The organism is Microcoleus vaginatus PCC 9802 (genome assembly GCA_022701275.1).
Classification (GTDB): domain Bacteria; phylum Cyanobacteriota; class Cyanobacteriia; order Cyanobacteriales; family Microcoleaceae; genus Microcoleus; species Microcoleus vaginatus_A.
In genome coordinates, this window is sequence record CP031740.1 from 5784728 (window position 1) to 5842398 (window position 57671).

General features: G+C 44.8%; 54 protein-coding genes, 2 tRNA genes and 3 pseudogenes (2 of these 59 running past the window's edge). 33 read left to right on the top strand and 26 right to left on the bottom strand.

What is annotated here, in order from left to right; translation table 11 throughout:
• A protein-coding gene (locus D0A34_23985) for a hypothetical protein (GenBank protein UNU21497.1) crosses the window boundary here: on the top strand, window positions 1-974 show its 3' portion. Its footprint begins 949 nt before the window's first position; only the last 974 of its 1923 coding nucleotides appear in the window; the start codon falls outside the window, past its left edge; it ends in the stop codon at window positions 972-974.
• Window positions 975-1278: 304 nt separating this feature from the next.
• On the opposite strand, the gene D0A34_23990 is transcribed toward D0A34_23985, so the two are convergent.
• Both D0A34_23990 and D0A34_23995 read right to left on the bottom strand, forming a co-directional pair.
• On the bottom strand, window positions 1279-1485 hold the full coding sequence (locus D0A34_23990) for a hypothetical protein (GenBank protein ID UNU21498.1): 207 nt from the start codon (window positions 1483-1485) through the stop codon (window positions 1279-1281).
• A 260-nt stretch (window positions 1486-1745) separates the two neighbouring features.
• Window positions 1746-2381, bottom strand: coding sequence for a uracil phosphoribosyltransferase (locus tag D0A34_23995; GenBank protein ID UNU21499.1), 636 nt, complete (start codon window positions 2379-2381; stop codon window positions 1746-1748).
• Between the two features lie 600 nt (window positions 2382-2981).
• On the opposite strand from D0A34_23995, the gene D0A34_24000 reads away from it, so the two are divergent.
• Window positions 2982-3554, top strand: coding sequence for a DUF4360 domain-containing protein (locus D0A34_24000; protein UNU21500.1), 573 nt, complete (start codon window positions 2982-2984; stop codon window positions 3552-3554).
• 217 nt (window positions 3555-3771) lie between these two features.
• Here D0A34_24000 and D0A34_24005 read toward each other — a convergent pair whose 3' ends face one another.
• The 3 genes from D0A34_24005 to D0A34_24015 form a co-directional block, all read right to left on the bottom strand.
• The gene (locus D0A34_24005) at window positions 3772-5019 is read right to left on the bottom strand and encodes a DUF1688 family protein (GenBank protein ID UNU21501.1); all 1248 of its coding nucleotides are present in this window, start codon (window positions 5017-5019) and stop codon (window positions 3772-3774) included.
• Window positions 5016-6098, bottom strand: a complete 1083-nt coding sequence (locus tag D0A34_24010; GenBank protein UNU21502.1) for an adenylate cyclase — start codon at window positions 6096-6098, stop codon at window positions 5016-5018. The genes D0A34_24005 and D0A34_24010 overlap by 4 nt, the downstream gene beginning before the upstream one ends.
• A gap of 89 nt (window positions 6099-6187) precedes the next feature.
• Window positions 6188-7435, bottom strand: coding sequence for a GTP cyclohydrolase II (locus D0A34_24015; GenBank protein UNU21503.1), 1248 nt, complete (start codon window positions 7433-7435; stop codon window positions 6188-6190).
• A 418-nt stretch (window positions 7436-7853) separates the two neighbouring features.
• On the opposite strand from D0A34_24015, the gene D0A34_24020 reads away from it, so the two are divergent.
• A complete protein-coding gene (locus tag D0A34_24020) occupies window positions 7854-9188 on the top strand; it encodes a cytosine deaminase (protein UNU21504.1) in 1335 nt (444 codons plus the stop codon).
• 286 nt (window positions 9189-9474) lie between these two features.
• Window positions 9475-10149, top strand: a complete 675-nt coding sequence (queC, locus tag D0A34_24025) for a 7-cyano-7-deazaguanine synthase QueC (GenBank protein ID UNU21505.1) — start codon at window positions 9475-9477, stop codon at window positions 10147-10149.
• 140 nt (window positions 10150-10289) lie between these two features.
• Here the strand turns inward: queC and D0A34_24030 are convergent, their stop codons facing one another.
• Both D0A34_24030 and D0A34_24035 read right to left on the bottom strand, forming a co-directional pair.
• Window positions 10290-11720 (bottom strand): HlyC/CorC family transporter, encoded by a 1431-nt coding sequence (locus D0A34_24030; GenBank protein UNU21506.1) that lies wholly within the window; start codon window positions 11718-11720, stop codon window positions 10290-10292.
• 116 nt (window positions 11721-11836) lie between these two features.
• On the bottom strand, window positions 11837-12529 hold the full coding sequence (locus D0A34_24035) for a hypothetical protein (protein ID UNU21507.1): 693 nt from the start codon (window positions 12527-12529) through the stop codon (window positions 11837-11839).
• 184 nt (window positions 12530-12713) lie between these two features.
• Here D0A34_24035 and D0A34_24040 point away from each other — a divergent pair.
• A tRNA-Met gene (locus tag D0A34_24040) sits at window positions 12714-12786 on the top strand.
• Window positions 12787-13173: 387 nt separating this feature from the next.
• On the opposite strand, the gene pyrR is transcribed toward D0A34_24040, so the two are convergent.
• From pyrR to D0A34_24060, 4 genes are all read right to left on the bottom strand, one after another.
• On the bottom strand, window positions 13174-13707 hold the full coding sequence (pyrR, locus tag D0A34_24045) for a bifunctional pyr operon transcriptional regulator/uracil phosphoribosyltransferase PyrR (GenBank protein ID UNU21508.1): 534 nt from the start codon (window positions 13705-13707) through the stop codon (window positions 13174-13176).
• A gap of 267 nt (window positions 13708-13974) precedes the next feature.
• The gene (locus tag D0A34_24050; GenBank protein ID UNU21509.1) at window positions 13975-15054 is read right to left on the bottom strand and encodes a cobalamin biosynthesis protein; all 1080 of its coding nucleotides are present in this window, start codon (window positions 15052-15054) and stop codon (window positions 13975-13977) included.
• A gap of 108 nt (window positions 15055-15162) precedes the next feature.
• On the bottom strand, window positions 15163-15564 hold the full coding sequence (locus D0A34_24055) for a GFA family protein (GenBank protein ID UNU21510.1): 402 nt from the start codon (window positions 15562-15564) through the stop codon (window positions 15163-15165).
• 37 nt (window positions 15565-15601) lie between these two features.
• The gene (locus D0A34_24060) at window positions 15602-16045 is read right to left on the bottom strand and encodes an Rrf2 family transcriptional regulator (GenBank protein UNU21511.1); all 444 of its coding nucleotides are present in this window, start codon (window positions 16043-16045) and stop codon (window positions 15602-15604) included.
• A gap of 265 nt (window positions 16046-16310) precedes the next feature.
• Here D0A34_24060 and D0A34_24065 point away from each other — a divergent pair, with 265 nt between their 5' ends.
• From D0A34_24065 to D0A34_24080, 4 genes are all read left to right on the top strand, one after another.
• Window positions 16311-16703: an AbrB family transcriptional regulator gene (locus tag D0A34_24065; GenBank protein UNU21512.1), complete on the top strand. Its 393-nt coding sequence runs from the start codon at window positions 16311-16313 to the stop codon at window positions 16701-16703.
• Between the two features lie 674 nt (window positions 16704-17377).
• The gene (locus tag D0A34_24070; protein ID UNU21513.1) at window positions 17378-17680 is read left to right on the top strand and encodes a hypothetical protein; all 303 of its coding nucleotides are present in this window, start codon (window positions 17378-17380) and stop codon (window positions 17678-17680) included.
• 232 nt (window positions 17681-17912) lie between these two features.
• The gene (locus D0A34_24075) at window positions 17913-18599 is read left to right on the top strand and encodes a hypothetical protein (GenBank protein ID UNU21514.1); all 687 of its coding nucleotides are present in this window, start codon (window positions 17913-17915) and stop codon (window positions 18597-18599) included.
• A complete protein-coding gene (locus D0A34_24080; GenBank protein ID UNU21515.1) occupies window positions 18596-18811 on the top strand; it encodes a hypothetical protein in 216 nt (71 codons plus the stop codon). The genes D0A34_24075 and D0A34_24080 overlap by 4 nt, the downstream gene beginning before the upstream one ends.
• Window positions 18812-18970: 159 nt before the next feature.
• Here D0A34_24080 and D0A34_24085 read toward each other — a convergent pair whose 3' ends face one another.
• Both D0A34_24085 and D0A34_24090 read right to left on the bottom strand, forming a co-directional pair.
• Complete coding sequence (locus tag D0A34_24085) at window positions 18971-20347, bottom strand: hypothetical protein (protein ID UNU21516.1); 1377 nt, start codon at window positions 20345-20347, stop codon at window positions 18971-18973.
• Between the two features lie 172 nt (window positions 20348-20519).
• The gene (locus D0A34_24090; protein UNU21517.1) at window positions 20520-21623 is read right to left on the bottom strand and encodes a CBS domain-containing protein; all 1104 of its coding nucleotides are present in this window, start codon (window positions 21621-21623) and stop codon (window positions 20520-20522) included.
• A gap of 515 nt (window positions 21624-22138) precedes the next feature.
• Here D0A34_24090 and D0A34_24095 point away from each other — a divergent pair.
• Entirely contained in the window at window positions 22139-23218 is a 1080-nt protein-coding gene (locus tag D0A34_24095; GenBank protein ID UNU21518.1) for a DUF3616 domain-containing protein, read from the top strand.
• A 140-nt stretch (window positions 23219-23358) separates the two neighbouring features.
• Here the strand turns inward: D0A34_24095 and D0A34_24100 are convergent, their stop codons facing one another.
• The 6 genes and pseudogenes from D0A34_24100 to D0A34_24125 form a co-directional block, all read right to left on the bottom strand.
• Window positions 23359-24996 (bottom strand): AAA family ATPase, encoded by a 1638-nt coding sequence (locus D0A34_24100; protein UNU21519.1) that lies wholly within the window; start codon window positions 24994-24996, stop codon window positions 23359-23361.
• A gap of 189 nt (window positions 24997-25185) precedes the next feature.
• On the bottom strand, window positions 25186-25470 hold the full coding sequence (locus tag D0A34_24105; GenBank protein ID UNU22442.1) for a DUF2470 domain-containing protein: 285 nt from the start codon (window positions 25468-25470) through the stop codon (window positions 25186-25188).
• Window positions 25471-25663: 193 nt separating this feature from the next.
• Window positions 25664-27028, bottom strand: coding sequence for a WD40 repeat domain-containing protein (locus tag D0A34_24110; protein UNU21520.1), 1365 nt, complete (start codon window positions 27026-27028; stop codon window positions 25664-25666).
• A gap of 128 nt (window positions 27029-27156) precedes the next feature.
• Entirely contained in the window at window positions 27157-27696 is a 540-nt protein-coding gene (locus tag D0A34_24115) for an iron reductase (protein UNU22443.1), read from the bottom strand.
• A 285-nt stretch (window positions 27697-27981) separates the two neighbouring features.
• Window positions 27982-28446, bottom strand: a pseudogene (locus D0A34_24120) (flotillin family protein).
• 362 nt (window positions 28447-28808) lie between these two features.
• Complete coding sequence (locus D0A34_24125; GenBank protein UNU21521.1) at window positions 28809-28958, bottom strand: isochorismate synthase; 150 nt, start codon at window positions 28956-28958, stop codon at window positions 28809-28811.
• Between the two features lie 499 nt (window positions 28959-29457).
• Between D0A34_24125 and D0A34_24130 the strand changes: the two genes are divergently transcribed.
• From D0A34_24130 to csx3, 7 genes are all read left to right on the top strand, one after another.
• Window positions 29458-30858: a nicotinate phosphoribosyltransferase gene (locus tag D0A34_24130; GenBank protein ID UNU21522.1), complete on the top strand. Its 1401-nt coding sequence runs from the start codon at window positions 29458-29460 to the stop codon at window positions 30856-30858.
• Between the two features lie 74 nt (window positions 30859-30932).
• Window positions 30933-31532 carry a nicotinate-nucleotide adenylyltransferase gene (locus D0A34_24135; protein ID UNU21523.1) on the top strand — a complete coding sequence of 200 codons (600 nt, stop codon included), beginning with the start codon at window positions 30933-30935 and terminating at the stop codon, window positions 31530-31532.
• On the top strand, window positions 31493-32242 hold the full coding sequence (locus D0A34_24140) for an NUDIX hydrolase (protein ID UNU21524.1): 750 nt from the start codon (window positions 31493-31495) through the stop codon (window positions 32240-32242). The genes D0A34_24135 and D0A34_24140 overlap by 40 nt, the downstream gene beginning before the upstream one ends.
• Before the next feature lie 70 nt (window positions 32243-32312).
• Window positions 32313-32606 (top strand): isochorismate lyase, encoded by a 294-nt coding sequence (locus tag D0A34_24145; protein ID UNU21525.1) that lies wholly within the window; start codon window positions 32313-32315, stop codon window positions 32604-32606.
• 87 nt (window positions 32607-32693) lie between these two features.
• Entirely contained in the window at window positions 32694-34424 is a 1731-nt protein-coding gene (locus D0A34_24150) for an NAD+ synthase (GenBank protein ID UNU21526.1), read from the top strand.
• A 19-nt stretch (window positions 34425-34443) separates the two neighbouring features.
• The gene (locus D0A34_24155; protein UNU21527.1) at window positions 34444-35373 is read left to right on the top strand and encodes a hypothetical protein; all 930 of its coding nucleotides are present in this window, start codon (window positions 34444-34446) and stop codon (window positions 35371-35373) included.
• A gap of 43 nt (window positions 35374-35416) precedes the next feature.
• Window positions 35417-35749 carry a CRISPR-associated protein Csx3 gene (gene csx3 / locus D0A34_24160; GenBank protein UNU22444.1) on the top strand — a complete coding sequence of 111 codons (333 nt, stop codon included), beginning with the start codon at window positions 35417-35419 and terminating at the stop codon, window positions 35747-35749.
• A gap of 709 nt (window positions 35750-36458) precedes the next feature.
• Here the strand turns inward: csx3 and D0A34_24165 are convergent.
• Window positions 36459-37364: a LysR family transcriptional regulator gene (locus tag D0A34_24165; protein UNU21528.1), complete on the bottom strand. Its 906-nt coding sequence runs from the start codon at window positions 37362-37364 to the stop codon at window positions 36459-36461.
• A 251-nt stretch (window positions 37365-37615) separates the two neighbouring features.
• On the opposite strand from D0A34_24165, the gene D0A34_24170 reads away from it, so the two are divergent.
• The 4 genes from D0A34_24170 to D0A34_24185 all read left to right on the top strand — a co-directional run bounded on the left by D0A34_24170 (window position 37616) and on the right by D0A34_24185 (window position 42170).
• A complete protein-coding gene (locus tag D0A34_24170; GenBank protein ID UNU21529.1) occupies window positions 37616-38512 on the top strand; it encodes an aspartoacylase in 897 nt (298 codons plus the stop codon).
• Window positions 38513-38682: 170 nt separating this feature from the next.
• Window positions 38683-40359, top strand: a complete 1677-nt coding sequence (locus D0A34_24175) for a peptidase S8 (GenBank protein UNU21530.1) — start codon at window positions 38683-38685, stop codon at window positions 40357-40359.
• A gap of 151 nt (window positions 40360-40510) precedes the next feature.
• A complete protein-coding gene (locus tag D0A34_24180; GenBank protein ID UNU21531.1) occupies window positions 40511-41320 on the top strand; it encodes a calcium-binding protein in 810 nt (269 codons plus the stop codon).
• Between the two features lie 238 nt (window positions 41321-41558).
• Complete coding sequence (locus tag D0A34_24185; protein UNU21532.1) at window positions 41559-42170, top strand: hypothetical protein; 612 nt, start codon at window positions 41559-41561, stop codon at window positions 42168-42170.
• Between the two features lie 137 nt (window positions 42171-42307).
• Here the strand turns inward: D0A34_24185 and ureC are convergent, their stop codons facing one another.
• From ureC to D0A34_24210, 5 genes are all read right to left on the bottom strand, one after another.
• The gene (ureC, locus tag D0A34_24190) at window positions 42308-44065 is read right to left on the bottom strand and encodes an urease subunit alpha (protein ID UNU22445.1); all 1758 of its coding nucleotides are present in this window, start codon (window positions 44063-44065) and stop codon (window positions 42308-42310) included.
• 178 nt (window positions 44066-44243) lie between these two features.
• Entirely contained in the window at window positions 44244-45374 is a 1131-nt protein-coding gene (locus tag D0A34_24195) for a glycosyltransferase family 61 protein (protein ID UNU21533.1), read from the bottom strand.
• A gap of 329 nt (window positions 45375-45703) precedes the next feature.
• Window positions 45704-46021, bottom strand: a complete 318-nt coding sequence (locus D0A34_24200; GenBank protein UNU21534.1) for an urease subunit beta — start codon at window positions 46019-46021, stop codon at window positions 45704-45706.
• A gap of 33 nt (window positions 46022-46054) precedes the next feature.
• Window positions 46055-46357, bottom strand: coding sequence for an urease subunit gamma (gene ureA / locus D0A34_24205; protein UNU21535.1), 303 nt, complete (start codon window positions 46355-46357; stop codon window positions 46055-46057).
• 162 nt (window positions 46358-46519) lie between these two features.
• Entirely contained in the window at window positions 46520-47395 is an 876-nt protein-coding gene (locus D0A34_24210; GenBank protein UNU21536.1) for an urease accessory protein, read from the bottom strand.
• Window positions 47396-47598: 203 nt separating this feature from the next.
• On the opposite strand from D0A34_24210, the gene D0A34_24215 reads away from it, so the two are divergent.
• The 6 genes and pseudogenes from D0A34_24215 (at window position 47599) to D0A34_24240 (ending at window position 52873) form a co-directional block, all read left to right on the top strand.
• The gene (locus D0A34_24215; GenBank protein ID UNU21537.1) at window positions 47599-48774 is read left to right on the top strand and encodes an acetamidase/formamidase family protein; all 1176 of its coding nucleotides are present in this window, start codon (window positions 47599-47601) and stop codon (window positions 48772-48774) included.
• A 162-nt stretch (window positions 48775-48936) separates the two neighbouring features.
• Window positions 48937-49200 carry a zinc ribbon domain-containing protein gene (locus D0A34_24220; GenBank protein ID UNU21538.1) on the top strand — a complete coding sequence of 88 codons (264 nt, stop codon included), beginning with the start codon at window positions 48937-48939 and terminating at the stop codon, window positions 49198-49200.
• A 250-nt stretch (window positions 49201-49450) separates the two neighbouring features.
• A pseudogene (locus D0A34_24225) lies at window positions 49451-50298 on the top strand (IS630 family transposase).
• A gap of 172 nt (window positions 50299-50470) precedes the next feature.
• Window positions 50471-50698, top strand: coding sequence for a hypothetical protein (locus D0A34_24230; protein ID UNU21539.1), 228 nt, complete (start codon window positions 50471-50473; stop codon window positions 50696-50698).
• Between the two features lie 236 nt (window positions 50699-50934).
• Window positions 50935-52710 (top strand): sensor histidine kinase, encoded by a 1776-nt coding sequence (locus tag D0A34_24235; protein UNU21540.1) that lies wholly within the window; start codon window positions 50935-50937, stop codon window positions 52708-52710.
• A 7-nt stretch (window positions 52711-52717) separates the two neighbouring features.
• Window positions 52718-52873, top strand: a pseudogene (locus D0A34_24240) (flagellar alpha dynein).
• Window positions 52874-53088: 215 nt separating this feature from the next.
• Here the strand turns inward: D0A34_24240 and D0A34_24245 are convergent.
• Window positions 53089-53173, bottom strand: a tRNA-Leu gene (locus D0A34_24245).
• Between the two features lie 198 nt (window positions 53174-53371).
• Here D0A34_24245 and D0A34_24250 point away from each other — a divergent pair.
• The 6 genes from D0A34_24250 to D0A34_24275 all read left to right on the top strand — a co-directional run.
• Window positions 53372-53587: an NAD(P)H-quinone oxidoreductase gene (locus D0A34_24250; GenBank protein ID UNU21541.1), complete on the top strand. Its 216-nt coding sequence runs from the start codon at window positions 53372-53374 to the stop codon at window positions 53585-53587.
• Window positions 53588-53893: a DUF3007 family protein gene (locus D0A34_24255; protein UNU21542.1), complete on the top strand. Its 306-nt coding sequence runs from the start codon at window positions 53588-53590 to the stop codon at window positions 53891-53893.
• A 308-nt stretch (window positions 53894-54201) separates the two neighbouring features.
• Entirely contained in the window at window positions 54202-54999 is a 798-nt protein-coding gene (trpA, locus tag D0A34_24260) for a tryptophan synthase subunit alpha (GenBank protein UNU21543.1), read from the top strand.
• Between the two features lie 437 nt (window positions 55000-55436).
• The gene (locus D0A34_24265; protein UNU21544.1) at window positions 55437-56084 is read left to right on the top strand and encodes a hypothetical protein; all 648 of its coding nucleotides are present in this window, start codon (window positions 55437-55439) and stop codon (window positions 56082-56084) included.
• 689 nt (window positions 56085-56773) lie between these two features.
• Window positions 56774-56983: a hypothetical protein gene (locus D0A34_24270; protein ID UNU22446.1), complete on the top strand. Its 210-nt coding sequence runs from the start codon at window positions 56774-56776 to the stop codon at window positions 56981-56983.
• Window positions 56984-57235: 252 nt separating this feature from the next.
• Window positions 57236-57671, top strand: partial view of a GAF domain-containing protein gene (locus tag D0A34_24275; GenBank protein UNU21545.1) — the beginning only. The gene runs 1976 nt beyond the window's last position; only the first 436 of its 2412 coding nucleotides appear in the window; it begins with the start codon at window positions 57236-57238; its stop codon lies beyond the right edge, outside the window.

A 57671-nucleotide genomic window follows, 5' to 3' on the forward strand; every position in this document is an offset into this window, starting at 1 on the left:
ATCAAATTGGCCCGCGCAAATTTTTGCCGAACCCCGTTCAGTTAACGGCGATTTCTTTAGAAGAAATTGCTTTCAATGACGAGACTTACAAAAATGGGCTGCGACTTGCCAAAAGCGGGCTGTGGTCTCCAGCATTAAATGTCATGCGTTTGGCGAAGGGGAAAGCGGGCAAAAATTGGCCCGCTGTCGCGCAAGCTCAGCTAGAAACGATCGAATTTCACGCTAAAATTACTCGGGCTCAGGCGATCGCATCTTGGGCCAGTCCCGGTCAACAAGTTCTCGCAGAATTGATCGACGGCCGCTGGACCGAAGCTTTGCAAGTATTTGAAGCCGATCCGAGCAACAGTCACGAAATAGCCACAACCCTCAAAAATGACGGCGGGCGGATCTGGAACCGCATAGACGCCGCCTTGAGAGTGAATGCCGCTGACGCCGCTGATGTCAAGGCTTGGGGCGCCTTGATTGTAGCTTCTCAAGACGGAACTCGCGAGGCGATGAATTGGCTCGACCAACAATCAGATACTGACAGCGAAACAAGAAATCGAATTCGGAATTTGGTCAACAAACTTCAGGAAGCAGTTTCTCAGGCTGAAAGTTTAGAAGCCCACAAGAGTCAAATTATGGGTTCTGCTACTTTAATTAACAGTATCAATCCCGCTGAGTGGCTGGAACCAGAACCGAAAAACGAGTTAAAATTGGCGGGGGAACAAGTTTGGTATCAGGTGCAGGTAGCGAGTTTTTACGATGGTAGCCGCTGGGTTAATTCGCCCTTTTCAGATGTAGAAGTGCGCTCTTTTCCTGCTACTCAAGTCAAGTGGCTCTGGGGGCGGCTGGGATTACAGGCTGACCCCAAGATTAAGATTGAGGTAGCGATGGCAAACGGTCAACAAAGAGTTGCTGTGGGGACGGTGAAAGCAGTGCAGATTCAAGACGGAAGTCTGCGCTTGCTGGCGGCGGTTGATAAGCGATCGTAATCGGGTAGAAAGCATTCGGCAGATAGAACAGTCCCGAAGGCACTCTTGACACAAAGAAACCGGGTTTTTTTACCGTTTCTGCCGATTGCAACAGAAGTATTTTCGTAAAAAAACCCGGTTTCCTGCGACCCATGCGTCCAAAACTAGGAAAAAGGAAAATGCTCTTTTCTCCCCCTCCCGCAACTCCGAAAGAGGCGCAATCTCAAAACTCTTCCCCTAGCCACTTATCGCTCTTGGACAACCATGCAGACAAAAATTTTGTTAATTTAATTAACACAAGTTGCACACAAAAAACCCAGAGATGTCAAATCGCGCCCTTTTTAGAGAGTGCTGCAATCATCTGCCGTTTCACCGCTTTAGCCCAAAGCTCAAACTCCAAACTGTTGATATTGTTGATTTTCACTTCCTCAACAGGCTGAGTTGGGGCTTCTTTCTGTGCTGTAGTCTCCATTGTTTTTTTCCTCGTCCAAAAAATGTTAGTAGTCGATCGCAAATGCTTAGCATCATACATCTATCTTATGAACTAATTCCTGCGATTAATTACACTAAAGGCAGAGATTTTACCCATAAGATGCAGTAAATACATCTAGATAATGCAATTTACGAATTTAATGTAAGAAAATCCTACAACCCTTGCTATATATAGGCTTTTCCTGACATTAAAATCTTACAATTTACATTGTATGGCACTATCCAACCACTACTTATGTTAGTAAAATTATTTTTTAATGAATGTATTGGCATATACAGCCCAAAATCATTTTATTGAATTCAGAGAGTGCCGTAAAGCCGATCGCCCGCATCTCCGAGTCCGGGTACAATATAGCCGTGCTCGTCCAAACACTCGTCAACTGCCGCCGTATAAATCTGCACGTCAGGGTGTTGTTCGTGAAAGTGCTTAAGTCCCTCCGGCGCCGCCAGCAAGCACAAAAACTTAATAGACTTCGGATTAACTTCTTTAAGCCTATCCACTGCCGCCACTGCTGAATTACCAGTAGCCAACATCGGATCGACAATTAAAACATCTCGCTGTTCGATATCCTGGGGAACTTTGAAATAATATTCGATCACCATCCGAGTTGTCGGATCGCGGTACAAACCAATATGTCCCACCCTCGCAGACGGAATCAGCTCTAAAATACTATCTAACAGTCCCTGACCTGCGCGCATAATCGAAATAATAACAATTTTCTTTTCTGCAGCCAGCACGGGTGCATTCATTTTTGCGATCGGCGTTTCTATTTGTTCGTATTTTAGTGGCAAATCTCGCGTCACTTCATAGGCTAGCAGCATTCCAATCTCTTTCAGCAGTTGGCGAAATTTCCCCGTACTCGTTTGAGTTTGGCGCATTAGAGTTAACTTGTGCTGTATCAAAGGATGGTCAATGACAGTAACTTTAGGACTCATCTTTTTGAATAATTAATTTACTTTATTCTAACTTATCAACCATCGAGGCATTCTTGACGCACAAAAACCCGGTTTCTGCAACCCCTGCGTCCTGGACTACTTATATCAAATCCCTCTTGAAAACACGAATATCGCGCCAATAAAATTGCTTCTACACTTGCCTTTCATCCGCCCATGGCTGCACTAAGTATCCGAGGTTGGAAAATAAACAAATATGTCATTATCTCGTTTCTCTCCTTCCCGCACTCTTCCTAAGAACGCAGATCCGGGCCCAAAAGCCTCCCCACTGGTTTCGCTGTCTCGAGCTCCATCCAAGCCCGTTAACACTGATCCGGAGTTTCGCACCGAAATCTTCCGGAACTTTTACCAACCGATATGAATCTTAAGAAGTATCAACAGAAAACCTATTTTTTCGATTAATTCACTAATCGAAAAAACCTGAATAGGAACTCCCCATGAGGTCATAAGCTTGGCTTGACTGCCTTTTCATCTTTCAACATGAAGGCGGTTATATCCAACTTTAAAACGCATTACCGAAATTCAGTTCCATTTTTTTAGGGTGCTCCTAACACACAACTGAACTTATTAAGGAGAACATCCATGAAGTTTGTAAAACTATTGCTAGCTACGGCATTAATGACTGCTTCTATCGGCCCCGCCTTGGCTAATCCTGCCGTTCAAATTTTAGGTGCAAGCTATGGCGGTAGCGGTTGCCCCGATCGCTCCGCCAGCGTCAGCGTCAGCCCCGACGGTCAAGAACTCACCATCCTATTTGATAAGTTTGCAGCCCAGGGAAATGTTTCAACACAAAGCCGGAAAAGCTGCAATCTGAGCATTCCCATCAAAGTACCCCAAGGCTACCAAATTTCTATCTACGATGCTGATTATCGCGGCTACGTGGCTCCCAAAACCACAGCCAACCTGCGAGCAGAATACTTTTTCGCTGGAACCCGCGGCGCAGTTTTTAATCGGAATCTCAGCGGCGAAACTAACTACAATGTTCGAGATAGCTTAGCCACTGTAGCGAATGTTTGGTCTCGCTGCGGCGACAGTGTAAATATGAGAGTAAATGCTGCAATGACAGCCCGCGGTGCCGGCATGGCCACCGTTGACTCCTTCGATTTGGCTCATCGCGGTTTAGTTTATCATGTCAAATATCGCACTTGTCGCTAAGCAGCTTGTCGGGAGTGTAGTGTGAGGAATAGTTTTCAGGTTTGAATTTTGAATTTTGAGTTTTAAGTTGGAAGAGGGGATAATTTTCCCTCTTCCTTCTTGCTTCTTGCTTCTTGCTTCTTCCCTCTTCCTTCTTCCCTCTTGCTTCTTGCTTCTTCCCTCTTCCCTCTTCCCTCTTCCTTCTTCCCTCTTCCCTCTTCCTTCTTCCTTCTTCCTTCTAAAACACAGTGCCGTCACTTTCAATCTGAATTGGTGGCACTCCACCAGCCCTCAATTCGCCCGCAATTTTCCGCCCCGCCGCCCAAGTTCCTCCTTGCAAAATCTTCACCAGCGGCAATTCTGTCGCACTCAAATGCAGCTTTTCTCGAATAGCTGCGGCAATTTTATCTAAAAGATTCACAGTCAGCGATCGCCATTCTACTATAACTTCCGAATCCGGCAAGTAACTCTGCTCAAAAATAACCGAATCTTTTGCCCGCAGCAGCCCGATATCCAAACATAAACCGCCGTTGCGGTACTCAGGCAATCCCGTTAACTCATCCAATCCGGCGACTTCTAAACCAAGTTCTTGCAGCGGTTCCAACAGCGAATAAGTCAACCACTGCGAGAGTTTGTGAAACGGCACGAATTCATCTCCCAGATTTTCTCCTGTTAAAGCCGGATGCCGCCAAACATCGCCTAAATTAACGCCACCAATTGCATATCTTCCCGGCCAAATTTCCCCAAAACCTGTCAAAACAGCGCTCAACACGACCGCAGCCTTCACAGTGTTGACTCCAGAAACCCGAATGTCGAGCAAGTATTTTGCCAAATTGCCGGGACGCGGGTTTTCGCTGCCAAATAATAATGGATGCTGACAAATCGCCTTTCCCAAACGCTGCAATAATTCTAATCTTCCTGTTAAACCCACTAGCGGATTGTCTCGACTTACCTGAAATCCCGCAGCTAAGGTTTCGAGTTTTAATTGAGAAAGTCCGCGAGAATCAGCTTGCCAAGGAAAATCGGGATTGCTAGAAAAAACACCTTGACAAAACATCCGCAAGCTGGCTATTGCTAACCCTTCAGAACGGCGGTAAACCTGCCCGGTTTCTGGTTCACAATACTGCCAATCTGCACCAGCACCGGCATCGAGCAAAACGCTGACAATTACTAAATCAAATTTGATCTTAGCTTGCTCTAGGAGTGAAAATTCTGTTAAAGCTGCATCTAATTCGGCGAGTCGCGACAAGTTGCCAGCTTCAAAATGTCGCCAGCGACTGTGAAAGGGAATGTTAAAATCGGGATACTGTTGGCGCGTTGTGTCAATTACATAATTTGCTGCTTTGTCGAGTTGGGATAAATCGACGCGGAAGTAGCGGAGTTTGTCTAGGCGGGCTAAATCAAAAAGCCGATCGCACTTTTGGCGAATAGCAACCGTTGTTCTCAGATATTCTACAGTCTCAAGTTCAATATTTTTCAACTTCATACCACCAAACAACGGTAAACATCGTTTTCTTGAAAAAAGTCAAACTGACTGTAATCTAAAAGATTATCTAAAATCACATTTTTATCTAGTTTGATCAGCTTATATTCCCACTTCGATCCGCTGACTTCGCGTTTTATTTGATCGGAAACTATCACCGAGTTTTTTTCGACCCTCGGAGATACTATTTTACTTAAATCTTCCAGTCTGTCGGCTATGTTAATATCTTTTCCGTAAGTGCAAGACCTAAATATATATAAATTTCCCTTAGCAACTCCCACGGACAAGCCGCAAGGTATTTGATTGGCGTGAATAAAAAGTTTCCAATTCTCGCACAAACTTTCCATTGCCGCTAAGGCTGAGTGAGCTTCCGGGAAAGTCAACAAATGCGAATCCCCAACAATACTGCGAATTGTGCCACCGTATTCTTCGCAAATTGTTTTTTCAAAAGTATCAAAGTTGGTGAGCAAATATTCAACGTCTTTGATAGAATTAGATTCTTGATAAGCTATAAAACCTCTCAAATCTGCTTTAATTATTGCTTGATTCTTGATGATTCGCGTTTTATAACTTTGGTCAACTTTGTATACTTTTTCCGGTTCGCTCATCCCTTTCAAAGAAAACTCGTTGACAAAAGACGTTTGCACTTCTGCTTTGTTGAGCGCCAGCCATGCTGCTTGGGACAAATATATTTCATCCGGCGGAGTTACTGATTCTATGCGCGCTGTTAAATTCACAGTATCGCCAAAGATATCTTTATCTTGATGCAAGACATCTCCTAATGTAATCGACACGCGAATAGCCAATCGTTCGTCGTTCGCCTTGCTAGATTGTTGCGCTCTCAATTCTTGCTGCATTTCTATGGCTGCTACTGCCGCTGCTGTGACGCTGGGAAAAATTATCCAAAATGAATCACCTTCCCCTTTGATCACGCTACCTTCATTTCTGGCGCTAATATCTGAAACAAAATTTTTATGCTCGTTTAACAAACTACTCAAGTCCGACTGAGATAATTTTTTGACTCTGGCGGTATATCCGCAAATATCTGTTTTTACGATCACACTAGAACGCAAATTAGCCATAACCTACCCTGACTGATGAAAAACCAGCAATAAATTTTATTTAGCAAAGACGCGATTGTTCGCGTCCCATCGGTCGCGTCTTTGCCCTCTTAATCTCCTAAATCCCGTCCGATCGCTTCTCCAAGAATTGTAGCATCTGGCACCGGGTCTGGCGTGTAGTAGCCGGCGGCTTTTTTGGCGACAATTTCGACTTGTGCGTCTGCGGGAATCCAATCTTCAGGAATAGGGATGCGATCGACCACCTGAATGCCAGAATTGATAATCGCATTGTATTTCATATCGCTCATAGAAACTAAACTGTCAATTCGAGAGATACCCAACCAGTGCAGCACGTCTGGCATTAGTTCTTGAAACCGCATATCTTGAACTCCCGCAACACATTCAGTGCGCGTAAAATAGGCATCAGCGCGATCGCCGCCTTCCTGCCGTTTTCTGGCATTGTACACCAAAAACTTAGTCACTTCCCCCAAAGCTCTCCCTTCCTTGCGGAAGTAAACTATTACCCCAGAACCGCCTGCTTGTGCCGTTTGGATGCAAATTTCCATCCCGTGTACCAAATAAGGGCGGCAAGTGCAGATATCGGAACTGAAGACATCTGAACCGTTGCATTCATCGTGTACCCGTACCGCCAACTGCTTATCCGGGTCAGAAATATTCGCGACATCGCCAATAATATAAACCGTAGTTCCGCCAATAGGTGGCAAGAAAACCTGTAAGTCCGGCCGCGTCACTAAATCCGAGAACATTCCGCCTGTTTGCTCAAACAGGACACGGCGGAGAACGCTTTCTTGAGCCCCAATCCGCCGAGCAATTCCCGGCAAATACCAAACCGGGTCGATCGCAATTTTAGTTACTGCTAAATTGCCACCTGCTTTGACTATTTTGCCATCAATTTGCACTCGCCCCTTAGCGATGGCATCTTGCAATTCCGGCATATTAATGTGAGCTTTAGTGACAGCAATGGTCGGTCGAATATCATATCCCTGCTGGAGAAATGAAGTATAAACTTCGCTGACCAAACCCCCAAAGGGATCGAGAGAAACAATCAAATTGCGATCGCCCCAACTCGGGTGCGGCCCGATGTGTGCGGCCGGAGAGGTGTTGGTAAAATCGGGGCGGTGATCTGCTTGGAGTGCGCCCGAAGCAACTGCTAGCGCGCGATAAACAGAGTAGGAACCCGAATGAGTGCCGATCGCATTCCGGTGAGACGCTTTGGTGAGGCTACCAATCACAGGCCCCCGTTTCAGCGGATCGATTTCTCCCCAGTAAATGGGATGAGGTTTTGTGCCGGATCTGTCGGGATGGGATGTTAAAACTATATGCTTTGGTTTTGACACAGTTGTTTTTGGCTTTTGCTATGGATGCTGCTGTTAGTTGAAAGTGAAATTGCAATTTGAAGCAGTGATTTATGATAGCAACAGGATTAAGGCTCTGGAAGTATCCGGCATAGCCAAACTCGTGACACTGATTTTCGCGCTATCCTCAAAAATATAAAAATTTTATATTTGTGCTTCAGTGCTCAGGGCTGCCGTACCAACAACAAAGCTACCTATTTAATCCAAGTTTCTTTAGCGCTTTTATTTCATTTGTGCATGAGATTTTTTTGAACTAACCACACAGGGCGCAGAGGACGCAGAGCCTCTATAAAAGATAGAAAGAGGAAAAGAGAGATGTTCACAATTCCTGCAAGGGTTGCTATAGTTACAAATGGTAGCGCTGAATTATCAAGAAAATACATACTAACTCACAAAATTAATGTTGCCAAGTACATCTAATTATTGGCTAAAAAATAGTCGCGTACCCGCGTCTCTTCTAGAGATGCAATCGATCGCCCCGTCAGCTTCTACTGTGGCGACAACGGGGACTGAGAACAATTTTTGTTTGGTGGATTTGGAAATTGCAGCGGGTAAGATCGCCCAAATTATCCCAGCAGGTACAAAACCTGTATCCTCCTCTGGAGATATCCCAGTTATAGATTTGCAGGGCGGCTTAGTTTGGCCTTGCTTTGTGGATATGCACACCCATTTAGACAAAGGTCACATTTGGGAACGATCGCCCAATCCCGATGGAACTTTTGCCAGCGCGATCGAAGCGGTAGGCGCTGATGCCCAAAAAAACTGGAATGCAGAGGATGTTTACCGGCGGATGCAGTTCGGCCTCAAGTGCAGCTACGCCCACGGAACCAAGGCCATCCGCACTCACATCGACAGCGCAGGCGAACAGGGAACCGTTAGTTTGGGAGTATTTGAAGCGCTGCAAGCCGAATGGGGCGATCGGCTGATCTTGCAAGCAGTTTCCCTGGTTTCCCTCGACTATTTCCTGACACCCGCCGGCGAAAAATTAGCCGATCGCATGGCCCAAATTGGCGGCATTCTCGGCGGCGTCGCCTATATGAACCCCGACTTAGACAAACAACTCGATCGAGTTTTTGCCTTAGCCAAAGAACGAAATTTAAACCTCGACTTCCACACCGACGAAAACGACGATCCAGATTCAGTAACATTGCGGGAAGTCGCAAAAACCGCCATCCGCCATGAATTTGGGGGTCAAATAATCTGCGGACACTGCTGTAGTTTAGCCGTACAACCGTCAGATTTAGTAACAGAAACCCTGGAATTAGTCAAGGAAGCAAATATTGGCATTGTCAGCTTGCCGATGTGCAACCTTTACTTGCAAGACCGACAATCTCAGCATACACCGCGCTGGCGGGGAGTGACACTGCTGCACGAACTCAAAGCCGCCGGAATTCCCGTTGCAGTTGCTAGCGACAATTGTCGCGATCCCTTTTACGGATTTGGCGACCATGATGTTTTGGAAGTTTTTAATATGGCAGTCCGCATCGCTCATTTAGATAGGCCTTATGGAGACTGGCCCTGTGCAGTTACAAAGACTCCAGCCGATTTAATGGGATTGCCGAATTTAGGACGAGTTGCAGTGGGTTTACCTGCTGATTTGATTTTGTTTAAGGCGCGGAATTTTAGCGAATTGTTATCTAGATCGCAGGGCGACCGCACAGTTTTGCGGCAGGGCATTAAAATTGATACAACTTTGCCCGATTACCGCGAACTCGATGATTTATTAGCAATTTAAATCTGACATTTGGCACCAATATCAAGAACAGGCAAGATGCCTGTTCCACAAAAGATGAATTTCCTTTCTACTCGTTACTAGGCAGAGCCTGGGAACCTGGAAACCAGTTAAACAGGCACTATAAATTATCAACAAACGTCCCTTCTATTTTCTTCCTTCGCGTCCTTCGCGTCTTCGCGGTTCGTTCAAAAAAATATCTTTCACCAAGCATTTAGCATTGCTATCTTGTCAATTTGCAACTAATTTGATATAAATATAAAAGCTAATTTTAGTGAGGATGTTTTAAGTGAAAGCAGTTATTTTATTGTCGGGAGGGCTGGATTCCTCAACTGTTTTGTATCAAGCCAAAGCCGACGGCTGCGAGTGTTACGCTATTTCCTTTGACTACAAGCAAAGACATCGGCGGGAGTTGGAATCAGCAAGGGCGATCGCACTTGCTGCAGGTGTTAAGGCACATCAGATAGTAAACTTTGACTTAACACTGTGGGGCGGTTCGGCATTGACAGATAATGAGATGGAATTACCGATCGATCGCAATCTTGCAGAAATGTCCCAAAACATCCCAATTACCTACGTTCCTGCTAGAAATACGATCTTTCTCAGCTTTGCCCTCGCCTACGCAGAAACTCTAGAAGCCGATCGCATTTACATCGGTGTCAACGCTTTAGATTATTCCGGCTATCCCGACTGCCGCCTCGATTACATCCAAGCTATGCAGGAAGTATTTCGGTTAGGAACAAAGCAGGGCAGAGAAGGAAATGCTATTAATATTATCACACCTTTAATCGAACTTAAAAAGACAGAAATTATTCAATTAGGCAACCAATTAGGAGTACCTTGGGAGCAAACTTGGTCTTGCTACGCAGGCGGGGAAAATGCCTGCGGCGTTTGCGATTCTTGTCGGTTGCGACTGGCGGCTTTTGAGGAATTGGGGCTGAAAGATCCGGTGCCTTATGCTTAAACAGTATTCCGACTCGGCAGTTGAAAGCGCTCCTCCATAAACTCTCGTCCCTCTCTAAGAGACTAAAGAATAAACGGGGTTGCTAACTCAGATTTGGTATAAAAAGTTGCGCTATTTTGATCGCCCTTTTCATCAAAATCTTAATGAGACAATTTTGCCACACTACTCAACCCGCTATTCTTTCGCCCTTTCCCCACAATTTCCTCATCGGCTGCTGCAATTTCATCTAAAGCTCGATCGCCCGCAGCCTCTTCCAACAAGTGAATTTGAAGTTGCTCCAACCGCGGCCCGGACACAGAAACAACCGTAAGTTCCACATTTTCACAGCGCCAAACTTCCCCCACAGCCGGCATTCTTTGCAACTGATAGCTCAGAAAACCTCCGATTGTCTGATATTCGTCAGTTACGGGCAACTCCAAATTCAATATTTGATTCACATCATCTAAATTTAACTGCGCTTGCACTAAATAAGTGCGATCGTCCAATACTTGCAAAGCAATTTCTTTGCTGTCGGGTGACTCGGAGCTGCGACCGATAATTTCGGCTATCAAATCCCGCAATGTCACTAACCCGGAAATGCCACCAAATTCATCGACTACGATCGCAATTTCTTCCGACGAACTCTGCATCAAAGGCAGCAGTTCCCCCAGCAGCATCATCTCCGGCACAAACCTCACCGAACCCATCCAAGTTACAATTGGCGTGTCGGGAGATAGCAAACCTTCAGCTAGCGGTTTCGCAAGTTGTTTGAACCCAATAATGCCGATAATGTCGTCTAAAGAATCTCCCGTCACAGGATAGCGGGAATGGTTAGAAATCGCCATTTCGTCGAGCAAAGTTTGAAAGGTGGCTGTCTTGGGAAGTGCGACAATGCTAGGCCTCGGCACCATTACTTCTTCTACCCAAACTTCGCCAAATTCAAACACGTTGTTGAGCAATTCTCGCTTTTCTGCTTCCAAGCCGCTGGATTCGCTGGAAGTAGCTATAATTAATTGCAGTTCTTCGGGAGTAACCGGGCGATGCCTTAGATCGTATTCGATGCCCGCAAACCGCAAAAGCGATCGAGTAGATTGATTGAGAAACGACACAAAGGGCTTGAACAAACGGGCAATCAATAAACTCGGAGGCCCTAAAGTTCTGGCTAGCTGTTCGGAATACAGCAACGCTACAGATTTGGGAAAGAGTTCGCCCAGTACGATTTGCAGGTAAGCTAGCAACAAAAAAGTTACTATTGGTATGCTAAAAGAATGGGCGATCGCCGACTTGATGTAAATTGGCAGCGGCAAATAGCCGATCGACATTCGGACTAGCACGGCGATCGTACTTTCCCCAATCCAGCCGAGAGCTAAACTAGAAAGAGTGATTCCCAACTGCATTGTCGAGAGCAATCGCTCAATACTTTGCTGCAAAGATTGCACAGTTAAAGCTGCAACGTCGCCAGCTTCCACTAACTGATTGATGCGCGATCGGCGTACCGTCACCATCGAAAACTCAGCCGCCACAAAAAAAGCATTAATCGCAATCAGCAACAGCACTGACAGCAACCGCGACAGCACCTCTGTCAAACTCATCGCGGGTAAATCAGATATCTCCTGCACTCTCGCCCCTAAAAGTGACACAATGCTCCCTAAAAAAACTTTCTAGATCAAACCTGAGAATCTGTCTGCAGGTTTGGTCTTCTTTTATTTTACTTCGCCACTGGAATGCCAGATATTTGCAACTGAAGTTTTTGACCTGGATAATCTGTCAGCGTCAGCGAAACTTCTTTAGCATTTTCCAGCAAAGCTGTGGGAATACTCACCGTACCGTAAAACACCTGCCCGTTGGCGGGCAGTTCCGAGGGCAAATCCTCGGCAGTCGCGCTCAGGGCCCGACCGCGATCGTCAGTAACGTTCAAGAAACTGTAGAGAAACCTCACAGGTTGGGAGCCTTCATTTTTCATGCTCACGTCTAGCAGCATGGAATTGTTGCGCTGACTGGCCGCGCTCACTTCCAGGGTTATTCCCCCGTCGCGACTGTTCAGGGGAAACTTGGCGCTGGCATTTTGTGCAGCCGGTTTTTTTGCCGCGGCTGGTTTAGAGCTTGCCTTGTCTGTTTTAGTATTTGCTTGAGCCGTTGTTTTTTCTGGATCGCGACCTTCTACCCGTGCTTGGACGGTTGTGAGAATGTCTTTTTCTTTCAAAATGCTCACTTGGTCTTTACTAGCCGTCTTTCCAGGCTTGCCGCTGCCAGCATTGTTGCTGGGACGAACATCGGGTTGAGTCGTTCCTTGCAAGGCTTCGCGACCTATAGTAAATCCCCAAACAGAACTCGTCACGCCTGCTCCAAACATCAGAGCCAGCAGAATTAGAGTCAGCACTACCGTCGAATTCACTGCCATTGCCTATAAGTTTATGCCGAGTCCTAGAAACTGCTTTGTCCGGTCGATCGGCTCCAGCACATTGGCTAACAGGCGATCGGGACTCAGCAGATCTAAAGATTTTGATTTTTGTTCTCTAGTTCTAGCACGGACTGAGAAATTATGTTATAATTCATTTTGAGTTAGATCAAAGAAATCGATTTAACGGCAGTTGGCCGAGCGGTTTAGGCAGCGAACTCATAATTCGCCCCAGGCAGGTTCAACTCCTGCACTGCCGATTTAAAATCCATCACGACGCTTCGCGCTCTGGCTAAAAACCAGGTTTCTTCCCAGATACCAGTCCTGGACGGATGGGCGGGTAGAAACCGGGTTTCTACGAAAATTTTGCGATCAGTAACGAAAAATATACCAAGAAACCTCATTTCTGAGGTCGCAAGTGCGATCGCCAACTAGAAATTTGGTCGATCGACTCGCTCGTGAGATTGATCGCGCTCTCAAGATCTCGCACTGCACTCGGAAAATTATTATTCTGATGCAAAGGTCAACGATATCAAGCCTTAATCAATTCCACATTATATCGGCTCGCTTCTGAGATGGCGGGCGCTGCGCGGGGACGATCGTACAGCACTCCAAAAATTATTATTCCGATGCAAAGGTCAACGATATCAACCCTTAATTAACTCCACTCCGTCGCGCCCGTCGAGTTCTTGAACGTAAACCTTAACTTGTTCTTCCTTTGCAGTCGGCAACTTTTTACCCGTAAAATCCGGCTGAATCGGTACTTCTCGGTGGCCACGATCGACTAATACCGCTAACCAAATTTTCTCCGGCCGCCCGTAATCGTTGACCGCATTCAAAGCCGCTCGACTCGTTCTGCCTTTATATATAACGTCATCTACCAACACCACGGTTTTGCCCGTCAAATCGAAAGGAATTTCTGTTTTAGCCGGTGTCCGCATCGCAACTCGATCCAAGTCATCTCGGTAAAAGGTAATATCTAAAGCGCCCACGGGTACTTTGACTTGTTCGAGAACTTCAATTTGATCTGCCAAAATTTGAGCTAAAGGCACTCCTCTACTATGAATGCCCAACAGCACTAACTCCGAGGGATTCCCTGATTTTTCGACAATCTGGGAAGCGACGCGGGTGAGAGTGCGCCTCACTTCATCAGGGGATAAAATTTCGATAATTGTAGTCATTGGTTGCTGCGAGCTAATTGTTGGCTGTTGGCGGATCGAACAATTTTAGATTTTAGATTTTAGATTTTAGATTGACTTTACAGATGAATTTGGGGGTTTGAACGAAGGTCAAAACTTTTTTTTGCTCCTGTCGGTGGCTGATCTGTGTCTTCTGCAGGACTTACCCCGAACGGATGAAAAGCAGATGCTGCGATTGCTTGGCTGAGCGCGAACAATGACAGAAATACGTTATTTATGCCTCCTGGACTGTTCGGGTGAGGTCATCAGTTAGCAGCTCAAACATAATAAGGTATAAAAAAGCAATGATAGTCCCAACCAAATCAGAAAGCAATACCGAGTTAATTGCAATGCTTGGCCAATTAGCGGCGCTGTGATCGGGTGAATCGGCTCGCCTAAGAGCGGTTTGTGTTTGAGAACTCCGCGATAGGAATTGGTACCTCCTAGTTGTACTCCCAAGATGGCGGCGTAAACGCACTCGCTCCAACCGGAATTGGGGCTGGCATCTTTAACAGCATCTCTCTGACAAATTTGCCAAATGTAAATCGGTTTGCCAGATATAAGGGCTAAAGTAATCACTGTTAGCCGGCAAGGAATCCACGTCAGCACGTCTTCTAGTTTGGCGCTAAACCATCCTAAATCTGTGTATGGCGCTTCTTTGTAGCCGATCGTAGAATCTAATGTGCTGGCTGCTTTGTAAGCGATCGCCAAGGGGACGATCGCACTCGCCCACATCGAGTTAGGATCGATCGGCCCAGCGGTAACACTTAATAATAGATGCGGCAGAGCGAACCCAAGTAAGGCATAAAATAGCGGTGCTGTCACACCATCGACTGCATTCTCTGTTACCGTTTCTAACAATGCTCGCAGAATTTCTGGCTCGGATAAGTTTTCGGTATCCCGGCCGACGTAAAGGCTCAACCTTTCTCGCGCCTTGACTAAATTTCCAACATTTAAAGGTGCTAGCACATCCTCTGCAGCCGCCCTCAAACTGCGACCTGCAAAACAGCTTGCCAGCAAAATGGTGTCTAGGGCAATACCTAAAAGAGGATGCACCCAACTAGCAGCTTGGACGAGCAACCAACTGACAGTATAACTGCCTACAATCAGCCCGATCGCTAGTATTGTACCAGCACATCGTAACAGCAGTTTGTGCTGATCGCCAGCGGGACGATCCTCTGCTTCAGGCATTTTGCCTGCGGGATTATTCCATATATTAAAGACAAGTCGAGTATAGCGCTCGATCGCCCAACCCATCGCCTGCACGGGATGTGGCCAACCCCAAGGATCGCCGATCGAATAATCCAACACCGCAGCTAAAATCAAAACAGGAAATTCATCCGGCATCATTATATATTGTGTCAAACTTGATAGTCCGTCCGAGCAAGAGCACTCGCAATGGTAGCGCAGGTTTTAACTACTCCTACCCTTGCGGACTTTGATTTTTGAGCTGCAATTTTAACTGCTGAGATTACTTTCGTCGCGGAGCAAGTGTACGTTCTGCTCCCAATTAACACCGTCAAAGGGTAGGATCTGAAAGTGTTCGATGGCATAGTCGTCAAGACAGCGGACGTTGACATCGAAATGATCGGGATGCGATCGGGGGCGATAGAACGAGTGAATGCCGCAAATTCGGCAGAAAGTATGTTGAGCAGTTCCTGTATTAAATGTATAGGTGGTCAAAACATCTTCGCCACTGAGCAAGGTAAAACGTTCCGGCGGCACAATGAGGTGCAAAAATCCTTTCTTTTTACAGATAGAGCAGTTGCAATCAGATGCTTCGTGTTTGTCAACGGCGACACGGAAGCGGACAGCTCCGCAGTGACAGCCGCCAAAGTAGGTAACAAGTGTTGCGTCCATGTGTGATTGCTGGCGATCGAATGAATGAACTTACCATTTAAATGATAAAGCTAGTTTCTTCCCCAAGAGCCGCTTGCCAACTGCGGACATCATAGTATAAGTCTTCGAGGGAAATACTGTACAGCGCTTCGGCCAGTTTTTTGTGCAATCGGTTCCACAAACTGAATGTTACCCAGTCCTCTGCTTGCGTCGCGTCGGGAAAATGTCGAGGTAAAGGTTCAATAGTTTCACCTACAGCCTCTAAGATTTGTCCTAAAGAGATTTGAGCTGGCTGGCGGGCTAATTGATATCCTCCTTGGGAACCCCGAACAGATTGGACTAAACCGGCTCGTCGCATTTCAATCAGCAATTTTTCTAGATACGGAGCAGGTAACTCCTGTCGCTTCGCTATCGATTTCACCGATGTCGGGCCAAAGCGAGGTTGCAAACTTAGATCCAGTAATGCTTTGACACTGTAGTGTCCGCGTGTGGTTAACTTCATGGGATTTTAAGAGCGGGGCAAATATTCAGCTAGCTGATAGCTGATAGCTTATGCTACCGACTTTAGAGATTGCTCGCATCGGCTGCAGCTACTCCTCAAGAAAGACTGCAGTTTGTTAAAAATATTTAGATAATAGTGGTTAACAATTGAGCCGATCGGTGTAATATGGTTTTACGACCAGCTATAAAGCTAAAGTTTCTTGGTCAAACCAAAAACCAACCGAGAAAAAATCCGTACACCAGTTGAATATTTCAGGACTCAGTAAATGGCTAAAAAGAAAAATATCGAACCCCTTGAAGGCGAAGATCTGATCAAAAAGGTCAAAGACCTAGAGAACCTTACCAAGGAAGAAAAAGCTAGAGCCTGTGGCTACTACACCGTTACCAAGAACGGCGTAGAACGGGTCAACATGATGAAATTCCTGAATGCGCTGATTGATGCAGAAGGCATTCAGCTAGACGGGAAGCAAAACGGCAATGGACGCGGCGGACGCTCTGCCAGCTATCGGATTAGCGTTCAATCTAACGGCAACTTACTGATTGGAGCTGCCTACACCAAACAGATGGAACTCCAGCCGGGAGATGAATTTGAAATCTCTTTGGGACGCAAGCACATTCACCTGCGCCAAATTGATCGAGAAGAAGAAGAAGAATCCTAGGCCTTTACGACTTGCTTTGACTTCTTGCTTGAACTGGTTGGTTTGACTTCAAGCATTGACTGCAAGCAGAGAGTTGGCTCTGAAATCTTTCTGTGAGCCTAAAACAGTATGGCTTCTATAGATGGCAATGGCTCGACAAAAGCCACTGCCACCACTTTATATTTTGCGAGAATACCTATTCTCGCCCCTCGCTATATCCGTGTGGACAAGCGGGGGATTTTCCGCGTAGCTGTTAAAGAGAAGTTCTGCAGCCAATGGTGTACGGGATTTAACGGATGTAATCGATGGATGTTCTGCAGCCAATGGTGTACGGGATTTAACGGATGTAATGGATGAACCGAAGAGGTTTGAAGGAAGAATTAGGTTTGGTTGAGGTAGGAAACCCACCACAGCAAGAAAATGGCGGAGGTATTCTCAGCTAACAGTGGGTAATAGCAGTTGAAAAAAAGAATGCCACTGTAGAGATGCTCGAAAGCACGAGCTTGATCATTCATTCCCAATTATTTAACCTAAAATCTAAAATCTCAAATCTAAAATTGTATAAGTCTCGTGCTTGCTCCTGATTTGTGTCTCTGTGGGAGGGGTTTTGAGGGCAAGGAAACACCTCGATCGCCCCTAAGTGAAATTACAGGCAGGAACAGTTAAAGTGTTAGGGAGCAATTAGTGACCAGCCTATGCTGTTGCCCCGATTCGCGAGTAAAACTTCTCAACACCACACAAAAATCTCCCTGCGTCGCCTTCTAGTGGCCTCTGTTGTGCTGCAAATCGTCGCAGCAGTCGGGATGGTCGGGTATCTGTCCTTTCGCAACGGAGACAAAGCAGTCGAAGAGTTCGCCGAGAAATTGATCGCCCAGACGGGGAAGAGAGTTGAAGAAAAGCTGATTTCTTTTCTCGAACCTACCCAGTGGGTAAATAAACTTAACAACGCTGAAGCGATCGACCGCGCTGAATTAAACTTACAGTTAGAAAGACCCTAGCCTCGGGGAGAGAAGTTCCTCTGGCAGCAAATGCGATCTTTTAAAAGCATTCAATGGATATCCTTCCGTGCTGAAAAATCAGGAGAATATCTCGGCATTGGCCGCAACCCCACGGATAACAGCTTGCAAATTGTCGCAGCTAACAAGTCTACCAACTCTCACAACATATACTAAGCTACAGACAGCCTAGGCACTCGCACCGCTAAATTAAAGGCAGAACCGGCAACCTACAATGCCCGCCTGCGCCCCTGGTACAAAGAAGCTGTCGCAGCGAACAAACAAAGCGATTTGGACGAGTATTTATCCTGGTTTTACTCCCGGGAGTGTTTTTATTGCTGCCAGCCAACCGATTCGCGATCGAAATGGTAAATTGCTGGGAGTTAGTGCCGTAGACTTTTCGCTCTCGGGGCTTCAGCACTATCTCCATCGCATCAAGCTTAGCAAAACGGGACAAATTTTCGCGATCGAACGATCGGGCTTGCTGGTTGCCAGTTCGAGTCAAGAATCACCCTTTAGAAAGATGTCTGGAAAGCAGCAACTGCAGCGGGTGAATGTTTTAGACAGCCAAACTCCTGTCATTCGCACCGCAGCTAAATATTTGTACGAACACTTCGGGGGTTTTGGCGACATTAAGCAGCGGCAGCAACTGAAATTTAGCCGAGACGGGCAGGAATATTTTGTGGAAGTGCTGCCGTTTGCTGATGTTTACGGTTTGAACTGGCTGATTGCGATCGCAGTTCCCGAATCCGATTTCAAGGGGCAAATTAACAAAAATACGCGCACTACAATTTTACTTTGTTGGGGGGCGCTGCTGCTATCGACAATTGCTGGAGTGGTGACAGCGAGGTGGGTAACACTGCCCCTGCTGCGGCTCAACGAAGCAGCTAAAGATATTGCCGCCAGAGAGTGCGTGCTGTGACTGTCAGTAGGCTTGATGAAGTCGGCGAATTAGCGCCGTCTTTCAACGAGATGGCAGCTCAACTGAAAAAGTTTGTTCCAGCTTTGGCACAAAGTGAAGAAAAATTTGCCCAACTGGGAGAAAATTTGCCCGTTGGAGTCTCGACGATAACTCCGGGTGGCGCAGTTATTTTCATCAATTGGGCGCGAGAGCAAATATTGGGTAGGGGATAAATGCCCGATACTAGCGCCGAAGAGCTACCACAAGCTTATCAAACTTATATAAATTAGCGAACACTGTTCCCGGAAAACTTTATCCTATAAACTTGCTGTCGGGGGCGCAAGGCGCAGCTAATGACTGATGAATGATGACTGATGACTAAGCTGGATATTTTATATTTTTTTATGTTGAGAAAAAATTCTACAGTTATTGATATCAATCAACAACTGCTCTTCTTCATGCTTGTCTGACATATTCACTAAATTATACTGAACATTGTCTCCATAAATAGTTATAGCAATCTGGCTCAATTCTAAAAAATTAATGAGCCACTCACATTCAGTAGCCGAGTCATCTTGATAGTATTGAATTAATCTGGCACAACAAAGTTCTAAGTAGGTTCTGGAATGGGGTGAAATTAAAATAAGTTTGAGAATTAGAATTGCTAGTGTTAAAGGATTTAGTTGAGTAGCGAAGAGTAGAAATAAGGCTGTTGGTTTCCCGGAATTTTCCACAGTCAAACATTTGATTAGATAATTGCAAGTTCTGAGATGCAGGCCTGTACTCAAAGTTTCTCCGTCATTTTCGAGATGAAAAGTCTCTATAATATTAATTATCTTCGATTGGTAAATATCAGTGCCTAAAAGTTTAGATTGGTAATTAAATAAATACTTAATTAGAGATTCCTTAAAGTGCTTGTAAGTAATATTTTGAGTCTCTCTAAGAAAAATATTTGCTAAGCTGCGATAGTTTAAGGAGCCGCGGTTGACCAAAATTATTTTGATTAAACGCAGGGCTTCATCTCCTAAAAGTGTGGGATTATGATAATTATTTAATTGGGATGTAGCAGACTGAGAGCGAGAGGTATACATTGCTAGGTCAAACTTGTATTTTTCTTTGAGCTGCTGCGACAATAGTCTGGCAGCTTGGCGTTCTTCGGGGGTGTTTTTAGGATCTAGATATTGAGTGGCTAGCAAATAAGGCTGATAGCGAGAAGTCCAGTGATTTTGTAGTGGCTGGTAGTCCTCGTACTTTAATACAAATAACTTTAGCTCTTCATAGTCTTTGCTGCTGAGAAAGTTGGTCAGCCACACTCTCAGTATTTTGAGACAATTGTCGGGGTGGCGTTCGCTAAGGGTTCTATCGCTAATAATTTTAATTAAGTCGCGAGCCAGTTGGTATTGTTTCTGAGTAATCCAATTATTTAATAAGATGTAAATGCAGCGTTTAAATAAGTAGTTAAATTCTAGTTGAGAGTCAAATTCAATTATTGTGTTTAAAGCTTGAATTAATGTGGGGTTAGCTGGAGGAACCAATTGGATAAATATGTTTTTAAATTGTTGCAAAACTACTTCTGATGGCGAGTTTTTGATGTGATATATAAAAAATTTGTAAATGATATCTTGAGCTGCGGAAACCGTCAGCGCTGATTTTTGTAATTGAGCTGTTGGCTGAGGGGTGAGAGCCTCTGGTAATATATTGTTTGTCAGAGCAGGCAGAACTTTTGACTCTGTTGTTTCGGATTGAGAGGAAAACTGCTGAGATGGCATAGCGTCCTCGCTCAGATGATCAATACACTATTATAGTTATCATCCTTGATTTGCAGCTAATAATTTAGTGTTTCACTTGGCTTTTGTCCAGCTACAGTTAACCCCCCCGATCGCCCTTTTGGTAAGGGGAAATCGAGGGGGTTAACTGTTATTTGTCAAGTATCTGAGAATATCAAGCAGGGTTCGCTTCGGCTTGTCTTTGTAGCAGGCGGGCAATTTCAGCTTTTTCTACAAGTCCGACGAGGACACCGTTTTCCCGAATGACGGGGAGTTCTTGTACTTTTAGCTGTTCTAGGAGGGTGACTACTTCGAGGAGGGATAATTCTGGTTTGACGGTTGTGGAAAATTCGATCGGCTTCAGGAGTTCTTTAACTAAAACTTGGGGCCAAGTTCCGGTAGGAATGGTTTTGAGGTCGTCTAGGTCGATCGCCCCTACCAATTGTCCGGCATCATCTGTTGCCAGGAACCTGCGCCAGGTTTGAGTGCTACCGATCACGTAGTTGTTGGCAAATTCTCTGAGGGACAAGTCTTGCGAGACGATCGGACTTTCGGGGGTCACAGCATCTGCGGCTGTCAGCCCTGCCAGTTTATTTTGGACTGTGGCATATTGGGCAGATTGACCGGCATTTTGCAGTAAGAACCAACCGATTACTAGATTCCAAATATTGCCGAATACGCCTGTAGCAATGGCAATCCAACCAATTATCTGACCGACGCGGCTAGCAAAAATTACACCTTTGTAAGGGTTGCCAGTAATTTTCCAGACGATCGCTTTGAGGATGTTGCCACCGTCGAGGGGCAAACCGGGAATTAAGTTAAATAAGGCTAAAACTAAGTTGATCGAAGCTAAAAGTCCGACGATGGCGGCTGCGGGGCCTGTGAGACCAGCACCGATGCCGATCGCTGTTAACAAACCGGATAAAAATAAGCTCACCAACGGGCCTGCAATCGCTACCCAAAATGCTTCGGCTGGGGTTTTGGATTCTCTTTCTAAATTAGCCAGTCCGCCAAACAGAAATAGCGAAATCGATTTCACGCCAATTCCCTGTTTAATGGCTACCCAACTGTGTCCTAATTCGTGGGCTAAGACGGAAGCAAATAACAGTAACGCTGTGAATAATCCCAGCATCCAGGGCGCTACGGGGCCCAATGTGGGAAACAGGGCAGCTAATGCGCCGCCGTACTGCCAGGTTACTAAACCCAGAACTAAAAACCAAGATGCGTTGACAAAGAAGGGAATCCCAAACAGGTTGCCGACGCGAAATGTACCGTTCATAATGGCTACCTCTAATTTTACGAATGAGAGGTTTTTCTCTCTGTCTCCTTATCGTAACGAAACGTAACGGCGATGTTAATGCTTCAATTAGGGTGTTATCCGTCTGTGGAGGTTCGGTTTGCGGAATAATCACCGCCGACTGCGGTTGGCCCCGCCAAGGGTTAAAAATCCCTATCTCAAAAGGGAAGTTCTCGCTATGAGGCTTGAGGAGGATATTTGTTTTAGTTTTCTGTTTTAATTTTCAATGGGTTTTAACTCACATCTTGCACCTCTGTCATGAACAGGCAAGATGCCTGTTCCACAACAGATGAATTTTCTTTCTTGTGGGCCGTTGCTCCTAGCCCGCCCATAAAAGCCTTATTGAAAATCGTGCATCATCTAACTTTTAACCGAATGCAAGCTTTGAGAGGGGGAATTAATCCCCCGACTGACTATTACAACTGTGGCAAGATATCAGTTTCAAGCAACTTTAGCTATAATGACTTACCCTAAGAATAGTTTTGGTGCTAATAATTATGCCAGAATCTTTTTTGCTCGGTCGGCTGCTGCTGCAATTCAACAGCGAAGCGGCTGATATTATTACAGACTTATCCGCTGTTGCTTTAACTCCCGATGGTCATTTGTGGCTGGGTTCCGATGAAACGACTTCGATCGAGCGTTTGTCGCCTGTGGCGCCTCATATTTTTGGAGAACATCAAAGATTTGCGCTCGCCGATTTTATCGATTTTTCCGAGCAAGCTGGTGAAATCGATATTGAAGGAATTGATTTCAACAGCGATTATCTTTGGTTTGTGGCTTCTCACAGCACCAAACGCAAGAAAGCTAAAGGCAAAGACCCGAATAAAGACATTCAAAATTTAGCAAAAATAGAGACGGAGATCAACCGTTATTTGCTGGCACGAATTCCTGTAAAAAACGGGACTTTGTGCAAGTCAATTTCCCATCCTGAAAATCCCAAAAACCAACTGAAAGCGGGATACCTTCAGCCGACAAAAACGGGGAATTTGCTGACTGATGCGCTGAAAGATGACAGCCATCTCGGTCTATTTTTATCTGTGCCGATTCCGAGTAAAGAAAATGGTTTTGATATTGAAGGGTTGGCGGTGCGCGGCAATCGGATTTTTCTTGGTTTACGGGGACCTGTACTGCGGGGTTGGGCGATAATTTTAGAAATAGAAGTGCAAGAGTCTAAACAGGGGGTTTTAAAGCTAAAGGCTATTGGTGAAGCCGGCAAGTTTTACAAGAAACATTTTGTTGATTTGAACGGTTTGGGGGTGCGAGAATTGTGCTGGAACGGGGAAGATTTGATTGTTTTAGCCGGGCCGACGATGACTTTATCGGGGGCGATGAGGGTTTTTCGGTTAAAGGGGATTTTAGGGCGATCGGGCGACAGTATTACTGGACAAGATGGGGGAGATTTGGAGGTATTGTTTGACTTGCCTTTTAAGGTTGGTACGGACAATGCTGAGGGATTGAGCCTGTTTCCATATTTGGGGGAGCAAAATTCGCTGTTAGTTGTTTACGATTCGCCGGATGCGGGGAGAATGGTGGAGAAAACTGCTATTCTTGCTGATGTTTTTAAATTAGGTTCCTAGTAGTAGGGTGCGTCATAAAGGGAGATATTTGAGATAATTAATCAGCCATGAACGGACGCACCATGCGATTAGGAAGGTGCGTCAGATGGAATTTTTCCGAGAATTAATTAGACATGAACTGACGCACCCTAGAAATTAAGTTAATTGTCGATCGCATCCCTCCGCCGCTGGCTGTAGCGTTTCAATTCATCAATTAAGTGAGTATCGTTAGAAGCTGTTCTCGCGCCCGCTTCCGCCGCCCAGCGCTTCAAATCTTCAATTTGCGATCGCGCGATCGCAGCTAAAGGTACAGTATCCTCGATCGACCTCAAAATATCCTCGGTCATCAAATCTCGGCGCTGTCCGTTTACAAACGTTCCAAAGGCCCGATACAACCCATCTATTACGACTTGTTCAATTTCTGCACCGCTAAAATTCTCAGCGCGTTTCGCCAAAACTCCCAAATCAAACTCGCGCAATCTAGTTGGTCGCAAACGCTGCAAATGCACTTTAAAAATATCTTGCCGTTCCGATTCAGAGGGCAAATTTAAAAAGAAAATTTCATCAAATCTGCCTTTTCTGAGCAACTCTGCAGGCAAAATCCTGACGTTATTTGCAGTTGCGACAATAAACACCGGACTGGTTTTTTCCTGCATCCAAGTAATCAAACTGCCGAATACCCGGCGCGAAGTTCCCGAATCGCCGTCGCTGCCGCTGATAATGTTGCCGAAGGCTTTATCTATTTCATCGATCCACAAAACGCAAGGTGCGATCGCCTCTGCTAATTGTATCATTTGCCTGACGCGACTTTCGCTTTCCCCGACCACGCCGCCAAACAATCTCCCAGTATCCAATCGCAACAGTGGCAAACGCCATTCTGAGGCGATTGTTTTCGCTGATAAGGATTTGCCCGTTCCTTGAATTCCTACTAACAAAACGCCTTTAGGATTGGGTATTCCGTAGCGGCGCGCTTCGTCAGTAAAAGCATCTTGCCGCATTTTTACCCACTGTTTCAAATTCTCCAAGCCACCCACACTTTTTAGGGATTCTCGGGAGTTAAAAAACTCCAAAATGCCCGTTTGGCGAATTGCTTGCTGTTTTTCCTCCAAAACTCCGTCAATATCTGACTCGTTAATTTGCTGTTTGGCGGCCAAAGCTTTAGCCAAAACCCGCCCGATTCTAGCGCGGCTCAAACCCTGACAAGCTTTAACCAACTGTTCCCTTGCTAAACCGCTAACTTGCAACTGTTGCGGTTTTTCCACAACGTGGGAAATTAAACTGTCGATTTCTTGGACGTTGGGCAAAGGAAAATCAATTACTGTTACTTCTTCTTTCAATTCCTCCGGCAATTCCAGCGTGTGAGAAGTGAGGACGATCGTTTTTTTGCTGCGCTTCAATTCCCGCGTTAAGTTCCGCAATTCCCGCACTACCGCCGCATTTTTTTCGGTGTATGGATATTTCAAAACAGGGTGCAAATCCCGCAGAACAAATATGGTATATTCTTCAACAGCAGTTTTGCTGACGCGATCGAGCGCCGCCATTACCGAACCTTTCCCAGAAGCATTATCTTCCCAGCCGCGCACGAGATCCCAGAACAATACTCGGCGCGCGGGAGTTACTTGCAGCGCTACTTGGGCAATTACAGCCTCGATCGGTTCCTCCTCGACGCCGACAATGTACAGCAGCGAATAGCGGGCGCGAATCATCAAATCTATTCGCTTTACCAGGGCGTCGAAGTGGTTATTTTTACTGCCCTTGACGGTATCTAATTCTCGGGATTGAGGGTAATTTTCGGTCATTTTATTTGATATTTTAGATGTATATTCAACTTTATTAAATATTTTGTTGGCAGTCAGGACTTTAGCCCTTAAAAAGCATTTAACCGGAGTCAAGGTTTGTAGTAAGGAATTGAGTCCTTAACAACTATTTAAGCGGACTAAAGTCTGTACTGCGAACGTTAAAATTATAACAGGATAGTCCGCAATTGACTACTTAGCAACTTTTCGAGCTTGTTTCACCATTTCAATGAGAGTGTGGTGAGCATCTTCGGCGTCTTTTAAAGTGCGATCGAATTTAACTCTTACAGGCACTGTTTCGTCGTTGACTTTAGCGGTTAAATCCATACCGTTGGCATCAATAGCGAGCATTTGAGCTTCTGTTGCCTGCGGTTGGTCGCCAAATGCTTGAGCGTATAGCACGACAGCACTAGCGTGGTCTTCGTTCATGTGAGTGCAGATGCGATCGCTAATCTCAGTAGAAAACGGTTCTGACATGGGAGATTCCTCAGATGCAATATCGATCGATTGTACTGCGATCGGTACAAAGATTTCAACCGCGATCAATTGCATCAAGAGTTATGAGTGAGAGAAAAGGAGAAAGAAGCAAGAACCAGAAGACAATAACATCGAGTTATTCAGTAATTCATCAAGTCCTAATTAAACCTAATTAGCGAGATAATTAGTAAGATTAATTCCACCCTTGCCACGGGTTAACTTCAAGCACCCCAGAGGGTTTAAACACTACCTGAAATTGACTCAAAATCTTGGCTTGACGAGCAGCTTTACGATAGGAAGGAAGAGAAGTTTCTTGGAGGAAATTAACCGCTTCTTGGTTTAGTGGCTGATAATCTATAATTCCCCCTTCTTCATCCACGGCAACCCGATAAACTAATGAAGTGTTGAAGGTGGGAGTCGAGCGCCAACTCTTGTCAATTTGGTCGTAAACTTTCCGGTTCAACTGTGCAATTTCACCGGGGGAGAGAATTTCCGACGGTGCTGCCTCTACCTCTGGTGCTGGAGAATTAACCTGAGTCGCAATCGGGACAGGTACAGGCCAAAGCTTAATAGTTTCATCTGCGCTACCGCTGGCTAAAACAGGATTTTGAGAGCTAAAAGCGACAGACCAAACAGGCTTAGAATGAGCCGCAAAAGTTGTCATCAGTTCGCCCGTTGTCAACTTCCACAGCTTGATAGTTTTGTCGTAGCTGCCACTAGCTAAAGCCTGTCCATCCTGGCTAAAAGCAACTGACAGCACCGGGCCGGAATGCCCTGTTAATGTATGCAAAACTTTGCCCTTTGTAAACTGCCACAGCTTAACAGTTTTATCCGCACTGCCACTCGCTAAAGTTTTGCCGTCAGGACTGAATGCAACTGAGTTCGCCGACCCAGAATGCCCAGTGAGGGTGTAATTGCCGCCATCATCAAGCCACCAAATCTTAATAGTTCCATTCTCGCTGCCGCTTGCTAAAATTTTACTGTCCCGGCTAAAAGCGACAGATTGAATCCAGTCTGTATCTGGAAGTGTGCTGAGTAGTTTCCCATCGGAAAAATTCCACACTTTTACAGTTTTGTCGGTACTTCCAGAAGCGAGTAACCTTCCATCAGGACTGATACTTATTGCCTTGACATCATCCGCATGACCTTTCAAGGTATTGATGAGTATGCCAGTTTTGAGATTCCACAATTTAATCCGGTTATCCCAACTCCCGCTAGCCAAAACATTGGCATCAGGACTAATGGCTAGGGATTCAATTGCATCGGTATGTGCTTTTAAGGTGTAAAGCAATTCGCCGGTTTGCAAGCTCCAGATTTTGATAATGCCGCGATAACTGCCGCTGGCTAAAGTTTTGCCGTCGGGACTGAGTGCGATCGCGTAAATCCACCCAGAATTATCTTTAAAACTGGTAGAATATTGAGTTAACAGCCCCGATTTAAACTGCGATACAGTTGTTTCTAATTCCGTAAAAGACCTATACCAGCCGATGCCCGCCGCAGTTACAACTGCTGTTAATGTGAAGGTCAAAATTTTCCCTTTAACTGCTTTTGATCTCATAAACACGAGCTCCCACACTCAGTTTATATAAAATAAACTTCCCGATTTCAATTTAAGAAATTTATGGCGGAAGTTTCGGCTGCATTCTACCTTTGAGAAATCCTCTCCACCACTCTTGTTTAGCACTGTTACTTTGCCTTTTGTTGACTTGTTTTTTTCTTTTTTAGATGGCGCTGATTCAATATTCGAGCGAGGAATAAAAGTAGTATGGCGGTTATAGCTGCAATTCCAACAGGCGTTAAATATGTCCAGTGATTGGCCATTTTATCCAAGATATGCCAGGTTAATAAAAACATAGCAAGGTAAGTGAGACGCTGCAAATTTTTCCAATTTTTCTTAAGTCTTTTCACGCTCCAATCGTTAGAGGTGATAGCCAAAAGAGTAAAAATAATGAATGTTGCTACTCCCTGGAAGTAAACAAAATAAGTTTTGATATCAAAGATATCAAAGTTTCTTTGTTTGAAAAAGATGAATCCGTGAAGTACAGATAAAAAGAAAGAGAGCAGACCAATGAGGCGACGATATTTCAGCAGCCATTGGGGAAATCCCGTTGTTTTTGTAACAGGGAAAACAATTATCAAATTGGTGGGAAGCAGTGTGAGAATATAGGCTGTTAAGGCAGCGAACCCCCAAAAACTCGCCTGAGAAAATGTATCTAAATCCATCATTAAAAGTTGCATAAATTACTCTCATTGCTAAATAGGTAAACTTTAATTCTACGTAGGCTAGCATTGGAAAATGGCCCTGTCAATTAAGTTTTAATTGGAGAAAAAAATCGTCGCAAAAATAGCTGGTTAAAAGTTGAGTTTTTAACTCTAACCAATGTCAGCTAATGCTGACCTTGGGTTGAGGAGATTAGCTGAAGTTTTGGCTAGGTATGGTGCCCAACTACAAACTGGTAATACCCCCTTTCAATAAGAGAGGACTGAAATCCTCAATACAAACTGCCCAGCCTAACTAAAAGATCGATCGTCAAACGGCAATTCATCAAACCGCGAATCAATATCAGCCTCAGAATTCGCAACAGGGGAATTAGCGCGAGATGCCGGCGGCTTAACAGAATTCACCTGGGCTACTGATAACTTGGCCGCAGGTTCCGATTTCTGTAGGTTAACTACCGGCAACTCGCCGCCATTTTCTCCATTTTTGCTCGTTTGATTCCACATCATCATTCCCAGCAAACCATCAACCAAACCGCCGCCGCTACCGTTCCCTGTTACCGCAACATCTGGCACAACTCGCACGTTGCGATCGCCTATAATTTGCATTAACTGCAAAGCCGTATAACCCGAACCACCCAAAGCGACAACACCCGCGCGATAAGCTTCAGCTTGAGCATTTCCCTTCACCCGAATCGACTCAGCTTCGCCTTGAGCTTGTTTCACCTGAGAATTCGCTTTCAACTCAGAAATCTTCACGTCGGCGTTGCTTAATCTGGGTATGAAAAAAATAACTTGAAAATCCCGAAGTTTTGTGAATACTGGTTTCTATGACTTGCATATTTAGCCTTTCATACCCTAAATCAGCCACGCCAAAATCTTTATTTTAAAAGCTTACTCTACACTGAATATACCTTTTGTCAATTGGGGAAGTTCAGTGTAATTGGTGATTGGTAATTGTAGGTTGGGTAGAAGGAAGGGAAACCCCACCTACAATTACTATTAACAGTCAAAGTCAAAAGTCAAAAGTCAAAAGTTAACAGTCAACAATTAATTGTTAACTGTTGACTGTTAAACTGAATGCCTGTACCGAACTCGCTAGGAACTGCGTGAATGGCTGTTCAGTCTCTCGATTTAGAAGTTTTGGAGAGCTTACCTTCAAAAGGTTGAACTCCACTATTTGGATAGTTGTCATCGCTAGGGCTAAAAATCCGCACCGCTGCTTCCGAAACGTAACGCATCGCGTTTGCCAAAGATTTAGAAAGATTCATAGAATCTGCCTCTCTTATCTGGGTTCTGATACTTATTAGATTACTCGGATTTTTGGGCTATGAATGACTTTAGCAATATTTATTTGAATTACTTATTGGTCTGCAACATTGAAGCAAGCTGAAGGTTTTAGGAATTACGCATTGTTGGACGATCGACCTTTTGCTGGTAGATTTTTCCTTACTCAACTGAAGGTGTCGCGATCGCCCTCCCGACGCTCAGAAACCGGGTTGTCTAACTCTATTCAAAGGCTACAAGGAAATATTTTCGCAAAAAACCCGGAACGCTTGAGTGTTTGTGGTTAATTCCTGAGTTTGTTAAATTAAGTATTTATATTGGTTTTACCATAATATTAATGTACAAATTAACCAAAATCCGCTATTAAAGGGCATAATCAGCGAATTTTTCCGACAAATATCTGCAATCTTTATCAAATATTTACAAAAAGATATAGTGTTTGTCACTATAATTAAAAAAAGAAGTTTGTCCGGGGTTTTTCTTATGAAAACTACCACAGAAAGCCTGCAGCTCACAGGTTTTGAAGAAATCTTAGAAGACCAGGAACTAACGGTTTCTTCAGCAGATTACAGCCTTTTGACCGATCTCTACCAGCTAACCATGGCTGCTTGTTATGTCGGGGAAGGACTCGACGGGCGGGTCGCGAGTTTTGAATTATTCGCGCGCAGGCTGCCAGAGGGTTTTGGCTACGCGATCGCGATGGGTTTGGCCCAAGTTCTCGATTATTTGGAGAAATTTCGGTTTTCGCCGGCGCAAATAGAGGCTTTGCAGTCCACTGGGATTTTTGCAGGTGCCCCGGAGCGATTTTGGACTTTACTCGCCACAGCCCGCTTTACTGGCGATGTTTGGGCGGTGCCGGAGGGGACGGCGGTGTTTGCCAACGAGCCTCTGCTGCGAATTGAGGCTCCTCTGTGGCAGGCTCAGTTAGTGGAAACTTATTTATTGAATGCCATAAATTATCAAACTTTGATAGCGACGCGGGCAGCGCGGCTGCGCGATGTGGCGGGCCCGGAGGCTAAGTTGCTTGAGTTCGGGACGCGCAGGGCTTTTGGGCCTCAAGCTGCTGTTTGGGCGGCTAGGGCTGCCCTGGCTGCGGGATTCGATGGAACTTCTAATGTTTTGGCTGCTTTGAAGTTGGGCCGCAAGCCTGTCGGTACGATCGCCCATGCTTTGGTAATGGCTGTGGCTGCCCTCGAAGGCAGCGAGAATCAGGCGTTTGCAGCTTTTCACCGCTATTTTCCGGGGGCGCCGCTGCTGATCGATACTTATGATACTGTGGCGGCGGCGCGGATGTTGGCCGATCAAGTCAACAGCGGTGAAATGCAGTTGGAAGGCGTGCGGCTGGATTCGGGCGATTTGGCGGTGCTGTCTCGGGAAGTTCGATCGATCCTTCCGGGTGTTCCAATTTTTGCTAGCGGCGATTTGGACGATCGAGAAATTGCGAAATTAAAAAGTAGCGGCGCTTGCATTGACGGTTACGGTTTGGGAACGAAGTTGGTCAGCGGTTCCCCTGTCAACGGTGTTTATAAGTTGGTGGAAATTGACGGAATTCCGGTGATGAAAGAGGCAAGCGGCAAGGTAACATATCCAGGAAGAAAGCAAATTTTTAGACATATTGAAAATGGGCAAATTCTCGGAGATTGTTTGGCATTGTCAGGAGAAAATATTAAGAATTGCGCTTCTATACCATTAATGAAATTGGTTGTCAAGGACGGCAAACGAGTCCAGAACCAGGAAAGTTTGGAGGAGATCGCCAAACGCACTGCTGCTTCTGTCGCCAGTCTTCGACCCGAAACTCGCCAACTTGACAACCCGATTTCGCCGCAGGTGGAAATTTCTCCAGATTTGCAGAGTCTCACCCAAAAAACGAAAAAGAGTCATTAGTCAGTAGTCATTAGTCAGTAGTCCTTTGCCGAAATTTTAATTACCCATTACCCATTACTCATTACCGATTCCCTATGCAGAAGATTGCTCTTTTTGGAACCAGTGCCGATCCACCCACAGCAGGACACAAAACAATTCTGAGTTGGCTTTCCCAACATTTTGATTGGGTAGCAGTTTGGGCGTCGGACAATCCTTTTAAGTCGCACCAGACTTCTCTAGAACACCGATCGGCAATGCTGCTGTTAATGATTCAAGAAATTAATTCGCCCAGACACAATCTTTGCTTGTATCCAGAACTCAGCAGTCCGAGGACGGTGGAAACTGTGGAACAAGCAAGATTGCTGTGGCCGAATGCAGATTTGACGCTGGTAATAGGTTCTGACTTGGTGGGGCAACTGTCTCGCTGGTACAAATTTGAACAATTGTTAAAACAAGTGGAGTTGCTGATAGTACCGCGACCCGGTTATCCGTCAGAACAATTAGATTTGTGGCAGTTGAGGCGCCTGGGTGCAGACGTGGCGATCGCATCTTTGAGTGCTCCCAATGTTTCTTCTACTTCCTATCGGGAAACAGGAGACAGGGAAGCTCTGACTCCGACCATCGAAGATTACATCAATAGGGAGCATTTGTACGCATGGCACGAGGCACGAAAAAGGGCGAAGGTTGCTCATTAGCTGACTTTAAAGTAGGAGTAGATAATGTGATTTTCTCCGTCGATGCCGTGCAGAACCGCTTGTTGGTGCTGTTGGTAATGCGGCAAGACGAACCGTTTATCGATTCTTGGAGTCTTCCCGGTACTTTGGTGCGGCACGGAGAGTCTCTTGAAAATGCGGCTTACCGAATTTTGTCTGAGAAAATTCGGGTAAAAAATTTGTATCTGGAGCAATTGTATACTTTCGGAGAACCGGGGCGCGATCCTCGGGAATTTACCAGGGGCGATCGCTATCTTTCGGTGAGTTATTTTGCTTTGGTTCGCTTTGAGGAAGCTGAGTTAATTGCTGGGAGTGTAGTGGCGGGTGTGGGCCACCGCGTCGGCGGCATTGCTTGGTATCCCGTGCAACAAGTTCCACAGCTTGCCTTCGATCACAATCAAATTCTCGAATACGGATACCGGCGACTGCGTAACAAACTTGAATACAGTCCGGTAGCTTTTGAAGTTTTGCCGGAGCTTTTTACTTTGAGCGATTTGTATCAGCTTTATACAACTATTTTGGGGGAAAGTTTTTCGGATTATTCTAATTTTAGATCTCGATTGTTAAAATTGGGTTTTTTGTGCGATACCGGTGTTAAGGTTTCGCGGGGGGCTGGCCGCCCTGCTAGTTTGTACCGCTTTGATGCAGCCGCTTTTGCTCCTTTCAAAAATAAGCCGCTGGTGTTTATCTAGCTGTTCCTTGGATGACATTCGGGGAGCAATTTAGTAACATTAGAATAGAAGCTATTAAGGAGTGCAGACTATGAAAGACCCTGATGAATGCGCTAATATTCACGAAGTTCGGGACGAAATTGATATCATCGATCGAGAAGTGATCGAGGCTTTGAGCAAGAGATTTCAATACGTCATCGCTGCAGCAAGGTTCAAAACGAGTGAAGCTAGCGTTAAATCGTTCGATCGCTTTCACGATATGTTACAGCAGCGGCGCGAGTGGGCTCAAGAATCGGGTTTGAATCCTGATGTGGTTGAAAATATTTACCGGGATTTGGTAAATTATTATATTGAGGAAGAGTTGAAACATTACAAACCTGAGTAATTTTTCGCTACATTCAAATCTAAGACTATAGGAAAGTGAGTCCGCGCGGGCGGATTGTTAGCAATATTTATTAAGTAATTTGGTGATATGAAAATTGCGATCGCACAACTCAATCCTACTATTGGTGATATCTTTGGCAACTCCAACCTAATTCTGGAGGCTGCGAAAAAAGCTGAGGTTGAGGGCGCAAACTTATTGCTAACACCGGAACTTTCCCTGATCGGTTATCCGCCGCGCGATTTGTTAATCAATCCGAGTTTCATTGCAGATGCAGGTGCACAGTTGCTGCAACTGGCACAAGCTTTGCCGCCGGAGTTGGCAGTCATAGCCGGCACTGCCTTACCTAATGCTAATGCTGTTAAACTCGGCGGAAAATCATTGTTTAATAGCGCTGTTTTGTTGCAAAATGGCGCCGTCAAACAAGTTTTTCATAAACGCTTGTTGCCTACTTATGATGTATTTGATGAAGATAGATATTTTGAACGGGGAGAAAACAGCAATTACTTTTCTCTTGGCGAAGTCAAAATCGGCGTGACAATTTGTGAAGATTTGTGGAACAATGAGGAGTTTTGGGGTAAACGCAGTTACGCAGGCGATCCTGTTTCCGATTTGGCAAAATTGGGTGTAGATTTAGTGCTGAATTTGTCGGCATCGCCTTATTCTGCGGGGAAGCGGAAAGTGCGATCGGCGATGTTGCAGCACAGCGTCATCCGCTGCGGGATACCGATTATTTACGCTAATCAGGTAGGGGGAAATGACGATATTATTTTTGACGGCAGCAGTTTTGCTGTGAATCGAAAGGGTGATTTAATTCAGGTATTAGCTTCTTTTGAAACAGATTTTGCGGTGCTGGAATATGACGCAGCTAAACAAGATTTAGTTGGCAGCCATCAGCAAAATGCAGCAGGAAGTGAGGCGGCGCCGTTGAGTTTTTATCCTGCCGAGGGAGATGCAGAAATTTGGGCTGCTTTGGTTTTGGGAGTACGAGATTATGTCCGCAAGTGCGGTTTTTCTAAGGTTGTACTCGGTTTGAGTGGCGGGATAGATTCAGCTTTGGTGGCTGCGATCGCCAGTTGCGCGATCGGGCCCGAAAATGTTCTAGGGGTGCTGATGCCTTCTCCTTATAGTTCAGATCATTCGGTTAATGATGCTTTGGAATTAGCCCGAAATCTGGGCATCGCGATCGAACTATTGCCGATCGGCGATTTGATGAAAACTTACGATCGCACTCTCGCCAATTTGTTTGTCAACACAACTTTCGGGATTGCTGAGGAAAATATTCAATCGCGGATTCGAGGCAATCTGTTGATGGCAATTTCTAATAAGTTCGGACATTTGCTGCTTTCGACGGGCAATAAGTCGGAAATGGCCGTGGGTTACTGCACTCTCTACGGCGATATGAATGGGGGATTGGCGGTGATTTCCGATGTGCCGAAAACTAGGGTTTATTCGCTTTGTCGGTGGCTGAATTCTGGGAGTGAGAAGGTAAAAAATCAGGCCCAGTGGGAAAAGGAAGTTATTCCGGTTAATATTATTAGTAAAGCGCCGAGTGCTGAACTGAAACCGGGACAAATTGACCAAGATTCTTTGCCGGATTACGATGTTTTGGATGACATCTTGCAGCGGTTGATCGAACATCACGAATCTGCCCAACAAATTGTCGCTGCAGGACACGATGAAGCGGTGGTTAAACGTGTAGTAAAATTAGTGAGGCAAGCGGAGTTTAAACGGCGGCAAGCAGCCCCGGGTTTGAAAATTAGCGATCGAGCTTTTGGTACCGGTTGGCGGATGCCGATCGCCAAATCTTCATTTTATTAAAGGCATCATTAAACGCAAAATGGTTAACATCGACGGTAGTTTCGGCTTCGATTTTCTCCTGGGAACTCTCAGCAACGATACGATTAGAGGATTTGCGGGTAATGATACTGTTCAAGGTTTGGGGGGAAACGACCGAATTTTTGGCGATCGGGAAAATGATTTGCTAGCAGGAAATGAAGGCGCTGATACGCTGTCGGGCGGTCAGGGAAGCGATACAATCTATGGAGGACAAGACTCCGATTGGATGTTTGGCGATCGGGGTAACGATTTGCTAATAGGCGGCGAAGGCGGGGATATCTTGACAGGAGGCGCAGGCGATGATTTATTTGTGATTGAAAGAACCTCCGCCGCATCTACTATTACTGAAGCCGATACAATTACAGATTTTGGCAATGGCAATGATAAAATTGTCTTGACAGAAGGCATGAAGTTTAGCGATTTAGAGCTTTCTGTTTCCGACAACCAAACTATTATGAAAGATAAAAATTCGGGCAAATATTTAGGAGTTGTTTCGGGAAATTCTAATCTGACTGAATCCAACTTTATGTCGCTGTTTGGTCAACTAGATAAGGGTCAGCTTTTGCCAATTTCGGTTAACACGACTATAGCCGATCGCGCGATCGGACTGGAAGTGGCGCAAACTCCCCAAGAACAAGCCACAGGTTTAATGTTTCGGACAGAATTACCCGAGGACAGAGGAATGTTTTTCCCGATCGAACCAGCGCGAAACGTGCGTTTTTGGATGAAAAACGTGTTGATTGAACTCGATATGGTTTTTCTGCGGGAAGGCGTAGTGCAGGCGATAATTCCTAACGTACCGCCGTGTTTGACCGAAACCTGCCCCAACTACGGCCCGGATGTTCCCGTTGACGGAGTTATTGAACTCAGAGGCGGAAGGGCGGCCCAATTGGGACTCAAAGTTGGCCATCGGATTCCCAATTTATCCTAAAAGGTATATGATTTTATCCCAGCCTTCCACATTTGTGCATCCAATGAATCCTATTGAATTAAAAATAATCCCCAATCAAACTCAAGACGGTTTAGCTTACCAACATTTGCGCTTGCGTATTACAACTCAAGACGGTATCATCACGCCAAATGATTTACAAGGTTTGAAACTTCCTCAAGACGTTCAATTCAGCCAAGGAATTGTCATTGAAGGTAGAGGAGCAATTTGGCTGTACGGGTATTTAGTACACGAATGTCATCCTGCGGCTTGGGTTGGATGTTACGATCCGCGATTAGAAGGTGCCGTGGTAGTAGCGACGCACAAGCACGAGGTATCTGTTGGACAGGTATTAAAATTGAGTTTACCGAGCGATTAAGACTCTCCGTAGCGGGTGTACGGGCTTTGGTTTTGAATGCCAACCCGACTCTTACTCCGGCTCAAGTTGAGTATATCTTGACGACAATAGCCAACCCAAATGGGATACTAGCCTAGAAAGAATAGGCAGCCACTATTCAGAAATATTACTCGCTCGCCATACACCCGCGCGAATCTATTTTGTCCGCACCTCCGCGCGGAGGGGATGTGGATACAATCCAGCAATGGCAAATATGGATTGACTTCGCAGTTAGAAATTTGGCAGAAAGTCGGCGGTTCTAGTTGTCGAACTTGCCAAGGTCAAATTCAAAATTTTAGCAAGCAAGTCGGATAGAACATGAGCTCGCAAGTAAGTCCTATACCAAGGGAGTTTCCAGGCTAGTATCCAACAGTTGCTGCATGAAGTTGGCAAAGTTATGTGGACAGCGATAAAAGCATAACTAGGTACAGTCTTTTTGCTGGCGCGCAGACATGACAAGCGTGGAGAGTTACAAAAATTAATCTGTTTTCTACTTTCGCCCATTGCGGCAAGTAACAGTTAATACCGCATATTCCAGGTTCATGAACTAGAGTAGCAGCTATATTGTGTGGTGTTAATCTGTAGGGTGCGGATCTGCGAGATATTGGATAAAACTTGCAGATTGTTGATGGCAACGCAGCTTACTTGCTGGACTTTTCAAAGCTTTTTACCTATGCCTGTTTCTCACAAATCATTTAGGATTGCTATAAATTGAGAGGGGTTTAATAATATTGAGGAATTGCTGCAAAATGGTGGACGAATGATTATGCCGCCAAACCGCAGTTAATTGAGTGGTTGTCGTTTGTTCCTGAATCTGACGATAGACCACTCCTTCGCGTTGAATATTCTGTACGTGAGATGGCAGAATGCTGATACCTGTTTCGCCTGCGACTAATCCCAAAATTGTGACCATAAACACGGCTGTTTGAGCAACTTTAGGAACAAACCCTGCTTGCGAACATACATGGTAAATTTCCTCAGATAAGCCAGCCACAATCTGATGAAGGGGCATTACAAATTCTTGATCCTTTAGGTCGGAAAGCGAAATTTTGGATTGGGCTGTAAGCGGATGGTTTTTGGGTAAAACGACGACAAGTGGTTCTTGCGTGAGAGACATCGTTTCTAAATCATTCGCTTCAGAAATATCGTGGTAGAGATAGAGAAAAATGATATCAGTCTGGCGATCGCGCAACCTCTGAATTAAGAAAGCGCTGTGTTCTTCCTGCAAAATCAGTTGTACCTCTGGATATTGCTGTCGAAAAGTTCGCAGAATCTCTGGAAAGACACCATTCGCGATCGAACTGGGAAAACCCACCGTCAAATAACCCAATTCACCCTGATCAATGCGCTGGGTTTTATGTACCGCTTGTTCTAACTGTACCAAAGTTGCGCGAGCTTCTTCTAAAAACGCCTGTCCTGCTGGGGTTAGCTGAATCGGGTGACTTTTGCGATCGAATAGCTTCACACCCAGTTCAGCCTCTAAATCTTTAATTTGTTGACTTAGGGGGGGTTGGGCAATGTGCAATCGCTCTGCAGCACGGCTAAAGCTCAGTTCGTCTGCCACTGCAATGAAGTAACGAAGATGGCGAAGTTCCATAGGTTATACGATTTTAGATTTTAGATTTGAGAATAGAACGATTGGGAATGAATGATTACTATCATGGTTGGGAGCACTGGCCTACAGTTACATTCTCTTTTGTAACGGGGATTAAATACTATATTTTTTAAGTATATTGTTATATAAAAAATAGTATTTGACATACAGCACTAACTTCTTTATCTTGAAAGTAATAGTTATAAATTTCGGCACGCAATACCCATTTAAGTATTGCTTAATGAGGATTATTCATGATTTCGCAAGTAATTCGACGAGTTGCAGTTGTGGGAGGAACCCACGGAAACGAGTTGACTGGGGTTTATCTGATTAAGAAGTTTCAACAATTCCCAGACTTACTGAAACGATCGAGCTTTGAGGTGGTTACTCTATTAGCTAATCCTCAAGCGGTAAAGTCCAATCGGCGTTATGTCGATCGCGATTTGAACCGTTGCTTTGCCGAGGAAGATTTGTCTAACCCAGATTTGATGGGTTACGAGAACAGACGTGCTAAGGAAATCTCCGCCCAACTATGTCCGAAAGACGAACATGGGGCTGATGCGATCGTTGACCTTCACAGCACAACGGCCAACATGGGGCTGACAATTTTACCATCTAGCAAACATCCATTCAATTTGCAATTATTAGCTTATTTGAGTGAGATCGAGCCCTCACTGCGAGTTTGTTTGGGAGAGCATTCAGGTCAGGATGCCCCAATGCTTCGATCGCTCTCTGCTTTCGGTTGCACCATAGAAGTTGGGCCAATCGCCCAGGGAGTCATTAACGCCCGTCAGCTTCAGCAAACCGAAATGCTGGTTCACGCCATTCTGGATTATCTCGACGCACAAAATCGGGGAAAGCCGCTTCCTACACCATCACACTTAACTGTATATCAGGCGATCGGCTCAGTAGACTATCCCAGAAACTCAGTAGGTGAACTGCAAGCTGCGATCCACCCCCAACTTCAGTTCAAAGACTATGAACCCTTGCATCCCGGTGAACCGATGTTTCTCACATTTACGGGAGAATCACTCCCCTATCAAGGAGAATCTACTGTTTTCCCTGTATTCATTAACGAAGCTGCCTATTACGAAAAACACATAGCGATGGTTTTGACGCAAAAACAACAGCTTCAGCTTGAAACGGCATAACTTGCCGAAAAATATGACTTTTATGAAATTAGGGTTATGACTTTTATGAACTCAAGCAATGAATTTATGAATTGACTTATCATCTCGCCGATGGAAGAATGTTAATTAATTTAAAATCAAGCATTGTCTCCCGTCAACAAAAGTGAATCTCAAATTATCGGAGCCAATTTATGGAAAGTACGCTCGGTATACTTGCAATCGATCGCGAACAGCAGCCCACCGCAGCATTAACAACCTTTGGTAATAGCGGTCAGCTTAACTTTTTCACTGCATCCAGTCAATTTAACGGTAGCGTCCCTAGCAACGGCTTTGACACTGATAATTTGACAGGGATGGCGATCGGCGAACAACAACAAATAGCAGATTTTGTAGTAGCCCAAAGCAGCGAGATCCTCAGTTACTCAGCCAACAATTACGTCGCTAGCGGTACATCTGCTGCTCAAGAAAAATCGAACTCAGATGCGATCGCTGTCGGCACAGATCCCCTCACAGCGACGAGAACGGCTAATCAGTTGAATTTATCAGACCCAGACAACTCCTTAGCCACTGCACGCAATATTGGTGTTGCTGATAACAATCGCCTCACCTTCAATGATTTTGTCGGAGTTGACGATAACGAGGATTATTACCGCTTTACTATTAACAACAATAGCGATGTAAGCTTGCACATCGATGTTTTGAATGGAGCAGGAATCGAGTTGATTCAAGATAAGAATCGCAACGGCGAGGCTGATTATGATGAACTTCTTGGCAGCGATTATGCCTCACCCGGTGCATCCGGCGAAATAAATTTCTTCAACCTGACTCCTGGAGATTACTATGTCGCAGTTTATAGTTACTTTGACTATAAGAATTACAACCTGAATCTTGCTGCAACGCCTGGTACTGGTTTTAGCAGCAATTACGGATACGGTTTAGTGGATGCAAATGCAGCAGTAGCCCGCACTTTTAACAGTCCAGTTAAGTTCCCCGAAGTTCCTAATTTGGGCGGGAATGATTGGGCAAGAGACATGGTAAATGCGCCGGAAGTTTGGCAGGGGGGAATTACCGGAAATGGCATCGTAGTCGCTGTTGTCGATAGCGGTGTTGACTACACCCATCCCGATTTAGATGCCAATATTTGGCAGAATGCGGATGACATTCCCAATAACCGAATTGACGACGATCGCAACGGATATATTGATGATATTCGGGGTTGGGATTTTGTGTGGAACGACAACAACCCAATGGATGGGGATTTGGACGGTCACGGGACTCACGTAGCAGGTGCGATCGCGGCAGAACGAAATGATTTTGGCATAACTGGAGTTGCCTACAATGCAAAGATTATGCCTGTGAGAGTTTTGCCGGAATTTGGCTATGGGAACTTCAATAATTTTGCTGCTGGAATTCGCTATGCTGCTGATAATGGAGCTAATGTAATTAACTTTAGTATTGGTGGCTGGTCGCCTAGCATGGAGGTTAATGAGGCAATTCAGTATGCCACTAACAAAGGAGTTGTTGTCGTCATGTCAGCAGGAAATGATGGTTTTTATGAACCAGACTATCCAGCTAGATATGCCGATCGCTTCGGAATTGCTGTGGGAGGAATTGATATAAATGGCAGGATGAATCAATTCTTTAACCGTGCAGGTGCCAGACCTTTGGATTACGTAGTTGCACCGGGAGTAGACATCTATTCTACAACTCCCTACAACACCTACGAAACCTACAGCGGCACATCGATGGCAGCCCCTCACGTAGCGGGTGTAGCGGCTTTAGTTTTGAATGCCAATCCGAATCTAACTCCGGCTCAGGTTGAGCAAATTTTGACTGCAACAGCCAATCCAAACTGGGTAATTGTCTAGAAACTGCCCGTACAGAAACATCCCTGTAATTACTGGCAAAACTTTCTCGCAATCTGTGCTTTAAAAAATAAAACTTATTTTTTTGCATAAAAGTCGGAAGCTTTGCCTGAGTAGAAAAATAAATCGAGACATCGCAAGGAGAAACGAACTTATGACTTTACGAACAGATCCATCAGGAATACCCCGCTTAATTGGCGAAGACAAATCCGAATTAGTTGATTTATACGATGTTAATTCCCAATTTGGAGAAGTAACTAACTTCCCTTCAGGAATTTGGATGCTCGGAGGTAACGATACAGTTCACGGATCTTTAGCTAATGATTTGGTATTTGGTAATGACGGGGAAGATAGTTTCAGAGGGGATGAGGGAGATGATTCTTTATTTGGAGGAAGAGGGAAAGACTTTTTGCAAGGAAATGAGGGAAATAACTATTTAAGTGGGGGTCAAGATGCAGATTGGATTATAGATAACGGAGACGATGATATTTTATTGGGCGGTAGAGGCAATGACATTCTCTACAGCGGTTACGGCAATGACACTCTGATTGGAGGTTTGGGTCGAGACTTTTTAGCAGGTGTAGTTTCTAGCATCGGGGGAAATCTCCCTAAATGGACAGGAAGAAACTTGTACGTTCTCCAACCTGAACCCGGAGTTACTGATATCAATCAAGCCGATCTGATTAACCATTTCAGATTGGGTTTCGATCGGATTGGATTAGCAAGTGGTTTGACACCTAACGATGTAGTTTTGGAAGAGTTGACCAATACAACTATTTTTATACAGTTTGATGTGCCAGAAGATGTGAAAATCTTGATGACGCCATCGGAGTTAAATCCTCCACCGCAAGTGCTTTCAGGGACGCTCATCAAACTCAGGAATACCGGAGATTTCCTAGGTTTTGTTCCAGGTATAACGCCCGCTCGACTCCAAAACAGCATCATCTCGGTTCAGGAATTATAAGTTAAAGCAATTTTTGCCAGTGGTGGCAATTAGCATTATATGGCGGGGTTTCCCAACCCGATTTGGTATTATGTAGAGTGCGCAGTGCACCCCTTACCGCTGTTGCCAATTGAAAACCCCGATCTTATACTAATTCTAAAAAATCCTGCAACAGTAGCTGTAGGGTGCATACAGTCTTTCAGGAAACAAACCAAAAACTCATAACAGTTGCATGATTTTGGATAATTGGTATTAAATTATGGCAAGTTACAGAACTGTGTTGTTTTTAAACAGTCTAACTTTAATGCTGGTTGGGCTAGTGACGGCGTGTCTGAGTTTATTTGGTTCTTCGGTAAAAGGGTTATTTTTGCCTCCTTGCTCTGCCACGTATCCGGGTGCAGGTTTCTTTTTTTTAGCGTTTCAAATGTTATTTTATTTATCGGTAATGGTGTGCGCTTTTACCTTTGGATTGCTGAGAATTATTCAACCAGACCGCCCAGAAAATCGATTTATTTTATATTCGGCACTATTTGCCGGTTGCTTTCTGTTCAATGAAGTTTTTCGCACCCACGTTCATCTGGGACGTGCGGGTTTCCCGAAAGTGACAATTGTCATATTTTACGCCGTGCTGGCAATTGCATACGGATTAGCTTTTCGGAGACAAATTCGCTCGACTCCCTATGCTTTACTGCTGAGTGGCGTTGGTTTGTTATTTGTTGCCTTTTTTGCAGAAGCGCTGCCTTTAAAAAACGAGATTGTTTCGAGCTTGCTGGAGGGAATACCGAAGCTGTTGAGCGGGATTAATATTGCACTTTATTTTTGGTTTTTGTGTCAGGGTTTGATACTACGCTCGCTCAATTTATCCAAATAAAATCATATTCAGAACACTTGCGTCACTTCCTGCGAACTCAAGGACATTTTATTTGTTAGTAATTACGCTCATCAACCCCGTTTCTACGAAAAATAAGAGGTTGATGAGCGAATCACCTATTTACAACAGATTTAGCATCAAAACAAAAAGTATCGCTGCGCCATTGGCAAAACTGTTGCCGGTTCGCAAGTTAACAATTCCCCATCCGCCCTGACTTCATAAGTTTCTGGGTCGACTTCCATTTGTGGCAAATAATCGTTGAGTTTCATGTCTCTTTTGCTAATTTGTCGCGTCCCGGAAACTGCTACAGTGGGCTTTTGCAAACCGAGCTGTGCGGCAATATCTCGATCGCGCGCAGCTTGGGAAACAAACGTCAGACAAGTCGCCCCAATCGCACCGCCAAAACTGCCAAACATCGGCCTCATATGCACCGGTTGCGGCGTGGGAATGCTGGCGTTAGCATCTCCCATCTGCCCGTAGGCGATCGCCCCTCCTTTAATTACCAGTTCCGGTTTCACCCCAAAAAAAGCCGGCCGCCACAAACACAAATCCGCCAATTTTCCCTCTTCCACCGAACCGACATACTGACTAATTCCGTGAGTAATCGCCGGATTAATTGTATATTTCGCAATGTACCGCTTCACCCGATAATTGTCATTTTCTCCCCCTGTGGAACGGGCATCTTGCCAGTCTAAATCACCTGTGGAACGGGCATCTTGCCCGTTCAAAATCCCCCTTTGAACCTTCATTTTATGAGCCGTTTGCCAAGTCCGAATAATCACCTCTCCCACTCTTCCCATCGCCTGAGAATCAGAAGAAATCATACTAAACGCACCTAAATCGTGCAAAATATCCTCAGCAGCAATAGTTTCCCTTCTAATTCTCGATTCAGCAAAAGCCACATCTTCAGGAATGCCTCGATCCAAATGGTGGCAAACCATCAACATATCTAAATGTTCTTCTAAAGTATTGACAGTGTAAGGGCGAGTCGGGTTAGTTGACGATGGCAAAACATTAGCTTGTCCGCACACTTTAATAATATCCGGTGCGTGTCCGCCACCAGCACCTTCGGTGTGGTAAGTATGAATAGCGCGATTTTTAAAAGCCGCAATTGTAGCTTCCACAAATCCCGCTTCATTGAGAGTATCCGTGTGAATTGCAACTTGCACATCGTACTCGTCAGCTACATTCAAACAAGTGTCGATTGTTGCTGGTGTAGTTCCCCAATCTTCGTGGAGTTTCAAACCCATTGCACCGGCTAATATTTGTTCAACTAATGCTTGGGGTTGACTGCTATTTCCTTTACCTAAAAACCCTAGATTTACGGGAAAAGCGTCAGCAGCTTGCAGCATCCGGTACATATGCCAAGGCCCGGGAGTGCAAGTTGTGGCGTTTGTACCCGTTGCGGGGCCAGTGCCGCCGCCGATCATTGTCGTGATGCCGGAGGCGATCGCTACTTCTATTTGTTGCGGGCAAATAAAGTGAATGTGACTGTCAATTCCCCCGGCGGTGAGAATCATTCCTTCACCCGCAATTACTTCAGTACCAGGCCCGATAATAATATCTACCCTATCTTGAATATAAGGATTTCCGGCTTTACCAATTTTGTAAATTTTGCCGTCTTTAATCCCCACATCTGCTTTAACAATTCCCCACCAGTCTAATATTAAAGCATTAGTAATTACCGTGTCAACAGCGCCGTCTGCATTAGAAATAGGCGATTGTCCCATGCCGTCGCGAATGACTTTGCCACCGCCAAATTTAACTTCATCCCCGTAGGTTGTGAAGTTTTTTTCAACTTCTATGAATAATTCTGTATCGGCTAACCGGACGCGATCGCCCACAGTCGGCCCGAAGGTTTCCGCGTAAGCGCGGCGCTCCATTCTGTAACTCATGCTCCCTCCTAATATTAATAAATTTTTAGTTAGCAGTTGAGACCCACTTGAATTATAGTATGTGACGAGTTCCTCAATCTGAAACAGTAAAAAAAAATACAACATTAGGCAAGCTTTAAACCCCGATAGGCATCAATTCTTCCCAATCGAAAATCGCAAATGCTATCAAGGGGCAAATTTACTCCAGCATTTTCTGGATTTCCCTTTTCAAAATCTCCACATCTACCGTCATATCCATGCCAATGAAACTCCAATCTTCCGCTACATTCTTGTCATCAACCATACGAGAGTATTCTAATCCCAATAGCTGGCAAATGTAATAGAAATAGGGCGGAGTGTACCCTCCATAAAAGAATTCCAATACTTTCGTTCCCGGCTGACACCACAGCAAATTTGTAAAACCAGCCCCGTGAGGGCCGACAACCACCGCCGCTTCTGCAAACAGACGAATTTGTTCATCAACTGTGCGCGAGATATCTTCCAAAATTTCAAAATCAAATTCTTTCAAAACCTCTCGCACTTGTACTTCATTTTTAACCTTGCGCCGGCCGCTTCTAGACAGATAAAGTTTTCTATAAGGCTTTACCTTTTCCTTAAGACAGAATTTTTTCCGCAAAAGGTCTATATCGTAAGGACTGGGAAAATACCAGTCTTGATTGTTTCCCACCACCACGCTTTCTGCATGATATCCCGTATCTCTAGCCCGAGTGTCGATTAGTGAACTTTCAGGAATACCGAGTTTGGTCATAAAGCCCCACTCAAAATCTGTATGTCGTAAAGGATAACAAATTTTAGCTTTTTGCCAAATTTCCTTACCTAAAGCCTCCTCAATTCGACAAAGTTTAGCCAGCACAAAAATGACATAATCATAATAACTACACCACAAATGCGACCAAGGAGCAACTACCAGCGGATAGGTAATTTGGTTAGGTTTGTAAGGCCATTCCAGAATGCCCGCACCGCTAATCCGAAAATCCAAGTCTAAAAGCAACTTGTTATTCAGCAGCGTGTTGCCAGACGTACAAATAGTTAGAGAATTTATTTGTTGATTTAGGGTAATCTTCCACACATAATCTGGGTCGAAAGACACGGTTTTTTCCGTGGCAAAAAACCGAGAAGGCACTTTTTTTACCGAGGTTAATGCGGGTATATTGATAGGTTGGTGCTGCTTTTTATAAATGATGCTGTCATCTAACAATTTGATGCTGGTGCGCCGGTCTAACGGGGTTCTCCAGACACGCCTTGATGTTGCCAGCAAGCTCTGCTTCAATGTCTGTTTTATCTGGTCAACTAATTTTGGGTTCATCACGCACTTTTGCTGTATATCTTTGCAGTTTTAACAACCACGGTAGATCCCAGACAGCAGATTGTAACTCGCTCAAAAGTCGGAGATTAAACTAACAAAAGAAAGGCAGAATGGACTTATACAGAAGACAGAGAAAAAGTTGTGAGACGGCTTTGTCACTCTCCAGGCAGAGGGCTGGAAGTGATACCATGTTAGATGGGGGATTGCCGATGAATTATTACTATCATGGTGTGGATATTTCCTACAGTTGCATTCTTTTTGGAAACTGGCAGAACTTTGAAGTTAAAAAGTTTAAAATTCCCAAATCAACAATCGTGAACGGTCATCTGGCTTCATACTTCAGCATCCAGATGACCGTTCACTTTTCCATTAAAGCCGTAGACTTGACGACTACCAACAAACGGCACTAATTGAACTTCCCTTTCATCTCCCGGTTCAAACCTGACTGCTGTACCTGCGGGGATATCCAACCGCATTCCTTTGGCTTGTTCTCGATTAAATTCTAAGGCTTCGTTAGCTTCGTAAAAGTGATAGTGGGAGCCAACTTGTATGGGTCGATCGCCTTTATTTCCTACCAGCAACCGCACCGTTGGGCGATCGGCATTTAATTCTATTTCGCCTGCTGAAACAATCATTTCTCCTGGAATCATCTTTTCCTCCTATGAGTCTCTGTGGTTGATTTTTTAACGGATCGGATCGTGCACTGTTACCAACTTAGTTCCGTCGGGGAAAGTCGCCTCAACCTGGACTTCATGCACCATTTCTGCTATCCCTTCCATCACATCTTCCCGCGTCAGGAGAGTTGTTCCATAACTCATTAAATCGGCGACGGTAAGACCGTCTCTGGCTCCTTCTAAAATGGCTGCAGAAATGTAGGCTAGTGCTTCTGGATAGTTTAATTTTAAACCTCTTTGTTTCCGGCGCTCTGCTACCAGGGCGGCGGTGAAAATCAGCAGCTTGTCTTTTTCTTGGGGGGTGAGTTGCATTTTTATTCTTGTAAGTGCGATCGCATTATTTGGTGATGATATCGTTTACGGTTGTTTCTGAATGATTAAACCGCAAAGGGCCCAGAGGGCGCAGAGTCAGAGAAGAGAGAGATGAATAATCTAGTTAGGAGGGCAACTATACATTGAAACTCAAATATCATCCTATTTTATCCAAACTCTGGGCAAACAGCAAGGGCGTTGTGAAAAAGACAAGCGCAGCAACTGCCAAATGTTGACAAACCAGTCTCTAGCTGCGGTTGTAGATGTACCGCGATATCGGCACAGCAAACCGTTAGGAATACGAGTCACGCCGACGGTAGAATTACCAGGATAAATTGTTGCCTCAGATGGCAAATTTCGCACTTTTTCCACGAACTCTGTGGTGACGGGTTCGCCTACCCAAGCGAGGGTGGCAACTACGGGTTTTCCTCCGAGACCGTGAGGGCTTTCGAGCATTTTTTCTCCACCTTTGAGCAATTGTCTGTCAATCCATAAAGGGCTGTTTTGTTGCCAGACCTCGGTGTGCGATCGCCATTCTCCAGACAAGAACTTTTCGCCCCTAGCACTGCGTCCCAATCTGGTAATTTCCCACAGTAAAATCCTGGCTGTTGGTGCTAATTCTACCCGCAAGTTTTGCCTATATATTGCGCCGTCAAAAACTATTGTTTCCTGTGGCAGCCATTCTAAATTAGCACCGGCTTCTAGTTTGATGTCAATATTTTGTTGTGATTCTAGTCCGCTGCTACGATAGATTTTACTAGCAGCGGCGCTGGTAATCAAGGCTTTGGCGTTGGGTTGGAGGTGAAAATGGCTGGAAAGTCGATCGCCCCCGACAACTCCCCCAGCCGTGTGCAAAATGACGCTGTGGCAAACCTCTTTCCCTTCAGGATAAAACGGACGCTGCACCTTGAGGGGTGCTTGCATTTGATTGTGAATGATTTGAGTTGCACCGCTGCGGTTAGCGTAGGCTAAATTCAGGCGACCGTGCCATCCATTTTCAACTTGATCTATATGTTGTTTGGTCAAATTTTTAGTCACTAATTTTTTAATTTAAAAACATTCCCAATCAAAAACATACCACGACTGCGGCGCTTCCCTGCAATTAGTTAAATAATGATAATCGTTATCTGAAATATTTTTGGTTTCTGCACTTATTAGTATAATAATTTACATTTATCAACCATCAGATCGGCGAAGATGCGCGTACCATGTAAAAATCAGTAACTAGAGGAGTGCAGAATATGCCTCAAGTTCTCTTCAAAGTTGATTTGACCAAACCGATGTCAGAACAGGAATTAGTCGGTCACAATCGCTGGCATCCAGATATTCCAGCAGTAGTTTCCGTCAATCCCGGCGATGTATTTCGCATCGAGTGCAAAGACTGGACAGACGGACAAATTAAAAATGACGACAGTCCCGACGACATTCGCGATGTAGACTTAACAGTAGTTCACGTTTTGAGCGGGCCAATTTACGTTAACGGCGCGCAGCCAGGGGATATTTTAGTAGTCGATATCCTCGATATCGGGGCTTTGCAAGGAGAAGAATGGGGTTTTACCGGAATTTTTGCTAAAGAAAACGGCGGCGGTTTCTTGACCGAACATTTTCCGACTGCTGCTAAAGCAATTTGGGATTTTCAGGGAATTTATACCGCTTCTCGACACATACCAAAAGTCAGGTTTGCTGGGATTACTCATCCGGGTTTAATCGGCTGCGCTCCTTCTCAGGAATTGTTGAATAAATGGAACAAACGGGAAGCGGAATTAGTAGCAACAAATCCCGATCGAGTGCCGCCTTTAGCAGCACTGCCGAACCCCAAGAATGCAGTTTTGGGGTCGCTGCAAGGGGCAGAATTCGAGCGAGTTGCGGCAGAAGCAGCGCGCACAGTTCCTCCCCGGGAACACGGCGGCAATTGCGATATTAAAAACCTGTCGCGGGGTTCGAGAATTTATTTCCCGGTTTATGTCGAAGGCGCGAAACTTTCGATGGGAGATATTCACTTTTCTCAAGGAGACGGGGAGATTTCATTCTGCGGGGCAATTGAAATGTCGGGGTACATCGACCTCCACGTTGATATTATCAAAGGTGGCATGGATAAATACGCGATGGTCAACCCGATTTTCAAACCCGGGCCGGTGGAACCCCGCTATTCTGAGTACCTCGTTTTTGAAGGGATTTCTGTTGATGAATTTACTGGTCAGCAGTATTATATGGATGCCCACGTTGCTTATCGCCGAGCTTGTTTGAATGCGATCGAATATTTGAAAAAGTTTGGTTTTACCGGAGAACAAGCGTATTTGCTCTTAAGTTGTGCTCCGGTTGAGGGTCGCATCAGCGGCATTGTGGATATTCCCAATGCTTGCTGCACTATTGCTTTACCGACAGAAATTTTCCAGATGGATATTCTGCCGTCTTAATTACAGGATTTACGCAGAGATTCGCTTTTGTAGGGTGCGCTTCGGCGCACCTTACCCCCACAAATAGTCTAAAAATTGCTTTCTTGCGTAAGTCCTCAATTAGTAGGGCGGGCGCTGCCCGCCGCCTAGTCATTGCCTCCAAATTTACCATCAAAAATTGATATGCCTCTTTACGATTTTAAGTGTGAAACTTGCGGCACTTTTGATAAGTGGCGCCCTCTTGCAGAAGCAGATACACCGGTGCTTTGTCCGAGTTGCGAAACAGTTGCTAAACGCATCTTTTCGCCGCCGATGATTCTAACTGGAAAGCTGCGGTTGAAAGGTCAAGAAAATCGGGAACCGCAGGTAGTTAAGCGTTCTGAGGAACCTAAACCGCAGCGGAATCGCGAACACCGAGGGGGACGACCTTGGATGATCGGTCACTGATCCAGTCCGACACTCAAGCAGGGGTTTCAACCCCTGCCTCAAAGCTGAAGTCCTCTTGCATAGAACGGAAAAATTAGTATTTCAGTCGGTTTCAACCTACTTTTGCTATTAGACAGGGACTTAAGGCCCTGGCGAGCCAAGGAAGTATTTTGTACTTATTTCTTGGTCAAGATATAGTCATTTCAAATAAATCTGAGACAAATGCAAGATGATGTAAAATCAAGAAAAATTGTTAACTCGGAGCCGAAAAATGGCATACAGTCTAGATTTAAGAAAAAGAGTAGTGGATTATGTGGAAAATGGAGGGGGTATAACTAAAGCCGCCGCCCTGTTTAAAGTAGGAAGAGCAACAATATACAGATGGCTAGGGAGGGAAGACCTTCGAGCCACTAAGGTAGAACACCGTGAGCGAAAGATAGACTGGGAAGCGCTCAGAAAAGATGTAGAAGAAAATCCCGAAGCAAGATTAATAGAAAGAGCAAGGAAATTCGGGGTGAGAGCGAGTGCCATATGCTATGCCTTAAAGAAAATGAAAATTACGAGAAAAAAAAAGAATATCGTTATAGAGAAAGGAATAGAGAAGAAAGAATACAATACTACCAAACACTGAGAAATTTAATTAAAGCTCATGGGAGTAAAAGCCTTGTATTTATTGATGAGTCAGGGTTTGAAGAGTTTCATGCTTGTGTTTATGCGTGGTCAAAAAAAGGAAAAAAAGTATATGGGGATAGACAAGGAAAACGCGGAAAGAGAGAAAATTTAGTAGCAGGAAGAAGAAAAGGAAACAAGGACTTGATTGCACCTATGGTCTTTACAGGGAGCTTGAATGCAGAAAGTTTTGAAGGGTGGTTAGCTTTATATTTATTGCCATCTTTAACAATACCATCAATATTAATCATGGATAATGCACCGATTCATCGTAAGACAGCAATTAGACTGCTGGTGGAGGAAGCAGGCCATCAGATACTTTTTTTACCAAAATACTCTCCTGACTTAAATGATATTGAGCATGATTTTAGTGCATTAAAGAGAGCTATAATGTATTCGCATTCTGCCACATCTCTTGATGAGATTATTCGCGCTTATTGTGCAACTTAGTGTCTCATTTTTATTTGAAATAACTATAACATAATTATAAACAGAATAATTTAAGTCATATTGAACCTGCTATAGTATTAAAAGGGAAAACGTTATTAAAATGGAAAACGTTTAGGAATGAGAAAGGCGCTCGCGCTTCGAGCTTACTACTTCAGTGTACCGCACTCAACAAATGTCCGCAAAGCACTGGGGAATTACTCAACTTTACAAGAAGTTTTTTGAAGAACAAACAACTCAGCTATTTAAACTCCCCGCTCAACTCGATCGCCAAGTAATGCCAGCTTACGGATTTATTGACAGCGACGATATTTTAGCAAAAGTGCTGGAATTCAACCTAGAACTGGCAGAAAAAGACAAACGGGGAGAACCGGTAGTTGGGCCTTGTGTCCCAACTGACTAAAAATATTAATCACTGTTACCATAAATTTTGTAAATTTGGGTATAATCACATAAATTGTTGATAGAGATCACAAACACCCTACTATAAAAACAGAGATACTACGGGAAGAGTTAAGTTTTGAGTTAAAGATTTCCCAATTCAAAATTAAACACTCAAAACTGCTTTCCGCCTTCAGCATAAGTGCATTCTGCTTTTCTTCGCTCAATTACTCCTGATTTGTTTGGGAGGAACTTTCAATGTTATTATTTACCCACACTCAGTCCAAAAATAGCAAAGTAGAGCAACAGCACTATGCTCAAAAACCTTTGTTACCGACTTCAAGTATTAATCTAACAGGGCTAAAGGGAGGATGCAACCATTTGCGAATTAGCCAAAAAATTAGCTACGGTTATGCTTTAGCTATCGGCATAGCGATTTTGGGAACTGGTGCGGGAATGAGATTGGGAGACTACTTTCGCAAGCAAGCTTTAGTTGAGGTGAATGTTGCCCAACAGCAGCAGCAAATGCTGCAAAATTTGCAAAATACCGTATTTGAAGCCCGATCGCACGCGGCGAGATTGCCAGTCGTTTTGGGAAACACGGTGTGGCTGCAATACGAACACGATCGCTTTGTCGGGCAAATCAATCAGGCGAAAATCCTGATTTCAGAAATTGAATCTTTCGCACGAGAAAATCCCGATAGACTAGCAACAGAAGAGGCAGCATTGCAGGCTCACTTGAAGAAATCTGCCCTCGTCATTGATTACTACGGTCAGCTAATTAAATTGCAGTTAAAAGAAGCGGAAGTTTGGAATTTGCAGCCCAACAGCCTCGAATCCGCACAGCTACAAATGTTGAGGACTAGCAGCGGTCAAGAGGCGATCGTACTAGATAACCTTGCTCAAAGTTTAACCGAGCTAATTTCTATAGTAGAAATTCACAAACAGCAAGGAACCCAAGCATTAGAACAAGCTGAAAATTTGCGAAACCGAATTATTCTCGGGAGTATGCTAATTTCAGCACTCATCGCCGTCGCGCTGGCGGACAAAACCAGCCGCGCGATCGCCCAACCCCTCGAAACCGTCACTAATTTTGCTCAGCAAGTCGCTCGCGAATCGAATTTTAACCTGCAAGTACCAGTCACAACAAACGACGAAATCGGAGTTTTAGCGACCTCTTTCAATCTATTGATTCAGCGAGTTAGTGAGTATACAAAAGAACTCAAACAAACTCAATCCCAATTAATTCAGACCGAAAAAATGTCCTCTCTCGGTCAAATGGTTGCAGGGATAGCCCACGAAATCAACAATCCCGTCAACTTCATCGGCGGCAACATTGACTATGCCAACCAATACATCGAAGATTTGGCAGGTTTGGTAACTCTCTATCAAGAATATTATCCAAACCCACCAGATGCCATTCTAGAGCGCATCGAAGACATTGAACTCGAATTTCTCAGAGAAGATTTACCAAAAACCCTCTCTTCGATGAAAATGGGAGCCGATCGCATTCGCGAAATTGTCGTATCCATGCGGAATTTTTCGCGATCGGACGACGGAAAAATGAGATCGGCCGACATTCACGAAGGAATTGATAGCACCCTCGTAATTCTCAATCACCGACTCAAACAAGGTATTCAAGTTATTAAACAATACGGCAAGTTGCCTGCGCTTGAGTGCTCTCCCGCGCAACTGAATCAAGTATTTATGAATATTATTAGTAATGCAATAGATGCGCTGGAGGAGGTGAAAAAGGAAGACAAAGACTATTCGCCAACAATTTGGATTAGCACGGAAATTACCCCCGACAATACTGTCACCGTCAAGATTCGGGATAACGGGCCCGGAATTGCATCCGCCAGTGCGCAACAAATATTTGACCCATTTTTTACTACAAAGTCGATCGGCAAAGGTACTGGATTAGGATTGGCTATTTCCTATCAAATCCTTGCCAAGCATCAAGGCAAAATTGAGGTAAATTCTCAAATAGGACAGGGCACGGAATTTGTGATTACTTTGCCAGTTGCTGCGTAATATCACGCGGGGCGATCGGGATGAAAATAAAAAATCGGTTCCCACCGTCGCCCCATTTCCAAAACCAGCCGACTTGTTCAACCAATTGAAGGCCCGACGTAACAAGTCCGGGGCGAACTTGGCAGATATAGAGGTGGTTTTAGAAATACTAGAAAACTATTAGCGCGAAAATTGAGCGAAAAACACAACGATTGGTGACAATAAATCTGAAACCGTTGAATCATATCGTTTTCGGTTGCACCGGAATGATACCGAGGACACGGCACTGCCATGTCCTCTATATCATGTCGCTCGTGCAACCGGAAACGATATCAACAGTAAACAGTCAACAATCCTTCCGGTGCAACCAGAATTGATATCACAAATGATTGAAATGGATGGGGGCGGAGGGACTTGAACCCACACGACCGTTTCGGGTCAACGGATTTTAAGTCCGTAGCGTCTACCATTCCGCCACGCCCCCTTTTTGTCAAGCTGCTGTGCTTTTGAGCCACTAACAGCAACAGCCTTTTATTCTACAGCCAAAATCCCTATTTACGCAACCCCTAATCAAAAAATTCCCAAAAGTCGCGCTGGATCTCCCCAAGCGGTACAATAGTTAACCAGCTAACGGAGCGTGTCAACTGACTTACCCGTGTTATTATTCCCCTAAAGCAAATCTATGTATATTACCTTACTGCTTTACGCCGTCTTGGCCGGAGCCTACCTCCTGGTAGTACCCGCCGCCACCTACGCTTACCTGAACAGCCGCTGGTACATCGCTACCTCTTTTGAGCGCGGCTTCATGTACTTCTTGATGTTCTTCTTCTTCCCAGGTATGTTTCTCCTAGCTCCATTTTTGAATTTTCGGCCCAAACGGCGGCAGATAGAAGCCTAAATGCGACGTATTGACGTAATTGGAATCAGTATCGGCTTTTTTGTAGCAGGTGGGTTGGTCTACTTGCTACTGCAATTCGCCGGACTTGACAGCATGAATGCAGGGATTTGGAGCCAGTTATTTTTGGTCGCCGGCTTGATTGGCTGGCTGGTGACTTATTTATTTCGAGCACTGACTCAAAATATGACCTACAGCCAGCAATTGCAAGACTACAAAGAAGCTGTCTTGCAGAAGCAGCTCGATGAACTCACTCCTGAAGAATTAGCCAAACTTCAAGCCGAAATTGAGCAGGAAAAAGATAATTAGTCAATAGTCCTTAGTTCTCAGTTATTAGTTATTAGTGAGCTATTAGTGATTAGTTATTAGCTATCAATAAACTCTGAACTAATGACTGGGAATAACAATTCATGAATAGTGATATTGACGGCTAACTAATGACTGATGACTGATATCACGTTCCCTAAAATAAGCGCGATAGGTTGGTAGTGAGGACTTCAGTCCGAGGGAGTTTTATGAGGAAGGAATTACTCACTACAAACAAATTTGATTGCGATGGATCGAGGGAAAATCCTATGTATGATGACTGATAACCAATGACTGATGACTAATAACTAATGACTATTTCTAATTGTTTTGAAACGTTACGCAAGAACCACGAATGTGGATTGATTCCTTTTATTACTGCTGGCGACCCAGACTTGGAGACAACAGCTAAAGCACTGCAAATTTTGGATGATAACGGTGCAGATGCGATCGAGCTGGGCGTTCCCTATTCTGACCCGCTAGCTGACGGGCCAGTGATTCAAGCCGCTGCTACAAGGGCTTTACAGCGGGGAACGCGGTTAGATTCGGTGCTGGAAATGGTAGCGAAAGTTAGTCCGAATTTGCGATCGCCCATCATTCTATTCACATACTACAACCCGATTTTGTACCGAGGTATAGAAACCTTCTTGCAGCAAATCAAAAGTGCTGGAGTTCAGGGATTGGTTGTACCAGACTTGCCCTTAGAAGAAGCAGACAGTCTCATCCAACCTGCCAACAAATTAGGGATTGAACTAACATTATTAGTTGCTCCCACAAGTCCCAAAAGTCGTATAGAAGCGATCGCTCGTCAGTCTCAAGGATTTATTTACTTAGTCAGTGTGACGGGGGTTACGGGAGTACGCGAAGGCTTAGAAACGAGAGCAAAAGAGTTGCTGCAAGAACTCCGCACCGTCACCGACAAACCCATCGGCGTCGGGTTTGGTATATCGAAACCCGAACACGCTCGCCAAGTGAAAGAATGGGGTGCAGATGCTGCGATTGTTGGCAGTGCTTTTGTCAAACGCTTGGCCCAAGGAACTCCAGAAGAGGGTTTAGAAGCGATAGGTGAATTCTGCAAAAGTCTAAAAATAGCGATTCAAAATGGTTAGCAACTGTGCAGATACTTTCAGCCATTAGACAGATGTGTGCGATCGCGATGTGCCACCACAATTGCGATTAAAGACCTTGTTGTACTTGAGATCATACACCACCTTCCTTCTAGTTCCTGACTAGAAGGTTTTTTTTGAGCCGAAAATGCAAAACATTTCAACATAGTCCGCGCATGGATAACCAAACAGCTATGTAGGGAAACGACTTTGCCGTATCGGGCGCGGGGTGCTACGAATTTTAATAATTGGTAGAAGATTGAGGATTGTCCATTCCTTCTTCCTTCTACTATAACTTGAGGAATCTAACTTGGGATAGATGAAAAGCTCCTGTTTCTATTCCTATACTAAAAAAGTGTTTAAGTGCCTAATTTTGTAATGCTAACCCTCTACAGAACCACCAGGCATTTGAGCCTCTCACAATAGAAAGGAGCATTTTTATGAAGAGACTAACTGCATTTGTGAAAAAAATTCGAGCTGTACAAATTTTAACAGTGTTTCTGGCTGGCATTTTAGTATTAGTGAGTACGGCCTGCAGCCGCCCTGATGTGACGGCAGGAAAAACTGATGTGACGGCAGGACAAAGTGATCCGAGGATAGGAAAAACTGCCGACCAAATTAGAGAAGAAGTGCCTTCAGGGGCTGTAACTTCCGAATTCAAAGGCGGCATGAACGACTACAGCGATGTCGATCCCAGAAACAGAAAGCTTACAACAGAAGAAGCAAAAGCTCAGCTTCTCAAAGAGGAAGCGCAGCACCGCATTGAAACCAAATCTAGCAGCAATGTAGGCGAAAACGTGCGGCGGGTAGCGGACGACGCGCCTGAGAAACTCACCAAAGTTGGTGAAAAGGTGAAGGACGATGCTCGCACAGCTCAGAGCAAAGCTGATAACTTTGGCGACAAAACCAAACAAGGCCTTTCTAATCTTAAAGAAAACACTCGCGAAGGCTTGCAGGGAGCAAAAGATATTGTTAAAGAAGCCACCCAGGGAGCAAAAGAAAGAGTATCAGAGGGTACTGAGTCGCTGAGATATGGTACCAGCGGTGGCCAAGAAAATATCAATGATGCAGCGCGAGATGCAAGATAGAACGCTGGAGATGCCTCGGAGAATATTTGCTAGAAAGTGAATCGAGATATTGACATAACTCAACGAGTGGCAGAAACAGCGGCAGACGCGATCGACTAATTTCAAATAACGCTGTTTCCTTCTCGGGAAGCTAGATTCCGACAGGGGTTTTAACCTCTGTCGGAATCTAGGTAAAGTCATCTGAAGACTACTGTCTATTACTATTTGATTTGGTTTTAACCCCTGGGAGGGCTATTAGGCCGGAAGTAGAGTAGAGGGGGAGTTTCACCACAATGCAACGATTCTGTCCTTTTCTAGGGGGGACTAGAATGCCAATCCTTTCACGACGGATTCTTTATAATTTCTATAGATTGTATTTGGACTTTTTAAGGTATTAACTTTTTGAGCCGCTTCGCGGAAATTTGGGCGATCGAGCTATATTAAATTCAATTAATTACCCATGGTATTTTTCAAGACAGGAAACTGCGGTGTTTATACGGTATTTCGCGTTCATTGAATCGCATTTGAGATTAACAGGAGAAAGTTATACGTAAGTAAAAAGCTTTAATCCCGATCACCAAAGTATAAAATGTTGTTCATTAACAGATAATGGGAATTTTCGATCTGGCGATCAAAAATTATGCGGTTTATGCCCTAAGATAGATACACTAAGTTTTGTCAAGCTAATGTCGGAGTTGAGGTCAGCCGATATGGACGCAACAGTAGATGTAGTAGATTTCACTGCGGTAATGCCGGGATATCGCCCGATCGCGCAATTGTACACAGATTCTCGATCGGCTATCGATCGGTTCTTACCCGAGAAGGACCAACCACCCGCCGCTAAAATTCTCAAACCTACGTCGTTGTGGCTAAGGATGTCCGGGACGCGGTGCTGCCCAAATCCAAAAAAGTTGCATTAGTGACCGTTAATTGGATCGGTAGAAATAGTCATCCGCCGAACAGACATTCTCGACGAACTCGAACGCAGCCAGGTTATTTACAAATACATTAAACCTTCCAATCTTTCAATTAATCTTAACTGTTATCTGCCACATGGAGGTGTATAAATTTTAGCAAAAAGAGGCCACGGATTCGGGATATATTCGAGCCGTAATCCGTAGCCAATCGACAGGGGAAATGGAGGCAAACCTTATCTTGGGAATGGTGTTTTGATGCTAGTAACGATGATGCACGACTTTTATGATGCGCTGGCAGATTTGGCAATCTATGCAGATGCCGCACCGGCGGAGCGCCAACAAATCCTTAAGCGCGTTGGGGCTAGTCAGAAAAAACTAAAAGAATTCGCGCATCATACACCGATCAATTACCAACACAAGTTCGATCTGGTTGAGGCAGAATTGTTGGGCGTTTTGGGACAGACAGCAGAAGCAATGGAATTGTATGATCGAGCTATTACCGGAGCTAAAGCTAACGAATATGTCAATGAAGAAGCTCTTGCCTGCGAACTCGCTGCTAAGTTTTACCTGTCATTAGGAAGGGAAAAAATTGCCCGACTCTACATGATAGATGCCTATGATTGCTATGTCCGCTGGGGAGATAGAGCAAAAATTGATGACTTAGAAAAACGTTATCCTCAATTATTAAAAC

What these genes read in the sequence shown, in the direction of transcription:
- D0A34_23990 (UNU21498.1), bottom strand. Translation starts at nt 1,485, where the DNA reads ATGTATGATGCTAAGCATTTGCGATCGACTACTAACATTTTTTGGACG.
- D0A34_23995 (UNU21499.1), bottom strand. Translation starts at nt 2,381, where the DNA reads ATGAGTCCTAAAGTTACTGTCATTGACCATCCTTTGATACAGCACAAG.
- D0A34_24000 (UNU21500.1), top strand. Translation starts at nt 2,982, where the DNA reads ATGAAGTTTGTAAAACTATTGCTAGCTACGGCATTAATGACTGCTTCT.
- D0A34_24005 (UNU21501.1), bottom strand. Translation starts at nt 5,019, where the DNA reads ATGAAGTTGAAAAATATTGAACTTGAGACTGTAGAATATCTGAGAACA.
- D0A34_24010 (UNU21502.1), bottom strand. Translation starts at nt 6,098, where the DNA reads ATGGCTAATTTGCGTTCTAGTGTGATCGTAAAAACAGATATTTGCGGA.
- D0A34_24020 (UNU21504.1), top strand. Translation starts at nt 7,854, where the DNA reads ATGTTGCCAAGTACATCTAATTATTGGCTAAAAAATAGTCGCGTACCC.
- D0A34_24030 (UNU21506.1), bottom strand. Translation starts at nt 11,720, where the DNA reads ATGAGTTTGACAGAGGTGCTGTCGCGGTTGCTGTCAGTGCTGTTGCTG.
- D0A34_24035 (UNU21507.1), bottom strand. Translation starts at nt 12,529, where the DNA reads ATGGCAGTGAATTCGACGGTAGTGCTGACTCTAATTCTGCTGGCTCTG.
- pyrR (UNU21508.1), bottom strand. Translation starts at nt 13,707, where the DNA reads ATGACTACAATTATCGAAATTTTATCCCCTGATGAAGTGAGGCGCACT.
- D0A34_24050 (UNU21509.1), bottom strand. Translation starts at nt 15,054, where the DNA reads ATGATGCCGGATGAATTTCCTGTTTTGATTTTAGCTGCGGTGTTGGAT.
- D0A34_24055 (UNU21510.1), bottom strand. Translation starts at nt 15,564, where the DNA reads ATGGACGCAACACTTGTTACCTACTTTGGCGGCTGTCACTGCGGAGCT.
- D0A34_24060 (UNU21511.1), bottom strand. Translation starts at nt 16,045, where the DNA reads ATGAAGTTAACCACACGCGGACACTACAGTGTCAAAGCATTACTGGAT.
- D0A34_24065 (UNU21512.1), top strand. Translation starts at nt 16,311, where the DNA reads ATGGCTAAAAAGAAAAATATCGAACCCCTTGAAGGCGAAGATCTGATC.
- D0A34_24070 (UNU21513.1), top strand. Translation starts at nt 17,378, where the DNA reads ATGCTGTTGCCCCGATTCGCGAGTAAAACTTCTCAACACCACACAAAA.
- D0A34_24075 (UNU21514.1), top strand. Translation starts at nt 17,913, where the DNA reads ATGCCCGCCTGCGCCCCTGGTACAAAGAAGCTGTCGCAGCGAACAAAC.
- D0A34_24085 (UNU21516.1), bottom strand. Translation starts at nt 20,347, where the DNA reads ATGCCATCTCAGCAGTTTTCCTCTCAATCCGAAACAACAGAGTCAAAA.
- D0A34_24090 (UNU21517.1), bottom strand. Translation starts at nt 21,623, where the DNA reads ATGAACGGTACATTTCGCGTCGGCAACCTGTTTGGGATTCCCTTCTTT.
- D0A34_24095 (UNU21518.1), top strand. Translation starts at nt 22,139, where the DNA reads ATGCCAGAATCTTTTTTGCTCGGTCGGCTGCTGCTGCAATTCAACAGC.
- D0A34_24100 (UNU21519.1), bottom strand. Translation starts at nt 24,996, where the DNA reads ATGACCGAAAATTACCCTCAATCCCGAGAATTAGATACCGTCAAGGGC.
- D0A34_24105 (UNU22442.1), bottom strand. Translation starts at nt 25,470, where the DNA reads ATGTCAGAACCGTTTTCTACTGAGATTAGCGATCGCATCTGCACTCAC.
- D0A34_24110 (UNU21520.1), bottom strand. Translation starts at nt 27,028, where the DNA reads ATGAGATCAAAAGCAGTTAAAGGGAAAATTTTGACCTTCACATTAACA.
- D0A34_24115 (UNU22443.1), bottom strand. Translation starts at nt 27,696, where the DNA reads ATGATGGATTTAGATACATTTTCTCAGGCGAGTTTTTGGGGGTTCGCT.
- D0A34_24125 (UNU21521.1), bottom strand. Translation starts at nt 28,958, where the DNA reads ATGAATCTTTCTAAATCTTTGGCAAACGCGATGCGTTACGTTTCGGAA.
- D0A34_24130 (UNU21522.1), top strand. Translation starts at nt 29,458, where the DNA reads ATGAAAACTACCACAGAAAGCCTGCAGCTCACAGGTTTTGAAGAAATC.
- D0A34_24135 (UNU21523.1), top strand. Translation starts at nt 30,933, where the DNA reads ATGCAGAAGATTGCTCTTTTTGGAACCAGTGCCGATCCACCCACAGCA.
- D0A34_24140 (UNU21524.1), top strand. Translation starts at nt 31,493, where the DNA reads ATGGCACGAGGCACGAAAAAGGGCGAAGGTTGCTCATTAGCTGACTTT.
- D0A34_24145 (UNU21525.1), top strand. Translation starts at nt 32,313, where the DNA reads ATGAAAGACCCTGATGAATGCGCTAATATTCACGAAGTTCGGGACGAA.
- D0A34_24150 (UNU21526.1), top strand. Translation starts at nt 32,694, where the DNA reads ATGAAAATTGCGATCGCACAACTCAATCCTACTATTGGTGATATCTTT.
- D0A34_24155 (UNU21527.1), top strand. Translation starts at nt 34,444, where the DNA reads ATGGTTAACATCGACGGTAGTTTCGGCTTCGATTTTCTCCTGGGAACT.
- csx3 (UNU22444.1), top strand. Translation starts at nt 35,417, where the DNA reads ATGAATCCTATTGAATTAAAAATAATCCCCAATCAAACTCAAGACGGT.
- D0A34_24165 (UNU21528.1), bottom strand. Translation starts at nt 37,364, where the DNA reads ATGGAACTTCGCCATCTTCGTTACTTCATTGCAGTGGCAGACGAACTG.
- D0A34_24170 (UNU21529.1), top strand. Translation starts at nt 37,616, where the DNA reads ATGATTTCGCAAGTAATTCGACGAGTTGCAGTTGTGGGAGGAACCCAC.
- D0A34_24175 (UNU21530.1), top strand. Translation starts at nt 38,683, where the DNA reads ATGGAAAGTACGCTCGGTATACTTGCAATCGATCGCGAACAGCAGCCC.
- D0A34_24180 (UNU21531.1), top strand. Translation starts at nt 40,511, where the DNA reads ATGACTTTACGAACAGATCCATCAGGAATACCCCGCTTAATTGGCGAA.
- D0A34_24185 (UNU21532.1), top strand. Translation starts at nt 41,559, where the DNA reads ATGGCAAGTTACAGAACTGTGTTGTTTTTAAACAGTCTAACTTTAATG.
- ureC (UNU22445.1), bottom strand. Translation starts at nt 44,065, where the DNA reads ATGAGTTACAGAATGGAGCGCCGCGCTTACGCGGAAACCTTCGGGCCG.
- D0A34_24200 (UNU21534.1), bottom strand. Translation starts at nt 46,021, where the DNA reads ATGATTCCAGGAGAAATGATTGTTTCAGCAGGCGAAATAGAATTAAAT.
- ureA (UNU21535.1), bottom strand. Translation starts at nt 46,357, where the DNA reads ATGCAACTCACCCCCCAAGAAAAAGACAAGCTGCTGATTTTCACCGCC.
- D0A34_24215 (UNU21537.1), top strand. Translation starts at nt 47,599, where the DNA reads ATGCCTCAAGTTCTCTTCAAAGTTGATTTGACCAAACCGATGTCAGAA.
- D0A34_24220 (UNU21538.1), top strand. Translation starts at nt 48,937, where the DNA reads ATGCCTCTTTACGATTTTAAGTGTGAAACTTGCGGCACTTTTGATAAG.
- D0A34_24230 (UNU21539.1), top strand. Translation starts at nt 50,471, where the DNA reads ATGTCCGCAAAGCACTGGGGAATTACTCAACTTTACAAGAAGTTTTTT.
- D0A34_24235 (UNU21540.1), top strand. Translation starts at nt 50,935, where the DNA reads ATGTTATTATTTACCCACACTCAGTCCAAAAATAGCAAAGTAGAGCAA.
- D0A34_24250 (UNU21541.1), top strand. Translation starts at nt 53,372, where the DNA reads ATGTATATTACCTTACTGCTTTACGCCGTCTTGGCCGGAGCCTACCTC.
- D0A34_24255 (UNU21542.1), top strand. Translation starts at nt 53,588, where the DNA reads ATGCGACGTATTGACGTAATTGGAATCAGTATCGGCTTTTTTGTAGCA.
- trpA (UNU21543.1), top strand. Translation starts at nt 54,202, where the DNA reads ATGACTATTTCTAATTGTTTTGAAACGTTACGCAAGAACCACGAATGT.
- D0A34_24265 (UNU21544.1), top strand. Translation starts at nt 55,437, where the DNA reads ATGAAGAGACTAACTGCATTTGTGAAAAAAATTCGAGCTGTACAAATT.
- D0A34_24270 (UNU22446.1), top strand. Translation starts at nt 56,774, where the DNA reads ATGGACGCAACAGTAGATGTAGTAGATTTCACTGCGGTAATGCCGGGA.